At 63.7% G+C, this 55928-nt stretch carries 57 protein-coding genes, 1 tRNA gene and 1 pseudogene (1 of these 59 cut by a window edge); 25 read left to right on the forward strand and 34 right to left on the reverse strand.

Annotated elements, in window-relative coordinates:
* The 3 genes from NO877_RS09740 to NO877_RS09750 form a co-directional block, all read right to left on the reverse strand.
* Nucleotides 1-92: the 5' end (the start) of an acyltransferase gene (locus NO877_RS09740; RefSeq protein WP_256396146.1), read on the reverse strand. 1021 nt of this gene lie to the left of the window's left edge; 92 of the gene's 1113 nt are visible here — the first part of the coding sequence; it begins with the start codon at nt 90-92; its stop codon lies off the left edge, out of view.
* 104 nt (nt 93-196) lie between these two features.
* Complete coding sequence (locus NO877_RS09745) at nt 197-1309, reverse strand: acyltransferase (RefSeq protein WP_256396147.1); 1113 nt, start codon at nt 1307-1309, stop codon at nt 197-199.
* 113 nt (nt 1310-1422) lie between these two features.
* Nucleotides 1423-1722, reverse strand: a complete 300-nt coding sequence (locus NO877_RS09750; protein WP_256396148.1) for a hypothetical protein — start codon at nt 1720-1722, stop codon at nt 1423-1425.
* 164 nt (nt 1723-1886) lie between these two features.
* Between NO877_RS09750 and NO877_RS09755 the strand changes: the two genes are divergently transcribed.
* The 4 genes from NO877_RS09755 (at nt 1887) to NO877_RS09770 (ending at nt 4882) form a co-directional block, all read left to right on the forward strand.
* Nucleotides 1887-2735, forward strand: a complete 849-nt coding sequence (locus tag NO877_RS09755; RefSeq protein WP_256396149.1) for a PspA/IM30 family protein — start codon at nt 1887-1889, stop codon at nt 2733-2735.
* 92 nt (nt 2736-2827) lie between these two features.
* Nucleotides 2828-3853 (forward strand): DUF7972 family membrane protein, encoded by a 1026-nt coding sequence (locus NO877_RS09760; RefSeq protein WP_256396150.1) that lies wholly within the window; start codon nt 2828-2830, stop codon nt 3851-3853.
* Between the two features lie 73 nt (nt 3854-3926).
* Entirely contained in the window at nt 3927-4415 is a 489-nt protein-coding gene (locus NO877_RS09765) for an FxLYD domain-containing protein (protein ID WP_256396151.1), read from the forward strand.
* A gap of 44 nt (nt 4416-4459) precedes the next feature.
* Nucleotides 4460-4882 carry a universal stress protein gene (locus tag NO877_RS09770; RefSeq protein ID WP_256396152.1) on the forward strand — a complete coding sequence of 141 codons (423 nt, stop codon included), beginning with the start codon at nt 4460-4462 and terminating at the stop codon, nt 4880-4882.
* A 36-nt stretch (nt 4883-4918) separates the two neighbouring features.
* Here NO877_RS09770 and NO877_RS09775 read toward each other — a convergent pair whose 3' ends face one another.
* Nucleotides 4919-5833: a Vms1/Ankzf1 family peptidyl-tRNA hydrolase gene (locus tag NO877_RS09775; RefSeq protein WP_256396153.1), complete on the reverse strand. Its 915-nt coding sequence runs from the start codon at nt 5831-5833 to the stop codon at nt 4919-4921.
* Between the two features lie 106 nt (nt 5834-5939).
* Between NO877_RS09775 and NO877_RS09780 the strand changes: the two genes are divergently transcribed.
* Nucleotides 5940-7364 (forward strand): DUF6498-containing protein, encoded by a 1425-nt coding sequence (locus NO877_RS09780; RefSeq protein ID WP_256396154.1) that lies wholly within the window; start codon nt 5940-5942, stop codon nt 7362-7364.
* Nucleotides 7365-7385: 21 nt separating this feature from the next.
* Here the strand turns inward: NO877_RS09780 and NO877_RS09785 are convergent, their stop codons facing one another.
* Nucleotides 7386-7730 carry a DUF5802 family protein gene (locus NO877_RS09785; protein ID WP_256396155.1) on the reverse strand — a complete coding sequence of 115 codons (345 nt, stop codon included), beginning with the start codon at nt 7728-7730 and terminating at the stop codon, nt 7386-7388.
* 168 nt (nt 7731-7898) lie between these two features.
* The gene (locus tag NO877_RS09790) at nt 7899-8417 is read right to left on the reverse strand and encodes a peptidylprolyl isomerase (protein ID WP_256396156.1); all 519 of its coding nucleotides are present in this window, start codon (nt 8415-8417) and stop codon (nt 7899-7901) included.
* A 165-nt stretch (nt 8418-8582) separates the two neighbouring features.
* Here NO877_RS09790 and NO877_RS09795 point away from each other — a divergent pair, with 165 nt between their 5' ends.
* The 5 genes from NO877_RS09795 (at nt 8583) to NO877_RS09815 (ending at nt 11803) form a co-directional block, all read left to right on the forward strand.
* Nucleotides 8583-9290: a DUF5828 family protein gene (locus NO877_RS09795; protein WP_256396157.1), complete on the forward strand. Its 708-nt coding sequence runs from the start codon at nt 8583-8585 to the stop codon at nt 9288-9290.
* 2 nt (nt 9291-9292) lie between these two features.
* A complete protein-coding gene (locus NO877_RS09800) occupies nt 9293-9526 on the forward strand; it encodes a DUF8001 family protein (protein ID WP_256396158.1) in 234 nt (77 codons plus the stop codon).
* Nucleotides 9527-9574: 48 nt separating this feature from the next.
* Nucleotides 9575-9946 (forward strand): helix-turn-helix domain-containing protein, encoded by a 372-nt coding sequence (locus NO877_RS09805; protein ID WP_256396159.1) that lies wholly within the window; start codon nt 9575-9577, stop codon nt 9944-9946.
* Between the two features lie 53 nt (nt 9947-9999).
* Nucleotides 10000-11262 (forward strand): threonine synthase, encoded by a 1263-nt coding sequence (thrC, locus tag NO877_RS09810; protein ID WP_256396160.1) that lies wholly within the window; start codon nt 10000-10002, stop codon nt 11260-11262.
* Nucleotides 11263-11365: 103 nt separating this feature from the next.
* On the forward strand, nt 11366-11803 hold the full coding sequence (locus tag NO877_RS09815) for a hypothetical protein (RefSeq protein ID WP_256396161.1): 438 nt from the start codon (nt 11366-11368) through the stop codon (nt 11801-11803).
* On the opposite strand, the gene NO877_RS09820 is transcribed toward NO877_RS09815, so the two are convergent.
* Nucleotides 11800-12909, reverse strand: a complete 1110-nt coding sequence (locus NO877_RS09820; protein ID WP_256396162.1) for a metallophosphoesterase family protein — start codon at nt 12907-12909, stop codon at nt 11800-11802. The two genes, NO877_RS09815 and NO877_RS09820, sit on opposite strands and share 4 nt — an antisense overlap.
* Nucleotides 12910-13084: 175 nt before the next feature.
* Between NO877_RS09820 and NO877_RS09825 the strand changes: the two genes are divergently transcribed.
* Nucleotides 13085-13690: an HdeD family acid-resistance protein gene (locus NO877_RS09825; protein ID WP_256396163.1), complete on the forward strand. Its 606-nt coding sequence runs from the start codon at nt 13085-13087 to the stop codon at nt 13688-13690.
* 23 nt (nt 13691-13713) lie between these two features.
* On the opposite strand, the gene speB is transcribed toward NO877_RS09825, so the two are convergent.
* The 3 genes from speB to NO877_RS09840 form a co-directional block, all read right to left on the reverse strand.
* On the reverse strand, nt 13714-14529 hold the full coding sequence (gene speB, locus NO877_RS09830; protein WP_256396164.1) for an agmatinase: 816 nt from the start codon (nt 14527-14529) through the stop codon (nt 13714-13716).
* Entirely contained in the window at nt 14529-14903 is a 375-nt protein-coding gene (locus NO877_RS09835; protein ID WP_256396165.1) for a translation initiation factor IF-5A, read from the reverse strand. The genes speB and NO877_RS09835 overlap by 1 nt, the downstream gene beginning before the upstream one ends.
* A gap of 117 nt (nt 14904-15020) precedes the next feature.
* Nucleotides 15021-15689: a phosphoglycolate phosphatase gene (locus NO877_RS09840; protein ID WP_256396166.1), complete on the reverse strand. Its 669-nt coding sequence runs from the start codon at nt 15687-15689 to the stop codon at nt 15021-15023.
* Between the two features lie 103 nt (nt 15690-15792).
* Between NO877_RS09840 and dhaK the strand changes: the two genes are divergently transcribed.
* The 3 genes from dhaK to dhaM all read left to right on the forward strand — a co-directional run bounded on the left by dhaK (nt 15793) and on the right by dhaM (nt 18012).
* Nucleotides 15793-16788: a dihydroxyacetone kinase subunit DhaK gene (gene dhaK / locus NO877_RS09845; protein WP_256396167.1), complete on the forward strand. Its 996-nt coding sequence runs from the start codon at nt 15793-15795 to the stop codon at nt 16786-16788.
* Nucleotides 16789-16912: 124 nt separating this feature from the next.
* Nucleotides 16913-17632, forward strand: coding sequence for a dihydroxyacetone kinase subunit DhaL (gene dhaL / locus NO877_RS09850; protein WP_256396168.1), 720 nt, complete (start codon nt 16913-16915; stop codon nt 17630-17632).
* Nucleotides 17629-18012, forward strand: coding sequence for a dihydroxyacetone kinase phosphoryl donor subunit DhaM (gene dhaM, locus NO877_RS09855; RefSeq protein ID WP_256396169.1), 384 nt, complete (start codon nt 17629-17631; stop codon nt 18010-18012). Before dhaL ends, dhaM begins: the two co-directional genes overlap by 4 nt.
* A gap of 76 nt (nt 18013-18088) precedes the next feature.
* Here dhaM and ptsP read toward each other — a convergent pair whose 3' ends face one another.
* From ptsP to glpK, 6 genes are all read right to left on the reverse strand, one after another.
* On the reverse strand, nt 18089-19798 hold the full coding sequence (gene ptsP / locus NO877_RS09860; RefSeq protein ID WP_256396170.1) for a phosphoenolpyruvate--protein phosphotransferase: 1710 nt from the start codon (nt 19796-19798) through the stop codon (nt 18089-18091).
* Nucleotides 19795-20085, reverse strand: a complete 291-nt coding sequence (locus NO877_RS09865; RefSeq protein WP_256396171.1) for an HPr family phosphocarrier protein — start codon at nt 20083-20085, stop codon at nt 19795-19797. Before NO877_RS09865 ends, ptsP begins: the two co-directional genes overlap by 4 nt.
* Before the next feature lie 146 nt (nt 20086-20231).
* Nucleotides 20232-23003, reverse strand: a complete 2772-nt coding sequence (locus NO877_RS09870) for an extracellular solute-binding protein (protein WP_256396172.1) — start codon at nt 23001-23003, stop codon at nt 20232-20234.
* Between the two features lie 85 nt (nt 23004-23088).
* Nucleotides 23089-24258: a Cdc6/Cdc18 family protein gene (locus NO877_RS09875; RefSeq protein WP_256396173.1), complete on the reverse strand. Its 1170-nt coding sequence runs from the start codon at nt 24256-24258 to the stop codon at nt 23089-23091.
* Nucleotides 24259-24416: 158 nt separating this feature from the next.
* Nucleotides 24417-25409 (reverse strand): DUF7973 family transport facilitator, encoded by a 993-nt coding sequence (locus NO877_RS09880; RefSeq protein WP_256396174.1) that lies wholly within the window; start codon nt 25407-25409, stop codon nt 24417-24419.
* Nucleotides 25409-26947: a glycerol kinase GlpK gene (glpK, locus tag NO877_RS09885; RefSeq protein ID WP_379827385.1), complete on the reverse strand. Its 1539-nt coding sequence runs from the start codon at nt 26945-26947 to the stop codon at nt 25409-25411. The genes NO877_RS09880 and glpK overlap by 1 nt, the downstream gene beginning before the upstream one ends.
* A gap of 270 nt (nt 26948-27217) precedes the next feature.
* Between glpK and glpA the strand changes: the two genes are divergently transcribed.
* From glpA to hflX, 8 genes are all read left to right on the forward strand, one after another.
* A complete protein-coding gene (gene glpA / locus NO877_RS09890; RefSeq protein WP_256396176.1) occupies nt 27218-28960 on the forward strand; it encodes an anaerobic glycerol-3-phosphate dehydrogenase subunit GlpA in 1743 nt (580 codons plus the stop codon).
* 2 nt (nt 28961-28962) lie between these two features.
* Nucleotides 28963-30261, forward strand: coding sequence for a glycerol-3-phosphate dehydrogenase subunit GlpB (gene glpB / locus NO877_RS09895; protein ID WP_256396177.1), 1299 nt, complete (start codon nt 28963-28965; stop codon nt 30259-30261).
* Nucleotides 30258-31565 (forward strand): anaerobic glycerol-3-phosphate dehydrogenase subunit C, encoded by a 1308-nt coding sequence (locus NO877_RS09900; protein ID WP_256396178.1) that lies wholly within the window; start codon nt 30258-30260, stop codon nt 31563-31565. Before glpB ends, NO877_RS09900 begins: the two co-directional genes overlap by 4 nt.
* Nucleotides 31566-31858: 293 nt before the next feature.
* Nucleotides 31859-32983: a right-handed parallel beta-helix repeat-containing protein gene (locus tag NO877_RS09905; RefSeq protein WP_256396179.1), complete on the forward strand. Its 1125-nt coding sequence runs from the start codon at nt 31859-31861 to the stop codon at nt 32981-32983.
* A gap of 138 nt (nt 32984-33121) precedes the next feature.
* The gene (locus NO877_RS09910) at nt 33122-34390 is read left to right on the forward strand and encodes an FAD-dependent oxidoreductase (RefSeq protein ID WP_256396180.1); all 1269 of its coding nucleotides are present in this window, start codon (nt 33122-33124) and stop codon (nt 34388-34390) included.
* Between the two features lie 102 nt (nt 34391-34492).
* Complete coding sequence (locus NO877_RS09915; RefSeq protein ID WP_256396181.1) at nt 34493-34678, forward strand: DUF7576 family protein; 186 nt, start codon at nt 34493-34495, stop codon at nt 34676-34678.
* 89 nt (nt 34679-34767) lie between these two features.
* Nucleotides 34768-35493 (forward strand): ribosome assembly factor SBDS, encoded by a 726-nt coding sequence (locus tag NO877_RS09920; protein ID WP_256396182.1) that lies wholly within the window; start codon nt 34768-34770, stop codon nt 35491-35493.
* A 111-nt stretch (nt 35494-35604) separates the two neighbouring features.
* Complete coding sequence (gene hflX, locus NO877_RS09925; protein ID WP_256396183.1) at nt 35605-36900, forward strand: GTPase HflX; 1296 nt, start codon at nt 35605-35607, stop codon at nt 36898-36900.
* 45 nt (nt 36901-36945) lie between these two features.
* Here the strand turns inward: hflX and NO877_RS09930 are convergent, their stop codons facing one another.
* Nucleotides 36946-37755, reverse strand: a complete 810-nt coding sequence (locus NO877_RS09930) for an iron-sulfur cluster assembly protein (protein ID WP_256396184.1) — start codon at nt 37753-37755, stop codon at nt 36946-36948.
* Nucleotides 37756-37757: 2 nt separating this feature from the next.
* A complete protein-coding gene (locus NO877_RS09935) occupies nt 37758-38825 on the reverse strand; it encodes an amidohydrolase family protein (RefSeq protein ID WP_256396185.1) in 1068 nt (355 codons plus the stop codon).
* A 199-nt stretch (nt 38826-39024) separates the two neighbouring features.
* Between NO877_RS09935 and NO877_RS09940 the strand changes: the two genes are divergently transcribed.
* Together NO877_RS09940 and NO877_RS09945 are read left to right on the forward strand one after the other, a co-directional pair.
* Entirely contained in the window at nt 39025-40194 is a 1170-nt protein-coding gene (locus tag NO877_RS09940; RefSeq protein WP_256396186.1) for a CobW family GTP-binding protein, read from the forward strand.
* A 143-nt stretch (nt 40195-40337) separates the two neighbouring features.
* A complete protein-coding gene (locus NO877_RS09945) occupies nt 40338-41474 on the forward strand; it encodes a citrate synthase/methylcitrate synthase (RefSeq protein ID WP_256396187.1) in 1137 nt (378 codons plus the stop codon).
* 4 nt (nt 41475-41478) lie between these two features.
* Here the strand turns inward: NO877_RS09945 and NO877_RS09950 are convergent, their stop codons facing one another.
* From NO877_RS09950 to NO877_RS09965, 4 genes are all read right to left on the reverse strand, one after another.
* A complete protein-coding gene (locus tag NO877_RS09950; RefSeq protein WP_256396188.1) occupies nt 41479-41631 on the reverse strand; it encodes a hypothetical protein in 153 nt (50 codons plus the stop codon).
* Nucleotides 41632-41963: 332 nt separating this feature from the next.
* On the reverse strand, nt 41964-43124 hold the full coding sequence (locus NO877_RS09955) for a glutathione-independent formaldehyde dehydrogenase (RefSeq protein WP_256396251.1): 1161 nt from the start codon (nt 43122-43124) through the stop codon (nt 41964-41966).
* 212 nt (nt 43125-43336) lie between these two features.
* Nucleotides 43337-43822, reverse strand: a complete 486-nt coding sequence (gene moaC, locus NO877_RS09960) for a cyclic pyranopterin monophosphate synthase MoaC (protein WP_256396189.1) — start codon at nt 43820-43822, stop codon at nt 43337-43339.
* The gene (locus NO877_RS09965) at nt 43819-45255 is read right to left on the reverse strand and encodes an NAD(P)H-hydrate dehydratase (RefSeq protein ID WP_256396190.1); all 1437 of its coding nucleotides are present in this window, start codon (nt 45253-45255) and stop codon (nt 43819-43821) included. Before NO877_RS09965 ends, moaC begins: the two co-directional genes overlap by 4 nt.
* A 155-nt stretch (nt 45256-45410) precedes the next feature.
* On the opposite strand from NO877_RS09965, the gene NO877_RS09970 reads away from it, so the two are divergent.
* Entirely contained in the window at nt 45411-46391 is a 981-nt protein-coding gene (locus tag NO877_RS09970) for an alpha/beta hydrolase (protein ID WP_256396191.1), read from the forward strand.
* A 37-nt stretch (nt 46392-46428) separates the two neighbouring features.
* On the opposite strand, the gene NO877_RS09975 is transcribed toward NO877_RS09970, so the two are convergent.
* The 12 genes and pseudogenes from NO877_RS09975 to cis13 all read right to left on the reverse strand — a co-directional run bounded on the left by NO877_RS09975 (nt 46429) and on the right by cis13 (nt 55879).
* Entirely contained in the window at nt 46429-48024 is a 1596-nt protein-coding gene (locus tag NO877_RS09975) for a methyl-accepting chemotaxis protein (RefSeq protein ID WP_256396192.1), read from the reverse strand.
* A 178-nt stretch (nt 48025-48202) separates the two neighbouring features.
* Nucleotides 48203-49180: an NAD-dependent epimerase/dehydratase family protein gene (locus NO877_RS09980; RefSeq protein WP_256396193.1), complete on the reverse strand. Its 978-nt coding sequence runs from the start codon at nt 49178-49180 to the stop codon at nt 48203-48205.
* Between the two features lie 107 nt (nt 49181-49287).
* A tRNA-Thr gene (locus tag NO877_RS09985) sits at nt 49288-49359 on the reverse strand.
* A 69-nt stretch (nt 49360-49428) separates the two neighbouring features.
* Nucleotides 49429-50091 (reverse strand): DUF7114 family protein, encoded by a 663-nt coding sequence (locus NO877_RS09990; RefSeq protein ID WP_256396194.1) that lies wholly within the window; start codon nt 50089-50091, stop codon nt 49429-49431.
* A gap of 45 nt (nt 50092-50136) precedes the next feature.
* Nucleotides 50137-50973 (reverse strand): NAD+ synthase, encoded by an 837-nt coding sequence (locus NO877_RS09995; RefSeq protein ID WP_256396195.1) that lies wholly within the window; start codon nt 50971-50973, stop codon nt 50137-50139.
* A 150-nt stretch (nt 50974-51123) separates the two neighbouring features.
* Nucleotides 51124-51564, reverse strand: a complete 441-nt coding sequence (gene cis5 / locus NO877_RS10000) for a CIS5 family contractile injection system inner tube adaptor (RefSeq protein WP_256396196.1) — start codon at nt 51562-51564, stop codon at nt 51124-51126.
* A gap of 6 nt (nt 51565-51570) precedes the next feature.
* A complete protein-coding gene (locus NO877_RS10005) occupies nt 51571-51807 on the reverse strand; it encodes a DUF6760 family protein (RefSeq protein WP_321169427.1) in 237 nt (78 codons plus the stop codon).
* Between the two features lie 101 nt (nt 51808-51908).
* Nucleotides 51909-52202: pseudogene (locus NO877_RS10010) on the reverse strand (hypothetical protein); the annotation flags it as partial.
* Complete coding sequence (locus tag NO877_RS10015; RefSeq protein ID WP_256396199.1) at nt 52199-52360, reverse strand: hypothetical protein; 162 nt, start codon at nt 52358-52360, stop codon at nt 52199-52201. The gene NO877_RS10015 and the pseudogene NO877_RS10010, both read right to left, overlap by 4 nt.
* The gene (locus NO877_RS10020; RefSeq protein WP_256396200.1) at nt 52357-52809 is read right to left on the reverse strand and encodes a phage tail protein; all 453 of its coding nucleotides are present in this window, start codon (nt 52807-52809) and stop codon (nt 52357-52359) included. Before NO877_RS10020 ends, NO877_RS10015 begins: the two co-directional genes overlap by 4 nt.
* Before the next feature lie 33 nt (nt 52810-52842).
* Complete coding sequence (locus tag NO877_RS10025; protein WP_256396201.1) at nt 52843-54546, reverse strand: phage tail sheath family protein; 1704 nt, start codon at nt 54544-54546, stop codon at nt 52843-52845.
* 94 nt (nt 54547-54640) lie between these two features.
* Entirely contained in the window at nt 54641-55879 is a 1239-nt protein-coding gene (gene cis13, locus NO877_RS10030; RefSeq protein WP_256396202.1) for a CIS13 family contractile injection system protein, read from the reverse strand.
* Nucleotides 55880-55928: the final 49 nt, after the last annotated feature.

Below are 55928 nucleotides of genomic sequence, written 5' to 3' on the forward strand. Positions count from 1 at the left end.
CCGACCCCCTGAAACGGGTCGGTATGGATCATCACGATGAAGCCCATCGCAACGATTCGCATCGCATCGAGGCTGTAGATTCGCTCGCCCATCGGTGTTCACTAACGGCCATCTGTTAAATGACTGTTTTCATCCGTTCGTCCGCCTCAGCCGTCGAACTGCCGATTTTGGCAGTTCTAAATACAAGGGAGAGCCGTTATCCCGACCGAATCGCCCGCAGCCACGGCTCGCCCGGCCAGTGGGTGCCGCCGATCTCGATGACGCGGAGCCGGTCGGCCGCCAGATAGACCAACACCGAGAGGACGAACAGCGTCGGCGTCAACAGCAGATGCCAGAGGATCGTTCCATCGATGGTGTAGCCACTCGCCTCCAGGACGTCGCGCCCGGCACGGATCAGCGCGAACACCGCCGGATGGACGACGTAGATGCCGACCGCGTAGCTCCCCCACGACGGCAGCGGCGTGTCGGCACCGAGCTTCGGCCGTGATAAGAGAAACAGAAACAGCGACGCGGTAAACAGCGCCGTCGAGATCCCGTAGCTCGGTGCATAGACGTACGCGCCGAAGGCCTCGCCGCGCAGCAGGTATCCTAACACATAGTATTCGACCAGTTGCAGGGCCGCAAAGGCGACGACGAGCCCGCCGAGCAGCCGACTCCGGCTGGCGCTCGGCTTCCAGTCCCGACTGCGGATCGTAAAGCCGAGACTCGTATAAAAGAAGCCGAAAAACAGCGCGTCCCGAATCTCGACGGGGATATCGACGAACATCGTGTAGGTCGATCCCAGCAGGCCGACGATATGGAACGCCAGCGCAATCGGGAGCACGTAGGCCCCTTTATCAAAGCGGATGAAGGGATAGACGAAGAGGAACGAAAACAGCAGCGCGGGGAGGAACCAGAGGATATCCGAGACGGAGGTGCCGTAGTAGAACAGGGCGACGGGATCGACGTACTCCGTGAGGCTCTCGGTGACGGTCTGTTCAAGCGAGCGACCGTCGACGGCGGCGCGGGCGAGCCGACCGGCGAGGAACGTCGGCGCACAGAGCAGCAGTCCGAACACGTAGATGGAGCTAATCGACGTCACCCGGCTGCGGACGTAGTCGGCCGGGTCGCGCTGGGCGGCTTTGATCGCGAAGAAGTAGCCCGAAGTCATGAAGAAAAACGGCACCGCGAACCGGGCGGTCGTCTTGATGACGAACGTCGTCATGTTCCCGTAGTCGTTGAGCCCGGCGAACGGATCGGTGTGAATCATGACGATAAACACCATAGCGACGATCCGCATGGCGTCGATGCTGTAGATACGGTCGGCCATGATCCGACCAACCGCCCTGCTACTAATGGGTATTTTTGCGTATATCCAACCCGGTTTGCGTGATGTGTCTCGAAAACTAGGTTCTCGGGTCGGTCGGCGGTGAAAGAGGGCGGTTATGCGTCCTCGCTGGTGTCGATCGCGTCGTCCCCGCCGTACGGCGCGTTCGACTTCGCGTTGTCGTCGGTGTCGCGCTCGGTGACGATGCCATCACCGTACGGTGCGTTCGACTTCGCGTTATCATCGGTGTCGCGCTCGGTGACAACCCCTTTGTCACCGTACGGACCGGCGGCTTTTCGCTCCTTTTCGCCCTCGCTTTCCTCGACGATCCCCTCGTCGCCGTACGGTCCGGCCGCCTTCCGCTCCTTTTCGCCCTCGCTTTCCTCGACGATGTCGATTTCTTCGGTGTCGTTCATGGATCGGTGTATTTACTCACTACTGAGTTCTCACAAACTTATCAGTTCGTATGCTGTCGCTTTTTTCCACCGGAACTGGGAGCGACCGCCATATCGTCGCGAAACCGGTGCTGAGAGAGTTCGACTGTATGAGGATTTAAGCCCGACCTGTCCCAAAGGCGGCTATGGGAATCCTTTCGCGAACCTCCTACGTCATTCGGTCGAAGATCAACGCGATCCTCAATCGGTCGGAGGATCCGAGCGAGACGCTCGACTACTCCTACGAGAAGATGCGCGACGAACTCCAGGACGTCAAACAGGGAATCGCCGACCTGACGACCCAGAAGAAGCGTCTGGAGATCCAGAAACGGCGGCTCGAAGAGAACGTCGAGAAACACAACAGCCAGGCCCGGGAGGCCGTCCAGCAGGATCGAGACGATCTGGCCCGGCAGGCCCTCGAAAAGAAGAAATCGAAGATGTCCCAGATCGAGGAGCTGGAGACCCAGATCGCCGATCTCGAAAACACCCAGGAGAACCTCGTCGAGAAGAAAAACAAGCTCCAGGGACGGATCGAGGAGTTCAAGACCAAAAAGGAAACGATGAAAGCCCGCTACGAGGCCGCCGAGGCCTCGACCAGGGTTTCAGAAGCGATGACCGGCGTTGGCGACGAGATGGACGACGTCGCCCGCTCGATCGAGCGCGCCGAAGAGCGAACCGACGAGATGGAGGCCCGTTCGGAGGCGATGGACGAACTGGAGGACTCGGGAGCCTTCGAGGACGCCCTCTCGGATAAGGACAGCATCGACCGCGAACTCGACGAGCTCTCTTCGAGCCGGGAGGTCGACTCCGAGCTCGATACGCTGAAAGCCGAGATGGGGAAAGCACCCGCCGAGGAAGAATCCGACACCGCCGACGAGGCGTCGGCCGATCTCGACGAGGAGCTGAACGCCGAGGGCGACGTCGACGTTGATGCCGAACTCGAAGACGCCGAAGTCGAAGCCGAACTGGACGAACTCAAAGACGACGAGTCCTAAGCGGGGAGCGAACAGCCACGCGCGGACGACAGTCGGCCAGGCGGGAGGCTCCGGACTGTTTTGGGAGTCTCGCCCATCGGTAGCAGTACCGAATGAGCGACGCAGCCCCAAGTGATCGTCTCGAAGACCGGACCGCGGGGAGTCGGTACTGGATACGCCTGCTGATCGCGGCCGACCGATGGCTGCTGGTTGCAGTCATCCTTGCCGGGATATTCAGTCTTCTCGTCGTCACGAGCCAGCTCGGATTGGCTCCGCTCCGCGAGATCGCGGCCACCCAAAACGGTGTCAGATACCTGTTTTCGCCGTTTATCGGGGCGATCATCACCGGCACCTCGATCGTTGTCACCATCAACCAGCTCGTGCTCTCACAGGAGCTCGGTGCGGTCGGCGACCAGCGCAACCGGATGCAGGAGTCGATGGAGTTTCAGACGGACGTCGAATCGAAACTCGGCGTTGGCGTCAGCAATCCGGAGCCCGCGGCGTTCCTGGATCAACTCCTCGATGGGATCGACGACCGGGCCACCCGACTGGGCGAGACGATGACTGCGGACCACGACGCCGAGCGGTCCAACCCGATCGACGACTTGGTCGAGGACGTCACCCGGAACGCGGAGACGGTCAGGAACGAGCTCGACGGCGCGCAGTTCGGGACGTTCGAGGTGATGCTGGCCGCGCTCAACTTCAACTACTCCTGGAAGATCTACGCCGCCCGCCGGATACAGCACCACCACGGCGAGTCGCTGTCGACCGAGGCCGACGAGGCGCTCGACGAACTGCTCTCGCTGTTGAAGTTCTTCGGCGAGGCGCGAGAACACTTCAAGACGCTGTATTTCCAGTGGGAGCTGATCAACCTCTCGCGGGCGCTCCTTTATATTGCAGTGCCCGCGCTAGCTGTGGTCGGGGTGTTCCTCATGTACGTCGATGCGACCACTCTGTACGGGACGACACTGGGGGTCGACAACCTCGTCTGGCTGGCCAGCGCGGGCTTTGCGCTCGGGGTGGCTCCGTTCGTCGTCTTTATCGTCTTCATCCTGCGGATCGCAACCGTTGCCAAACACACCCTTGCGATGGGGCCGTTCATCCTGCGCGAGACCGAACGGGAGGGGGATGTCGAATGAGGGACGGTTGGTTCGTGACACCCGGTCGGACGGCACGCAGACTGAAAGCCAAGTGTCGCGTAGGGAGGCCCTAATGGTTCGTCGACCAAGCCGCCGACAGCTGCTCGGTGGTGTCGGAAGCGTCCTCACGGTCGGCCTCACCGGCTGTACCGACGGTAGCGGCGGGCCGGACTACGAGCGTGAGGCCGTCGAGCTCCCGGCGGCTGCGGAGCCACGAACCACCGCCGAACTCTCGGTGGCGACCCAACAGGCGACGACCGAGCCGAACGATGCGGTGGCACCGACGAGCGCCGTCGACCTCACCGACCACGCGTTCGTCTTCGAGTCGGGGTATCTCGGCGCGACAGTCCAGGGGACGGTCGTCAACCGAGCGGGCAGCCGGATCGATAGCTGCGAGGTCCGTGTGCGCGTCTACAACGGCGATGACCAACTGCTCGGCCGGTACCTCGATCGCGTGGGCGGCCTCGACAGTGGCCGGTCGTGGCGGTTCACCGTGATCGTGCTCGAAGCGCCGGGCGATATCGCGTACTACGATATCACGGCCCTCGGGACGCCAGGGTGAGCGCCCGCGATGATTTTAGTAGCTGCCATGGGAACACCGACGCAATGCCACGAACACTACTGGTGCCGGTCGATGGCTCACCCCAGTCGAAGGAGGCACTGCGGTACACAGTCGAGACGTTTCCCGACGCCGAACTCGTCGTCGTCCACGTTCTGAACCCGGCCGCAGGGACCGGTGATCTCGACGGAATGATCGCCGATACCGCCGGAATCATCGACGAACAACAGGAGTTTGCCGAGGAACTGTTCGATGAGGCCCGCGAGATCGTCGGTGCCGAACGCATCGTCGACACCGAACTGCTGGTGGGGCGGGCAGCCACCGAAATCGTCGGCTACGCGGACGACAACGCGGTCGACGAGATCGTGATGGGCAGCCACGGCCGGGATGGGGCGGCTCGGCTCCTCTTGGGCAGCGTCTCCGAGACCGTCGTCCGGCGGTCGCCGGTGCCCGTCACAGTCGTCCGATAGGCTGGTAGTCGGCGGCTACTGGCGGGAGAACAGAGGTTAAAAGCGGACTAACCGTGTCGTCCAGAAATCCGTCATCGCGTGATCGAGTGCCGCCTCGGGTTTGCCACCGGCATCGGTGCTGGCGGTGTGGTCGGCGAGGCCCGACAGTTCCTGGAGCACCGACTGCTCGCCGGTCAGGATTACCCGGTCGGGGTTGGCCCGATCGATGTGGTCGACCAGTAGCTCGCGGGCCTCGTCGAGATGGTCGTCGATCTGTTCGTTCCGAATTCGCTCGAAGCGGCCCTGTGAGAACCCACCCTTCGAGTGGTCGGATTTGACGTTGCTTTCGAACCCTGCGAACTCGGTTCGATCGCCGTCCTCGTAGACACCGACGGCGAACACGTCGGCCCGGACCACCCCGAACACGAGGCTGCCAGTGGGTCGGAACCACGACTCATCGACCCGGAACGTCTCGGCCCAGTCGACGAATCCCTCGGGGGTGATCGGCGGCCGGAGCGCGACCGAGACGAGCCCCGCGTCATCAGTATAATAAATAGCTGGCGCGGCACGCCGAACCAGCGGCCCACAGTCACCCGCGGCCTCGCTGACCGTCTCCGGGAGGGCAGCCTCCGCGTCGACGACCGCCGCACTCAGCGCACCTTCCGGCCCCGTTTGAAACGATCGGAGCCGGTCGAGCACCGCGGCGAGGCGGCCGCCACGGAGCGATTCGGTGCCGCGGACGGTGCGGTCGGTGGCCGTCTCGCGGTCGGCCTCGCGGTCGAGGCGGTCTTCGAGTTCGATGATCTTGTCTTCGAGTTTGTTGACTCGCTGTTCGGCCTGCTGGCGATCAGCGACCGCATCGGATCGCCGCTCGGATTCGGCCGCCAGCTGGCGCTCCAGGTGGTGTTTTTCCTCTTCTAACTCCTGGATGCGCGCTTTGAGTTCGGCCCGGCCGAGCAGTTCGTCAAGCATACAGGAAGGGCGCGTTCAGCGAACTTGAAACGTTGGGTCGGCGCTGCAAGCGGCAGTTGCCGGTTCGGGACGCTTATAAATCGACCGTCCGTACGTCTGACAGTTGATGCGCTCGTCCAGAGACCGGGTCCCCGACATCGCCGGGTTCGTACCCGTGTTGCTCGCCAATCTGGTTCCGCTGGTCGGTGTCGCTGTCTTCGGCTGGGAGGCGTCGACGGTGGTCGTGATTTATGTCCTGGAGGTGCTGTGGTCGTTTCCGCTCGCGGGGGCCAAGGCGTTGTTCGCCCAGCGGCCGCCACGCACGGACCGCGAGAGCATATACGATCTTTCCGAGGCTGTCCTCGTCAATAAGCGCGGCAGTCTGAAGCCGGTCTCGTGGCTCCCGCCAGTCCACCCCCGGAACGTGCCGTTCGCGCTCGCCGTCGCTGGCGGCGCGGGCTGGTTCGCCGTCTTCGTGGGGTTCGTGCTCGGTCCGGAGTTACCGCTCGTCGACGCGGTACTGCGCCCGGAAGTCGTCGTGAGCCTCGCGGCGCTGGCGGTCGGCCAGCTCGTCGAGATCGGCCGCGACTACATCGGCGACGGCCGCTACGAGACTACCTCGCCGTTTGCGGTCGTCGAAACCCCGGCGCGACAGGCGTTGTTTCTGACCGCTCTCCTGTTTGTCGTGCCAGCAGTCGGCGACAGGGTCGACCTTGCGGTCGGGGCGTTCGTCGTCGGGAAACTCGTCATCGAGTGGTCGGCGTTCCGGGCGACCCACGGGACCGAAGGGCGGCTCACGGCGTGGCTCTCGGGCCCCGACACACCGGCCGAGCGTCCCGACCGGCCACAGGTTCCCGACAGCGCGCCCACTGCGGTCGTCTCGACGGCCGACCGCGCGGTGTGGCTGACCGCCGTCGGCCGGACGCTCACGACCGTCGTGCCGAGATATCTCAAACCGTTCGTGATCGCCTGGCTCGTGTCAGTTGCAGTGATCTCCTGGAGTGGACGCTCCGGGACAGCCGTAACCGGCGTGACGGTCGCGCTGTTCGGGCTGTTCGCCGCCGCGCTGGCGGCGAAAACGGCGGCCTACTACTACAGATACGGACCGCTCGAATACCGCCGGTACGGCGATCGACTGGTCGCCTACGACACGTGGCTCGACGAGCCGCAGTGGTCGACCCCGATCGACGTGCTCCGAGATGTCGAGATCGTCGGCAACCGGCTGGCCGATCGGCTGCTCGACACCCGGACGATCTCGCTGACGACGGGGTGGGGAGACGACGAGACTGAACGAACCGTCGGCCCGATCGCCGAGCCGGAGCAGTTGCTAACGGCGTTCGAACTCCCAATACGGTCGACGGAGCTGCCAGCGGTCGACCGACGTCTCGCGGCCGGAGCGGTCGGTGCGGCCGGGGTGGTCGGTGGCCTCGTCGGGCTCGCCGTGGTCGGTCCGTGGGCCTCGACCGGCGCGGTGTTGAACCTCCTGTTTTTGCTCCCGGTGTTGCTGCTGGCTCCGGTCGGCCTCTGGCGGCGAGCCGCAAGTGAGCGGTAGTCGGTGGGGCCGGAGCGAGGCTCAGACGCCAGTGGCTGGCTGCCAGCCCGAATACTGCAACAGCTCCATCGCACGGTTGGCCTTCGCCAGCAACACTTCGCGCTGGCTGGGCGAGGTCTCATCGAGCAGTTCGGCGGGTACAGCGAGCGTTCCCGATGGAACCCCCTCGTCGCCGTGGACGGGGAAGTGTGTGGTGTCGACTTTCATCACGAGCGGCGCGTCGAGCCGCTCGATGCCCTCGCCGTCCGTATACAACTGCTCGTTGACCGCTTCGTGGTCGTCCCGATGGATCACTGCCCGTTCGCCGTCGTGCGGCTCGACGTACAGTTTCCCGAGGTAGTAGCCGCCCGAAAATTGCTCGAACATACTATTCATGCCATGGTATACCATGGCGACTGATAAGCGTTGTCGAGGTGTTTTATATAGACCCGCAATGAGACTCCTCGGCAGGCAACCAAAGGAATGTCGACAGCGAACCGGTAGTAGTCGGCGTTTGTTTAAATAGTAGCAGTCGAGCAGGGGGCCAAACGGGGCCTAGTTCCACTCGACGTCGACCGATTCGAGGACGACATCGTCGTAGGGTTTGTCGTTGCCGTCGGTGCGAACCGAGCCGATCTCCTCGACGACGTCCATACCGTCGATGACTTCGCCGAACACCGAGTGTTTGCCGTCGAGGTGCGGGGTGGCATCGAGGGTGATGAAGAACTGCGAGCCGTTGGTGTTCGGCCCGGAGTTGGCCATACTAAGGACGCCCGCGCTGTCGTGGGTAAGTTCGTCGTGGAACTCGTCGTCGAACTGGTAGCCGGGGCCGCCGCGGCCGGTGCCGGTCGGGTCGCCGCCCTGGATCATAAAGCCCTCAATGATGCGGTGGAAGATGACGTCCTCGTAGAGGGGCTGGTTTTCGACGGTGTCGCCGGTCTCGGGGTCGGTCCACTCCTTGGAGCCGGTGGCGAGGCCGATGAAGTTGCCGACAGTATTGGGAGCGCGCTCCTCGAACAGTTCGACGGTGATGTCGCCGTGGTTCGTCTGTAGGGTCGCGGTTGGGTTTGCCATACAGGTCGACTGGCTGGCACGGTGAAAACAGTGCTGTCTCGGGGTCGGTCGTTTCGGCCAGCCGACGTCGTGGTGTGAATCAGCGAGCAGACCACTCACTGTCGACATGGTGCCACGGCTCAACGAGGTTTATGTAGGTCGCCTGCATAAGACGCTTCCAACCCGATGGAAGAGAGCATTTCCGGCTTCAAAGTACGCGGCGAGTGGAGCGACGTCGTCGAACACGGCGAACGCATCACCCAAGCACTCCGGGAGACGGGCACCGCGGAGAGCAAGCCGTTCGAAGCGGCCTTCGAGGAGTGGAACGAGTGGCGACCCAAAGCCCACGAACGGCTGAGCAAGGACGTCAACGAGAAGACGGCCGATCAGGCCAGCGTCGCCGAGGGCGAAGGCGAAAAGGCGGGCAAGGCCGCGACTGACGACGTCCGAGCCGCGGGTGAGAAGCTCTCTGAGTCCTACGAGAAGATGGACGAGGGCGACGACGAGGGCGCGGTCGAGCGCTGGCAGGATTCGATCGACTACGTCACCCGCGCGGCGGACTCGGTGGGCCGGAAGGCGATCCGAACCGTCGAGACCACCGTGTATCAGAAGGTGATGACACAGCTCGCGCCCTACTATTTCGACAACGACCTCATCAGTGCCAACATCCAGAAGTCGACCCAGGGCAACGGCGACGAGGAATTCATCTTCGAGGTCAACGTCAACGACGACGAGCTGAAAGAAGCGGTCTCCCAGCAGCTCGGCGAGTACGAGGACACCATCGACCGATGGCACGTCACCACCGAAAAGGAGACCGAAAGCGTCGAAGCCGCCGAGGGCGTCGAACCGCCCGAACCGCAGGACAACGACGACACCCGGTCGACGACCAACTGACAATGACCGATCCACTCCGCATCGAGCCCGGCGACCGAACGGCCGAAGCGATCGTCGACGAACTCACGGCCGGTCGCCGAATCCTGGTGACCGTCGAGATGCTCGGGCAGCCAAAGGAGATCAGCCTCCGGTACGACGGGACGCACTACTACTGCGATACGCCGACCCGGCTCCACAAACATAGCGATGCGAGCGAGATGCGGGAGTGTGTCCGCGAGATGGGGTACGGAACGTAGCCACGCCAAGCCGCGTGATTTTACTGTGGGTCGGTCCTACGGACGGGTATGACCGATTCGCCAGATATCGAAACGCTCGTGGGCACCACCGAGCCGGAGTTCGCCCACATCCTCTCGTGTGTGTTCGGCATCCGTGACCACGAGAGCCGGACCTATCTCACGCTCCTGGACAACCCTGGCAGTACCGTCGAGGAACTGGCCGAGACGCTCGACCGCGACCGGAGCAACGTCAACCGCTCGCTGTCGACGCTCCGAGAAAAGGGGCTGGCCGACCGGGAGCGCCGCCTCCTCGATCCGGGCGGCTACGTCTACCAGTACACCGCGGTCGAGCTCCCGACCGCCAAGGAGATGCTCCACAACGCCCTCGACGAATGGGCCGAGGCGGTCCACGATTCGATCGACGGGTTCGGCGACCGATAAGAAGGCTGCCGACAACCGACCGGCTTTTGAGGCCGCCGCGTCAGCATTAGACAATGAGTCTTGAGCTTTCTGCCCCGGCCCAGTCGGCCCCGGGCTGTGCGAACGACGACGACGTCTGGCTGGAGTGTATCGAGTGTGGCGAGCAGTTCGCCCCCTTCGACGACATCCGCTATACCTGTGACGACTGCGACGGCCTGCTTGAGGTCCGGTACGCCGAACCGCCGACCTTCGATGAGTTCGAGGGCCGTGGCGTCTGGCGGTACAACGCCGCCCTCCCATTCGAGGTGGGCGTCACCCTCCCCGAGGGCGACACGCCGCTCCACGAGGCCCCACGGCTCCGCGAGGATATCGGTGTCGACAAACTCCGCATCAAACACGAGGGGATGAACCCCACCGGCTCGTTCAAGGACCGCGGGATGACCGTCGGCGTCCGCGTGGCCAAGGAACTCGGCGTCGGGCGACTCGCCTGCGCCTCGACCGGCAACACCAGCGCGGCGCTGGCGGCCTACGGCGCCCGCGGCGGGATGGAAACGCTCGTCTTGCTGCCGTCGGGCAAAGTCGCCGCGGGAAAGATCGCCCAGGCGAGCCTGCACGACGCCCGGATCCTGGAGGTCGACGGCAACTTCGACTCCTGTCTCGACATCGTCCAGGAGCTCGCTGCCCGCGGCGAGGCCTACCTCCTCAATTCCCTCAATCCGTTCCGCCTGGAGGGCCAGAAGACGATCGGCTTCGAGATCCTCGAAGCACATTACGAGGACTACGGCGAGTATCCCGACCGGATCGTCCTCCCGGTCGGCAACGCGGGCAACACCTCGGCGCTCTACAAGGCGTTCCGCGAACTCGTCCAGAGCGGCTCGCTCGACGAGGATCAGGTACCGAAACTCACCGGCGTTCAAGCCGAGGGCGCAGCCCCGATGGTCGAGGCCGTCCGCGAGGGCAACGACGAGGTTCGGCGCTGGGAGCACGTCGAGACCAAGGCGACGGCGATCCGCATCGGCAACCCGGTCAACGCGCCGAAGGCGCTGCCCGGCATCCGCAACACTGGCGGCACTGCCGTGGCGGTCACCGACGAGGAGATCACCGACGCCCAGCGCGATCTCGCCGGAGAGGGGATCGGCGTCGAACCCGCCTCGGCGGCCTCCGTAGCTGGCCTCCGGAAACTCCGCCAGTCGGGCGAAATCAGTGCGGATGAATCGGTGGTCTGTCTCACCACCGGCCACCTGCTGAAGGACCCCGACGCCGCCTTCGCGGCCGGTGACGACCCCGAACCGGTGCCTAACGACACCGAAGCCGTCATCGACCACCTCCACGAGTAGGCAATCGACGGCAGACAGTCAGCGGCAGACAGGCGGCGGCAGCAGCCGTTGTCATGCGGCGGTCTGACATACCCTTTTGTTTGTGAGCGACAGCTAGCCTGCTATGTGGTCATCAACGCTCCCGACGAGAACAGTGCGCAACGAGGGGCGTAGTCGTCGGACCTTCCCCCGGCAGTCGACCGCGCAGCCGAACAGTCGACGGAAACAGCCCCAACGGCCCGATTCGACAGCCAACCGCTCGCAGGCGGCGCTCCGAGAGGAGATCGACCGGCTCCGAACCGAAAACCAGCAGGCCGAAGCCGAGATCCAGCGGCTCCAGTCGGAGATCGACCGGCTTCGGGGCCAGCTGGCAGACCACCAGCAGTCCCAGCAGGCGATCATCGACCGGTACGAAGCGATACTCGGCGAACTCGAATCGGCAGCCGCGACCGACCCGCCAGCGACGACGCGCCGAGCACCGGTCGACAGCACGGGGTCGACCGAGAGCAGGCGCGCGGAGAAGGGAGTTATCGCTCGACTCAGGCGCTGGCTACTGGGTTAGTCGTCGACGGTCGTCGATCCCGGTGGCGGTGAGGACGTCGGTTCAAGGCTGAGTGGTCCGGTCGGGAGCCACTCTTCGACCAGCGGGAACTGCGCGGTTCGGATCGCGCCGAGGGCGGCCTGGCCGCGGTCGACATCGGTGCCGTCGAGACGGGCCCGGTAGGCTGCCAGCGACTCTCGTTCGGAGGCTACCGGAACGTACCGAACCGTGGTGCCACGGCTGTCGATGTCGACGAGCAGGTACGCTTGGGGGAACGTACAGGTCGAGGGTGCAGTGATCTCGGTAACCGTCGCGCTGTCGGCAGTGGGTCGGCTCACCAGCGGATCGGCGGTCGGTGTGATCGTCCCGGCGGCTGGCTCGGTCGGCTGCTGGCCGTGGAAGGCGACACCCGGCAGGTGAATGTGGCCGGTGAGGACCAGCGGCACCCCGGCGGCCGCCAGCGTCTCCATCACCGCCCCGCCGTTGCGCATGATCGGTACCGTGGACATATCGATCCCCGAGGCGACGCCGGAGGCTTCGGCTTGCCGGGCCGTCGGCGGGAGGTTGTGATGGGTGAAGGCGATCGGACAGTCGGCCGACTCGACGCGGCTGGCGAGCCAGCCCAACTGGGAATCGGTGATCCGGCCGTCGTGGCTCTCCCGAAGGTCGCCGTCGGGCATCCACGCGCTGTCGAGGCCAAACACGTCGACGCCGTTGATCCCCACGTGGTAGGGCAGCGAGCCCGGCGTATAGCGGTCGACGAACCGGCCGCGGGAGGCCGAGCGGTGGTCGTCGAACGTTTTTGGGACATCGTGGTTGCCGGGCACCGCGAGGAACGGGGCATCCAGCTCCGAAAGGAGGTCGTCGACACGGTCGAAATCCCACGGTGCGCCGTCCTTCGTGAGATCGCCGACCGAGAGCACCGCGTTCACGCCGCGGCTGTTGATGTCCTCGATCGCCGTCTCGAAGCGAGCTTCGGTCCGATCGAACTGCTTTGGGGAGCCGCTGGCCCGCGTCGAGACGTGTGGATCGGCGACGATCGCAAACCGTGTGTGACGGGCCGCCGTGGGTTCGGCGAGTCGAGCCATCACCGTGCTGGCGGAGTGCCGAAGGGGTAGACCACGCATTGGCGTCGACTCGGTAGTCGAAGGCTAAAGCCGTATCTAGGAGGTATATACTGCACTGGAGAGTCTATATAGCCGCTCCGGAGCAACGGTGGTTTATAAGTGGCATACGAACCACATAAAAATCGTTATCGGTCGACTACGGCTATCGCCCGTGAGGCCCAATATAAGGGAGATCATGGAACCCCAATCCTCTCCCCAGTCGACCGAGATGACAACTCCCAAGAGCTGGTGGCCGTTCGTCGTTGGCGGTATCGGCCTCGCAGTTGTCGGCCTTACTGCGATGATTGTCCCGTTTTTCACGGGGATCTCACTATCGCTACTGTTAGGTGGGCTGCTGGTCGTCGGCGGCCTCGTCCACGGCTGGCACGCCGTTGGCGTCCGACAGTGGCGCGCATTTCTCTGGCAGGTCGCCCTCGCGGCAGTCTACACCGTCGCCGGGCTCGCGCTGCTGGCGAATCCTCTCGTCGGGCTCGCCACGCTGTCGACGCTCCTGATCGCGTTTTTCATCGCGGAGGGGATCGTCGAGATCGGGATGGGACTGCGCTCGCGGACCCACTCCGGGTGGGGGTCGTTGGTCGCCAGCGGCCTGCTGTCGCTCGTGCTGGCCGGGGTGCTGCTGGCCGGGCTGCCGGGGAGCCTGCTGTGGGCAGTCGGCCTCCTGTTCGGCGTCGACCTCCTGGTGACCGGCCTCACGATGGCCGCACTCGGGATCTCGAGCCGTCGACGCATCGCTGCGACTGAGACACTCGAAGAGCCGGCCGCACAGCGACCCAGCGTCTGAGATCGATCACCCCGTCCCTGGTATTAGCTGTCGAGAGCCGAATGAGAAAAGACGAACTCCCGGAGCAGTTTGCCGCCGAGCGCGGCGGCTTGGCCGTCGTCTCGGTCGTTGACCTCGACGAGATCGAACCCCACACAAGCGGATGCAACCGTCCGCACCACATCGCGCATCTGCCGGGGCGAGAGTCCGAACGGCTCCATCGTCCCCGTTCCGGGCGCGAATCCTGGATCGGCGGCATCGATGTCGACACTTAGATACGCCGACCGACCGCCAAATGTCGGCGGATCGGCCAGCCAGTCGTCGACCGATTCGGGCCCAACGACGGTCACGTCATCGGCCTCGGCGCGTGCCCACTCGTCGGCCGAGCCCGTTCGCGCACCGAGGATGATCGCCTCGTCGGCGGTTTGTAGGGTGCGGTGGGTGACACAGGCGTGGCTCCATGCGTTGCCGTCGTATTCCTCGCGGAGGTCGAGATGGGCGTCGAGACAGACGAACACGTCGGGGTTGGCCGCCTCAACCGCCGGAGCGGTGACGGTGTGCTCGCCGCCCAACAGCAGGGGGACAGCCCCGTCCCAGACAACGTCGCGGAGTTGGCCGCCGAGGTAATCGCAGTACTCCGGAACGTCATCCCATGCGCGGACATCGCCCGCGTCGTGGACGCCAAGTTCGGTGAACTGCTGGTCCGTCCGGTGGTCGTAGTTATCGTAACTCTCGGCAAAACGGCGAACGCGGTCGGGACCGAACCGGGTCCCGGGTTGAAAGGTGGTCGTGACGTCGAGGGGCGCGCCGACGACCACGTAGGAAGCAGCCTCGCGGTCGGCAGTCGCGCCAGGGAACATTACACGACCTTTCGCTGACCCTCGTACTCGAGGTATTCGATATTGGTGTCGCTCTCGAACTCCTCGTCTTCGGGGATGCGCATCGTGAACGTCTCGTAGGTGTCCAGGTCCATCACCTGGGCGTCGTCACCGGTCACGGAGACGACCTGGCCCTGTTTCCGCTCGATGATCGGCACCCAGACCTTCGCGTCGACGGGCTGGCTGAGGCTCCGCTTTTTCTCGTCGAAGACGCCTTTGCCCTCGACGCGGGCCTTCGCACTGCCGTGTTTGCCCGGCTTGGCTGTGCTGTAGTGGTTGATTTTGCACGGCGAGTCGTCCATCATTACGTAGCTTCCCTCTTGGAGTTCGCGAACCTGCTTCTGTTCTCGCGGCATGAACGTCCCTTCTTGAGGAGCCAGTATAAACCGTTTGGAACGCGCCGACGCGAGAGGGGTTGGCGGATCGTAGTCAGCGACTACTCACGTCGTAGCGACTGACTACTCACATCATAGTCACTCACTGATCGACTCCAGGACCGACAGCGTCCCGTCGAAATACGACGCGTCGGTCACGTGGTCGGCCGCCGCCAGCGCCCGATCGTCGGCGTTGCCCACCGCATACGACTCCCCGGCGGTCTCGAACAATGAGACGTCGTTTTCGCTGTCGCCGACGGCGACGAACGCACTCGGGTCGAGGCCGAGGAGGTCGGCGACCGCCGCAAGCCCATCGCCCTTCTCGACGCCCGGCGTCTTCAAGTGGTAGGCATAGCCCGTGTCGACGACTTCGAGGTCGAACTCCGCGGCCACCTCTCGCAGGAGATCCTCGTCGGCGTCCATCGAGGCGGCGATCTCGCTTTCCCGCCAGCGATTGGTGGTGTCGGCGTCCCCCCAGCCGAGATCGCCGCCCCGCTCGCCGAACAGTTCGATGGCGGCCTCGGCGACCTCGCGGTCCCCCTGAAACGCCAAGTGATCGTCAGCACAGACGACGCCGCCGTTTTCGGCGATGACGCGCTCGGGAATGCCGAGGAAGTGACAGAGTGCGACCGGGTAGGGAAACGATTTGCCCGTGGCGATGACGATCGGCGCGGGCCACTCGGGGAGGCGTTCGAAGACGCGAGGGTCGATCCGGTGGGCCGCAGTTGTCAGCGTGCCGTCGATATCGAGCGCGAGCGGTGGTACCATAGCCACCCTTGGTGAGCGGCCGCAAAAACGTCTCTGCAATGGGTACTGTCAATGCAGGAGAAATCATCTTTTTCATAATAGATGGTGTAGTACGGGATGTCGTATGAAGAAACTGATCAACGATTCAGAGGCAGTCGTCGACGAAATGCTCGATGGAATGCTTGCGGCCTACCCGGAGCAGCTTCGGCGGCTCGATGATACGGAGGTGATGGTACGGGCAGACGCTCCCGTCTCGGGCAAAGTCGGGATCGTCTCGGGCGGTGGCAGCGGCCACGAACCCACACACGCTGGCTTCATCGGCGACGGAATGTTGGACGGCGCAGCGGCGGGCGAAGTGTTCACCTCGCCGACGGCCGACCAGCTCAACGACATGATCGAAGCCTGTGATTCGGGCGAAGGCGTCCTCTGTGTGGTCAAAAACTACGAGGGCGACGTGATGAACTTCGAAACAGCAGGCGAGATGGCCGCCATGGAGGACATCGAGGTCAGGCAGGTCGTCGTCAACGACGACGTAGCTGTCGAGGACTCGCTGTATACGAGCGGCCGACGCGGCGTCGCCGGGACCATTTTCGTCCACAAAGTCGCCGGGGCAAAGGCCGCGGAGGGCGCGGAGCTCGACGAGGTCGAACGCGTCGCCAACAAGATGATCGACAACGTGGCGACGATGGGCGTCGCGCTGACCTCGTGTGTGACACCCGATAAGGGAGAACCGACGTTCGATCTCCCGGACGACGAGATCGAACTCGGTATCGGTATCCACGGCGAGCCGGGCACCGAGCGTGTCGACATGATGAGCGCCGACGAGATCACCGACCACCTCACCGAGAAGGTCCTCGAAGATCTGGATCTCGACGAGGGCCAGGAGATCCTCACACTCGTCAACGGAATGGGCGGCACCCCACAGTCGGAGCTGTTCATCCTCAACCGTCGGCTCCAGGAGGTCGTCTCCGACCACGGCCTCGAAACCTGGGACGCGTGGGTCGGCGACTACATGACCTCGCTGGATATGATGGGCGCGTCGATCACCGTGGCGGCAGTCGACGAGGAGCTCAAAGAGCTGCTGTCCGCCGACGCCGACACGCCAGCACTCACAGTCTGAGACGGCCAGCACACTCCCATTTTTCCGACAACTGCACGACCTGACACCGATACTGACAAGCAAGCCGACAAGTGCATGGTTTTTCGACACAAATACTTTGATGTTCGGGCGACTCTCCTACAACATGGTAGATGAACCAACACAGCAGGAGGCGATCCGGGCAGCCGCCGAAGCAGTCGCCGACCGACTGGAGGACGAAAAAGAGTACCTGACCGAACTGGATTCGGCGATCGGTGACGCCGACCACGGCTCGAACCTCGCACGCGGTTTCCGGGCAGCCGCGGATGCAGTCGCAGACGACGAGGAGTCGACGCCGGAGGAACTGGTCAAGAAGATCGGCGTCACACTGATCTCGAAGGTCGGTGGGGCCTCCGGGCCGCTGTACGGCGGCTCGATCATGAGCGCCAGCCAGACCTTCGAGGAGGGGGTGACCGCCGAGAGTTCGGTTGCGTTCGCGGAGGCCTATCTCGACAAGGTCAAAGACCGGGGCGACGCCCAGCTCGGCGCGAAGACGATGGTCGACGCGCTGACCCCGGCGGTCCACACATTTAAAAAGTCGATCGAGGTCGACGAACTGCCGCCGCTGACCGCCTTCGCCAAGGCCACTGCCGCCGCCGAGCGCGGCGTCGAGTACACGGTCCCGATCCGGGCACAGAAGGGCCGGGCCTCCTACCTCGGTTGGCGGTCGGTCGGCCACCAGGACCCCGGGGCGACCTCGACGTGGTTCATTATGCAGGAGCTCCTGGAGGTCGCCGACGACTACCTTGAGGGCGAAACCGACGTCGACGCGCGGTCGCCGACGATCCCCGAGGAGACACCCGACGAAGTCGAGGAGGAGGCGTGATCGGACTCGTCGTGGTTTCTCACAGCCACAAGGCCGCCGAGGGGATCTGCGAGCTTGCCGCCCAGATGGGCGGCGATGCGCCCCTCGAACCCGCGGGTGGTGACGGCGAGGGCGGGATCGGCACCGACGCCAGCCGGATCGGCGACGCGATCGCGGCCGCCGACGACGGCGAGGGCGTGGTCGTCCTCGTCGACCTCGGCAGCGCGGTGATGAACGCCGAACTCGCCATCGAGATGACCGAGGCCAACGCCACCATCGCCGACGCCCCGATCCTGGAGGGCGCGCTCAACGCCGCGGTCGAGGCGACAAACGAGAAGGCGACCGTCGAGTCGGTCCTCGAAAAAGCCGAAGAGGCCCGCACCTACCGGAAGACCTCTTAAAAAGGACTGACGGTCGGTGCGACCGCCGGGCACTTTTTTAAATACCAGTAGAGGAAAACAGACCTTCGGCGTGTGTTTATAAGCAGTCCTGAACCTCGGCGAGCGTGTCGGCCGCAAGCACCGACTCGGCCAGCGCGTCGGCAGCCTCGGTGTCGACCTCCTGGATCGCCGTTTTCACATCGGGGATCGTCACCGCGCTCATGCTGAGTTCGTCGAGGCCGAGTCCGACGAGGAGCTCGGTCAGCTCGGGATCACCGGCCATCTCGCCGCACATTCCGACCCACGCGCCGCCAGCGTGGCCCGCGGTGACGGTGCGGTCGATCGCCCGGACGACCGCCGGAGCCAGCGGGTCCTGGTAGTCGGTCATCCGATCCAGATCGCGCTGGGCGCTCTGGATGTACTGGGTGAGGTCGTTGGTCCCGATCGAGAGGAAATCGACCCGTTCGGCGAAGGCGTCGGCCAGATACGTCGAGGCCGGGGTCTCGACCATCACGCCGAGTTCGGGAATCGCGTACTCGACGCCCTCACTCTCAAGGTCGTCGGCGACCTGCTCGACCTGTTCGAGGGCAGCCTCCAGCTCCTCGACCGTCGAGACCAGCGGGAACATCACTGCGAGCCCGGCCCCCGCATCGGTGGCCGCGACGCGCAGGAGTGCTCGAAGCTGCGTCTCGAAGAGGTCGGCGTGTTCCTCCAAGGAGAGTCGAATCCCACGCGCGCCGAGGAAGCCGTTTTCCTCGGGGTCGAGATCCAGATAGTCGATGGGCTTGTCGCCGCCGACATCGAGCGTGCGGACGACGATCCGCGGCTCCTCGCCCGTGAGGCCTGCCGCGAAGGTCTCACAGACCTCGTGGTAGGCATCGTACTGCTCGTCCTCGTCGGGCGCCGCCGAGCGGTCCTGGAACAGGAACTCGGTCCGGAACAGGCCGACGCCGTCCGCACCGCGGTCGACCGCCGGTTCGGCCTCGACGGGCGTGCCGAGGTTGGCTGCGACCTCGATCTCGCGACCGTCGGCGGTCGCAACCGACTCCTCGACGACCGGTGTTTGGGTCGACTCGGCGGCTCGCTGGCGGGTCTCCTCGTCCGGCTCGGCGATCACGACGCCCGCCTCGCCGTCGACGACCACCTGCTGGCCATCCTCGATGGCGTCGAGCTCGTCGCCGATGCCGACAACCGCCGGAATCCCCAGCGAGCGGGCGATGATCGCGGCGTGGGCGGTTCGGCCGCCCTTGCTCGTCGCAATGCCGGTGATCGCCTCGGGGTCGAGCTGGGCCGTATCGCTGGGCGTCAGCATCTCCGCGAGGACGACCGACCCATCGGGCAGCGAGCCGAGATCCGTGCGTTCGGTCCCCGTCAGCAGCCGAAGGAGCCGATCGCGGATATCCCGGAGATCGTCGGCGCGCTCGGCCATCATCCCGTCCATCCCCTCGAACTGCTCGATAGGACCTTCGAAGGCCTCCATCACTGCGTGCGGGGCCGGAAGCCCATCGTCGAGGGCCGCCTCGACGCCGGACTCGATCTGTGGGTCCTCCAGGAACTTCAGGTGGGCGTCGAACACCGCCGCTTCATCGTCGCCCACGCGCTCGCGCGTCGACTCGCGTTCGGCCTCCAGTTCGGCGCGGGCGTCGGCCTGTGCCTCGTCGAATCGCTCGCGTTCGGCCGCGGCGTCGACGTCTTCGGCGGCTGGCGGCTCGTCGAGATCAGTGACATCGGTGGGGCGGTACCACGTCGCAGTGCCGATGCCGACGGTGGGTGTGGCACCGATCCCCTCGTAACGCCGTTCGGTCACGGCAGCTCCATGTCGTCGAGTTCGTCTTCGGGTGTCGAGAGGATCGCCTCAAGGGCATCGAGGGCGGCCTCGGCGTCGGGACCCTCGGCGACCAGCCGCACGTCGTCGCCGCCACGGACGCCGAGCCCCGTGACGCCGAGCATACTATCGGCGGAGACGGCCGGGCGGTTGCCGTCGACTGCCTCGACGGTGACCTCGGCATCGAAGCTCCCCGCGGTCTCGACGAAGGTGGCTGCTGGGCGTGCGTGGAGTCCATCATCAGGGACGACAGTCAGGGTTCGTTCCATACCCTACTGTTGGACTCGACGGTCTTTATCTTACTGCAGACAGGAGCCGTTTACCCGACAATCAGCCGAAAGGAGCGGGGGTATCCCGCCCGTGTTTCGATAACTGTTACAAATGTTGATAGAAACGTCGAATGGGTGTGAGCCGACTATCGGCCGTTTTGGCTGTAGGATTCGAGCTGTCGTTCGACCCGGTTGGTGAGTCGTTCGAGTTCCGCTTCGACATCGCCGTCGACCATATCGGGGTAAGCCTCGCCGACGAGCGTGCGGACCGTGCTGAAGGGGCCGATCCGCGCGCCGTTTGTCGCGGGGCTGTCCTTGCTTGAGAGCAGTTGGTCGATGGCGACCTTGTGGCCGGGGTTCTGCCGGAACCAGCCGTCACGGTCGAGCTGGTCGATCCCGCCCTCGTGGACCGGCAGGTAGCCGGTCTCGCGGTGCCAACGTGCCTGCTGTTCGGGCTGGGTGAGCCACGCGAGGAACTGGCCCGCGGCGTCCTGTTCTTTCTGGGAGGCCGACTCCGAGACCCACAGCGACGCCCCGCCGACGATGAGCCCCTCGCGTTGGCCGGGGGTGGGGAGGCCGCTGATGCCAACGTCGAAGTCCGCATCGCCGGTGATGCCGCCGAGCGACGACGAGGAGGCGATGACCATCGGCGCGGTGCCGTCGTGGAACGCGTTTTTGGCCTTCCCACGGGCCTCCATGCCGGGATTATGGTAGAGCCCCTCGCGGTCGAGGTTCGTCCACCAGCCGTAAATCTCCTGGGCGGCCTCGCTGTCGAAGTAGGCCTCGTCGGGCGTTCCGGCCCGGCCGTTCCGTTTGTTGACGATCTCCTGGCCCGCGGTTGCGAACCACTGCTCGACGAACCACGAGTAGTTGGCGAAGGTAATGCCGTACTCCGCGACGCCCTGGTCGACGATCTGCTCGGCGGCCCGGGTGACCTCGTCGAACGTCGTCGGCGGGTTGTTCGGGTCGAGTCCGGCCTGTTGGAAGGCTCGTTTGTCGAAACAGAGCACAGGCACCGAGGAGTTGAACGGCATCGAGTTGAGCGTCCCGTTGGTTCGGTAGTAGCTCAAGACGGGATCGACGTAGTCGTTCAGCGAGACGTTGCGGGGTAACACGCCCTCAACAGGGGTGAACGCCCCGCTGTCCATCGCGCGGGCGGTGCCGATCTCGTAGATCTGCGCCAGCGCCGGGGCAGCCCCCTTCTCGGCGGCCGACATCGTCGATTCGAGCGTGCCGCGGTAGCTGCCCTTCGAGGTGGCGTTGATCTGGATGCCATCGGCCTGCTCTTCGAACTCACGGATGAGGTCTTCGAGCAACAGTCCCTTCTCGCCGCCCATCGCGTGCCAGAACTCGATGGACGTGACGTTCGAGCCGACGGCGGTTCGTGATCGGGTATCGCGCAGCGTGTAGGAGTTGACCAGCGAGTCGAGGGTATCGACACGCTCGTCGAGAGTCGTCACACCGGTCGAGACCTCCGCCAGGGCGGTGGTCTGCTGTTCGGCGGCTGCTGCCGCGGTTTCGGAGCGCTCGGCAGTCTCGTCGGATATCTCGCCCACATCGTCGACCATCGCGGCGGCCTCCTGGAGCGAGTTGGCCTGGCTGTCGGTCGCCTCGCTGATCTCCTGGACGCCGACGTTGGTCTCCTCGACGTCGTCGGCGATCTCGCGGAACGTCTCGACGGCACCCTCGATGGTGTCGACGCCGGCGTCGATCCGTTCGCGGGTCTCTTGCATCTCGTCTACGGTGGTATCGGCCTGCTCGCGGACGTTTCCAATCGAGGTCTCGATGTCGCCGGCGGCCTCCTCGGCGTCCTCGGCGAGGCTCTTGACCTCGTTGGCGACGACCGCGAAGCCTTCGCCCGCCTCACCGGCCCGGGCGGCCTCGATCGAGGCGTTGAGCGCGAGGATGTTGGTCTGGCTGGCGACCTCGCCGATGAACTCGGCGATATCCTCGATCTCCTCGATCAGCTCGTCGAGCTCCTCGGTCGCCTCCAGCGTTCGGCTGGTGCGGGTATCGATCTCGTCGAGTTCGGCCAGGGCGTTGGTCGCCAGCTCCCGGCCTTTTTCGCCGCGCTGGGCGGCCTGCTCGGAGGCCTCGGCGACCTCGTTGGCCGAGGAGGCGACCTCTTCGGTGGCGGCCGACAGCGACCGGATCTCGTTGGAGAGATCGTCGACCATCTCGTGTTGTTTGGCCGTATCGTCTGAGATCCCCGAGACGGAGTGGCTGACCTCCTTGCTTGCGGATTTGACCTCGTCGACCCGGCCGGTGACGCGTTCGGTGGCCCCCTCGACCTGGTCGCCGAACTCGTCTACGGTCTGGATCGTATCCTCGAACTCATCGAGCATATGGTTGAACGCGTGGGCGACCTCGGCGGCGTTCGCGTCGTCGTGGTCGGCATCGAGCCGGACGGTGAGATCACCTTCCGCACACTGTTCCATCGCCGTCGAGAGCTGCGAGGAGAACTGCTGCCAGTCTACATCCGGTTCCGAGCCCCCGGCCGACGAGCGAGAGCCATCCTCATCGGAGAGATCGGAGTACTCGGAGCCGACCGGCTCCCCGCCGTCGGAGGCCGTCGAAACCCCAGCATCGACCGGTTCCGCCTCGACAGTCACTGGTTCGGTCGAGTCGGCGTCGGTATCTGATTCCGGTTCGGCCGTGGTATCGACTGCCGAGCGTCCACCCTCGTCGTCAGCCAACGGTTCAGACTTGTCGGATCGGTCATCGGAATCGCCGCCCCACGGTCTCGAAAACAGTCCGAAGAAGCCGAGGGCCGGTCCAACACCGACCGAGAAATCTGTGAGACTACTCCATCCGAGAAGAACAACGAGGAGTCCGATCACAGCAGCAGCACGCTCGACCCGGTGCCAGCCGACACCGAAGGGACCGACCGTGTGACTGGCTCTCAGTTGTACACGCATGTTGTGGAAAGTACCCGCATGGTTTAAATAAACTTGTGTTTCAAATTATCGTCTATGAAACTCATCCTCTCGGCCGCCGGACAGCTTAGCAGACCGAGGAGAGATAGCGAAACACGAGCGTGGGGAACCGGGGTTCGAGCCGCGAGGGTGGTCGGCCGACCCGCTCGGCGTCGTCGACTTTGAGGCGACGAACGATCCCTGCCTCGGCGAGCTCGTAGAGCACCCGTTCGGTCGTCGCCCGCGAGAGGTCCAGCCGGTCGTCGGCGATCCCATCGGCGGCCGCGCTGACGGAGTTGCGGTCGGTCTCCGGGAGGTCGACGAGCCGACACAACACCTGTTGGCGGCTTTCGGGGAGGGACAACACCCGCCCCAGCGAAACGGAGGGCCGTGGGACGGCGTCCATCCCCGCGGCGAGGTCGTCGGGGCCGATCTGTTCGTGGCCGTTGTCGTCGGCGATCAGTCCGGCGCTGAACAGCGCCGCCAGGGCGTCGTGGCTGTCGCCGTCGGCCCACGCGGCGATCTCCCGGAGCTGTTCGTGTGTGACTGCGGCCCTGGTGAGACCGTCCGTCTGTCGGCTCGTCAGGATCTCGATCAGCGTGTGGCGGCGATAGGGACCGAACCGGACCGTTTCGGGGTCGTTTAGGAGTTCCGCCACCGCATCGGGTTCGTCGTGACCGGCGAGCACGGTCGAGACCGACGTGCTGAACCCATCGAACTGGTCGCAGACGGTTTCGACCGACAGCGTCTCGGGCTCGCCGACGTGGTCGACCGCAACCACGACCGACTGGCCGTCGACCGACAGGCGGTCGGCCAACCGGGTTCGGATCGTCTCGGCACCGACCCCCTGTTTGGGCACTGGGTCGGTGGTGAGACTGTTGAGAACGGTATGCGCCAGCGCGAAGCCGGTTTTGGCCTGTCGGCCATCGACGTAGACGAAGGCGATGTCCGTTGTGGGCTCCGCGCGCGTAGTAGTATATATACGACCGGTGGAGCGACCGATCAGCCGATCGAGATGAGTAAACAGCGCGCGGATGACGGCGGATTTCCCGGTGCCTTTCGGCCCCCAGACGTAGCAGTCGCTCGGCAGCCGACCGGCGAAAGCCGGGTTGAGGATATCGAGCAGCTGCTCGATCACGAGCCCGCGGCCGGTCGGCTCGGTGGGGTGGGCGATCGGATTCAACGCATCGGATTCACGCACCAAGCGTGGCTCGTGGTCGGTCTGCTGGCGTCGGAGGATGCGCTCTTCGATGTTCATGCTGGGTTTTGGGATTCGGGTGTCGGTGGGTACTGAAATGCGTCTCGTGGGGTGTACTGAAAACCGAAAAAACGTCAGCCAACACCGTCACCGAACGACGAGTGTCAGCGGCTCCGACTCACCAACGGGGTGAGCAAGGAGTGGTTGGTGTGGCTGTCTTAGAGCCCGAGCGCGCTGATCGGGGCCCAGAACGTACCACCCAGCACACCGGCGGCGGTCAGGGCTGCCGAGAGCAGACCGGACAAGGCGATAGCGAACGCCGGCGGGTCAACGTGGGTCTTGCCGTGCATGTAGAACACACGGTTACAGACCTCACCCATGACAGCGCCGAAGAGGCCGAACAGTCCACCGACGATGAGCACGAGCGCCGGGTCGTAGCCCGCTGCGCCCGCACCGAGTGCACCGACCGAGCCGGGCAGCGTGATGTGGTGGGTGACCGGGATGTTATCGACACCGGCCTGCAGGAACACGAGGGTGGCCGCGCTGATACCGAAGCTCAGCGTGGTGCTGCCGGTTGCCTGCCACAGGAAGCCACCGAGGATACCGCCGATGAGACCGAGGAACGCGACGTTACCCCATTTGTACTGCCATCCGAGCCAGATACCGGGTGCGTCGTCCTCGTCGCGCTCCCACGGACCGACATCGAACAGACCGCTACCGGTGACCTCGCCGATGACGCTGTATCCGAACGCAACACGGTGGATGAGTGCGGAGATGAACACCATCAAGGCGATGTTGTCAGTCGGGAATCCGATGAGGTTGAGCGTCGACGTGCCTGCGTGACCGATGAGACCGAAGACCGCACCGACCATCAGCACGTCGATGTGGTTGGTTCCGGCCGCCCACAGGATATTCTTTCCGTCGTCGATGTAGCCCTGTTTAGCTGCGTAGGCGGCCGCTGCGGCACCGCCCGCGAACGCAATGTGCGGACCAAAGACCGGACCGAAGCCGATCATTCCCGTAAAGGAACTGCCACTGTCGACGATCTCCTCTCCGGCGAGACCCAGAGCCTCACCGGCGATGACTACGAAGCCGGTGAAGATGAAGGATGGCAGTGCACCGATGGCTGCTCCGAAGGCACCGCCAGCGAAGGCGGTGATCCACATCGTCGGGTCAGTAAGCATTGCCATCTGAAGGACAGTTGCCGACATTATTCACCACCGTCCTGTGCCCAGTCTTCCGAACGCTCGACGGCGTCCTTCCAGCGGTCGTAGTTGACTTCGATGTCGGCGTCCTCGTCGATCTCGAAGGATCGATCGATCTGCCAGTTGTTACGCAGCTCGTCGACGGTGTCCCAGTAGCCGACTGCGAGACCGGCGGCGTAGGCCGAACCCAGCGCGGTCGTCTCGTCGACGACCGGGCGGACGATCTCCGTGCCGATGATGTTGGCCTGGAGCTGACAGAGGAAGTTGTTCTTGACTGCGCCACCGTCGACACGGAGGCTTGCCAGGTCGATGTCTGCGTCCTCGACCATCGCCTCGGCGACGTCTTTCGTCTGGTAGGCGATGGATTCGAGGGTCGCGCGAACGACGTGCTCGCGTCGGGTACCACGCGTCATGCCGACGATGGTACCGCGGGCTCGCTGATCCCAGTGGGGTGCACCGAGACCGGCGAAGGCGGGCACGACGTAGACGCCGTCCGTGGAGTCGACGCTACGTGCGAGACTCTCGGATTCGGCGGCGTCCTCGATGAGGGTCATGTCTTCGAGCCACTCGATGGCGGCACCGGTGATGAAGATCGAGCCTTCGAGGGCGTACTGGACGGGCTCACCCGAGCGCTGGAAGCCGATCGTGGTGAGGAGACCGTGTTCCGAGGGAACGGCCTCGTTACCGGTGTTCATCAGCATGAACGAACCGGTACCGTAGGTGTTCTTCGCGTCGCCTGCGTCGAAACAGGTCTGACCGAAGAGGGCGGCCTGCTGGTCACCGAGCGCGCCCGCGACGGGCACTTCGGCACCGAGGAAGCCGTCCGGATCGGTGGAACCGTAGGTCTCGTCGTCCGAGGACGGACGGACTTCCGGCACCATCGCCTTGGGCACGTTGAACAGGTCGAGCAGTTCGTCGTCCCATTCGAGCTCGCGGATGTTGTACAGCATCGTCCGCGAGGCGTTCGAGACATCCGTGATGTGGTTACCCGTGAGGTTGTAGATGACCCACGTGTCGATCGTCCCCATCAGGAGTTCGCCTTCTTCGGCGCGCTCGCGGACGTCCTGTGGTCGGGATCGCTGGAGCTTGATCGGGTCGGCGTTGTCGAGGATCCACTCGGTCTTGGTCGCCGAGAAGTAGGCGTCACATTCGAGACCCGTTTTCTCACGGATGTCCTCGACTTTGCCCATCTCCTGGATCTCTTCGACTCGATCCGTGGTTCGCCGGTCCTGCCAGACCAGTGCGTTGTGGACTGGTTTGCCGGTCTCGGCGTCCCACACGATCGTGGTCTCTCGCTGGTTGGTGACACCGATGGCTTCGAGCTGCTCGGCGTCGAGGCCCTCCTCGTCGAGAGCCGTGTTGATTACCGACTTCGTGTTCTCCCAAATCTCCATCGGGTCGTGCTCGACCCAACCGGGCTCGGGGTAGATCTGCTCGTGTTTCTCATATGCGTTTGCAACGACGTTACCACCATGGTCGAAGACCATGAACCGCGTTCCTGTAGTCCCTTGATCGATGGAACCAACGTATGTTTCTGACATTATGTGTTCACCACACTCCTTGGGGGCTGTTCCCCCTGGTCCGGGAACCGTTCTTTACGCGTGGTTCCCTGACCACGGGTAAACACTATGGAATAACATGATAAATGTTACTCTTGTACCCATAATTGTCCTTAATATACATGGGAGTATGCCATCCTTTAGCACGATTTGGTGGTCTATTTGTTGTGTTGTTTAATATACATGAAGAATTTACGCGAACCGGACGAGTAGGGGTAAAGTAAAGTTACTATAGTGCAAAACCCAATTGAACGGATGAGTAACAAGCCACACGTTGTCGTCATTGGGGGCGGTTCCACGGGGACTGGGATCGCACGTGACCTCGCTATGCGGGGCCTCGAGGTCACTCTCGTCGAACAGGGGAACCTCACCCATGGGACAACAGGACGAATGCACGGACTCCTGCACAGCGGCGGTCGGTATGCGGTTGCCGACCAGATTGCTGCCGAAGAGTGTATCGACGAAAACCGAATTCTACGGGATATCGCCAGCCACTGTGTCGAGATGACCGGTGGGCTGTTCGTCAAGCGACCCGAAGACACCGAGGAGTACTTCCAGAAGAAACTGGAGGGCTGCAAGGAGTGCAACATTCCCGCCGAGGTGTTGTCGGCCGAAGAGGCCCGCGAAATCGAGCCGTATCTCGCCAAAGATATCGACAAGGCGATCAAGGTACCTGACGGCGCGATTGACCCCTTCCGGCTCTGTGTGGCCAACGCCGCCAGCGCCGAGGAACACGGCGCGCGAATCGAGACCCACGCGCCCGTGGTCGACATCCTCAAAGAGGACGGCGAGGTCGTCGGCGTCGAGGTCGAACACGAGACGGGCCCGGGCAAGCGCGTCCACCGTGAGCCTGGCACGCGCGAGGAGATACGCGGAGACTACGTCGTCAACGCCACCGGCGCATGGGCCGGTCGGATCGGCGAGATGGCAGGCCTCGAAAAAGAAATCCAAGTCCGCCCCGGCAAAGGCGTGATGACGATTATGAACACCCGACAGGTCGACACCGTCGTCAACCGGTGTAAGCCGAAAGGCGACGCCGACATCGTCGTCCCACACGAGACGACCGCGATTTTGGGCACCACGGACGTCGAGGTCGACGATCCGGAGGACTACCCCGAAGAGCAGTGGGAGGTCGATCTGATGATCGACACCCTCTCCGAACTCGTGCCGATTCTCAAGGAGGCCCGGACGATTCGCTCCTTCTGGGGCGTCCGACCGCTGTACGAGCCGCCGGACACCGGCACAAGTGACTCGACGGACATCACCCGGCGGTACTTCCTGCTCGACCACGAGGAGCGGGACAACGTCAACGGGATGACGTCCATCGTCGGCGGGAAATTCACCACCTACCGACTGATGGCCGAGGAGATCTCCGACCACGTCTGTGAGAAGTTCGGGATCGACGCCGAGTGTGAGACCGACACGACGCCGCTGCCCGGCAGTGAGGACTTCTCGGTGCTCGACAACTACATGGAGCAGTACGGAATCCGCTCGCCGATCGGTCGGCGGAGCACCCAGCGGCTCGGCTCTCGGACCGACGAAGTGCTCGATTACGACGGCCCGAACCCGACCGTGTGTGAGTGTGAAGCCGTCACGCGCGCCGAGATCCAAGACGGGATCGAGGGCGCGGGATCGGATCTCAACGCGGTCCGACTTCGCACGCGCGGCTCGATGGGCAACTGTCAGGGGGCCTTCTGTTGTCACCGGATGGCCGCCGAGCTGTACGACGAGTACGACGAGACGATCGCCTACGACGCGTGGGACGAACTCTACCAGGAGCGCTGGAAGGGCGAACGCCACGCGCTGTGGGGCACCCAGCTCTCGCAGGCAGCCCTGAAATACTCGCTGCACGCAACGACGATGAACCGAGACAAGGACGCCGCAACCACCGATTCGGTGGTCGACTTTGCGGCCTTCGACAGCGGGACCGCAGCCGGTGGGTCCGGTGGGACAACTGGTACTGCCGCAACCGATGGCGGCCGACGGGAGGATGAGTAGCCGTGGCGATCCGTGAGGACGTGATCGTGATCGGCGGCGGACTCGCTGGCTCGGTTGCAGCCATCGAGGCTGCCGAAACCGGTGCCTCCGTACGGCTTGTTACCTACAAAAAGAGCACCCTCCGACACGCCAGCGGCCTGATCGACGTGCTGGGATACAACGGGTCGGACGACCCGATCGCCGACCCCTTCGCCGCGCTCGACGACCTCCCCGACGAGCATCCCTACAGCGTCGCCGGTGAGACGGCCGTCCGCGACGGCCTCGACCGGTTCGACGAGATCGTCGGCGACACCTATGGGGGCAGCCACACCGATTCCAACGCGCTGATCCCGACCTTCGGCGGCACGGTTAAACCGACCGCGCGGTATCCCGCCGCGGCGGCCGCCGGAATCGCCAGCGACGACCGGCCCATGCTCGTGGTCGGCTTCGAGGGCATGACCGAGTACAACGCCGGGATGCTTGCGGACCACCTGGAGGCTTCGGGCGTCCCGTTCGATGTCGAGGGCGTCGAATGCTCGCTGCCGGGAACCTACAAGAACGACTCCCGCGTGACGCGGTTCGCCAAACGGCTCGATATCAACGAAAGCGTCGAGTACGAGGGCCGGACCATGGGCGCACGCGAGGCATTGATCCAGGAGGTCGAACCACACGTCGGCGACGCCGAGCGGGTCGGCTTCCCGGCCTTTTTGGGCGACGAACACACCGACGAGGTGCGCAACGACCTCGAACGCGAACTCGGCGTCGACGTCTTCGAGATCCCGATGGGTCCGCCGAGCTACCCCGGTATCCGGCTGGCTGACCAGCTCAAAACGGCAGTCGACGAGGCGGGCGTCCGCATTACTGCCGGGAGTCCGGTCGTCGGCTTCGAGGCCGATGACGGCGAAATCCAGTCGGTGACCGTCGACAGCAAGGGTCGAGAGGTACCGTACCACGCCGAGGAGTTCGTGCTGGCAACGGGTGGACTGGTCGGCAAAGGAATCGATTCAGGTCGGGAAGAAGGTGTGACCGAGTCGATCTTCGACTGTCACATCCCCCATCCGGAGGACCGCTACGAGTGGTTTGACGAGCAGGCCTTCGGCGACCAGCCGTTCGCCCACTTCGGCGTCCGGGTCGACGAGACGATGCGACCGCTGACGGCCGACGACGTCCCGGAGTTCGATAACCTCCGGGCCGCAGGCGGGGTGATCGGTGGGGCCGATACGGTTGCGGAAAAATCACAGAGCGGTGTCTCGCTGGCGACGGCGGTCGTCGCCGGTGAACGGGCTGGCGAGCAGGTAGCGAAACACGAGGTGAGCCAATGAGCGACGCAGAACAAGCAAGCGATTTCGATCCAACGACGACGGTAGATGAGTTCGAGCCGGTAGACGTCTTCCCCTCCAGCGAGGACATGGACCTCCGGCCCGGAGCCGACAACTGTTACAAATGCACGAGCTGTGACACGTCGTGTCCGGTGGCCGAAGTAGACGAGTCCTTCCCCGGACCGAAGTTCCAAGGGCCCGAACAGTGGCGGCTCAAACGCGGCGAGGACGTCGACATCGACGACTCGATCCTCTCGTGTTCGAACTGTATGCGGTGTGACGACGCCTGTCCGTCGTCGGTCCCACTGAGCCAGATGCACAACACCGCACGCGGGGAGTACGTCGAAGAGCACATGGACAAGCTCTCCCGAGAGTACCTCCGCAACCGGATGCTGTCGAACTACCGGACGCTGGCCTCCATCGGGAGCAAGGTCCCACGGCTCGCGAACTTCGTGATGGGACTCGGCATCACCAGCGTCCTCGGCGAGAAGATCATGGGGATTCCCAGCGAGCGCGACGTGCCGGAGTTCGCCACCGAGACCTTCCGCCAGTGGTTCAAGAAGCGCGGCGGCTCGAAGGTCACCAACCCGGACAAACAGGTCGCCTACTTCCACGGCTGTTACTCCAACTACAACACCGTCGAGGTCGGCAAGGCGATGGTCCGGGTCTTCGAGGAGTTCGGCTACGAAGTGCTGGTGCCCAAACAGCAGTGTTCCGGCACCCCGATGTTCGCCAACGGTATGCTGAAGGACGCCCGCCGCGAGGCGGAGGTCAACGTCCGCGAACTCGGCAAAGCGATCGACAACGGCGCGGACGTCATCGCTTCCTGTACCTCCTGTTCGATGGCGCTCCGTCAGGAGTACCCCGAACTGTTCGACATCGAGGGGATCGAGGACCTCTCGGAACACACTTACGAGGCCATGGAGTTCCTCCGCATCCACGAGGACCTGGAGGGAACCATTCGGGAGTCGGAAGTCGACCCGCAGGCCTTCGCCTACCACGCGCCGTGTCACGCCCGGAATCAGGGCCTCGACCGCCAGGCGGTCGAACTGTTCCGCGAACTCGACGGCGCACAGATCGAAGACGTCGGCGACTCCTGTTCCGGAATTTCGGGCACCTACGGCTGGAAGTCCGAGAAGTACGAGACCTCGATGAAGATCGGCGCAGAGATGTTCGATCACATGGAACACGCCGAGGGTGACGTGGGGATGACCGAGTGTCCGACCTGTGCGATGCAGATGAACCACGGGACGGGCTACGAGATCCGCCACCCCCTCGAACTGCTCGAAGAAGCCGTCGCCAACTAACCCCTCCACGCGTTTGGTCTCCCGTGTTCTCTCGTCACCAACCGACAGCGACCGCTCTCGGACCCAGTAGCCGCAGACTACCGTCGACCGAACAGACCAGTAGGTATTGCCTACGCCAGTACCCACCCCGCGACGGCAGCCGTGAAGAATCAGTATACTCCCTTACTCACAATCTGTGTCTGTATATATGACAACAGCCAAACGGAGAGTAACAAGGTCCAAACGACCGTTGGTATCGGTATCCCTACCTATGCGGTAAAAATTATTATTTGTATTACAGTCTGCCATCGAGTATGGTTTCAGACCAGATGGGAGACAGTCCCGAGACGTCACCGGGCCGTAGTCGACGATCCTACCTCAGCCTCGTTGGCGGCCTCGTAGCCGCTGGAGGCCTCAGCACGTCGGCTGCAGCCCGGACGCCAGCCGAGACAGTCGACCTCGCGGATCAGGGACTGACTACCGGCGAGCTAATCGATCCTTACTTGACGGAGTTCTTCGTCGACGGCGCGACCGTCGAGATACCGGCAGGGAGCTACAAGTGGGACGGCGAAGGGTTCGAAGGAGCTACCGAGAACGCGGCCGTCATCGGGCAGGGTGACGTTAACCTCGAACTAACGGGCGATTCGTTCCGCAACAACATCCGCGCGGAGGCCGGAACCATCGAACTTCGAAACTTTACGGTTCACGGGATTGTCAGCGAGAAATCCCATTTCCGCCTGGAGACCGCCGAGGGGGCGACGATCATCGCCGACGGGCTCGATTTCCCCGATGGCGCAGTCGACGAAAGCGAGTGTCGGCCGTTTTACGTCCCGCGTGAGCACGCGGGGACGGTCGACATCCGCAACTGCTCGTTCAGCAGCTTTTCGGACAACGGGATCTATGCCTCATCGCCGGGGTACGACGACGGGGCTGGTGGACGCGTGCTGATCGAGAACTGTGTCGCCCACAATATCAACATCGCAGCCATCCGGGTCGGCTCCAGCGGGAGCGTCGTGCGGAACTGTCTCATCGTCAACGATGGCCCAGCGCCGAAAAGCGAGACCGAGCAGCGAAATATGCGCGGGATTCGGGTCCGGAATCCGGGCGATGACATCCGGATTGAGGACTGTGAGATCATCATGCGCCACGATGAGACGGGGGCGCCGATCCAGATCCACGAGGAGGCCGAAGGTGGAAGCGGAACGATCAGCAACGTGACGATCAGTAACGACACCGACTCCGAGGCGATCAACGAGGGCGACGACGCCGCAGCCGACTGGGAGGTTTCGGATGTCGAAATCAGGGGTTCCGGCGATCTGAGCTACCCCGAAAGCTTCGAGTCAGTCTGTACGGGTGAGTCCTGTGAGCCACCGACAACCGACGTCGACAGACGAACACGGGAAATTCTATCTTCGGATATCACCCCGTCGATTAGATAATCACAAAAAATAATCGTACAAAAAACAAGTGCGTTTTTGTTTATTCAGTGTGTAGTTGTACCATACCTCTGGATTCTCAGATGGCCGCACGCACAGCGGCGACTGTGCGGGAGGTCCCGTGATCCGAGGAATGAACACATGACACACCAAACAACCGTACTCGTTATCGGCGGTGGCGGAACCGGCGTCGGAACTGCACGCGATCTGTCCGCCCGCGGCGTCGACGTCACGCTGGTCGAGCGGGATGGACTGGCTGGTGGCACCACAGGGCGTTCTCACGGCCTGCTCCACAGCGGCGCGCGGTACGCCGAATCCGACCCAGAGGGCGCGGCCGAATGCATCGAGGAAAACCAGATCATCCGAGAGATCGGCGGTCACTGTATCGGTGACACCGGCGGAATCTTCGTCCAGCTGGAGGAGGACGATCCCGAGTACTTCGAGGCGAAACTGGAAGGGTGTCAGGAACACGGTATTCCGGCCGAGGTCATCGACGGCGACGAGGCCCGCGATCGGGTGCCCGAACTCTCCGAAGACGTCGTCCGGGCGATGGTCGTCCCCGACGGCGTCATCTACCCCTCGCGGCTCGTCGCCGCGAACGCCGCCAGTGCCGAAGCCCACGGCGCGACGGTGTTGACACACGCACCAGTCGAGGCGATTACCGTTAGCGACGGCGTGATCTCCAGCGTCGAGGTCGGCGGCGAGGTCAACGAGACCATCGAGGCAGAGTACGTCGTCAACGCCACCGGCGCGTGGGCCGGGGAGTGTGCCGCAATGGCCGGGGTCGACGTCGAAATGCAGCCGACCAAGGGCGTGATGGTCGGCGTCGACTACGAGGGGCTCGGCCCCGTTGTCAACCGCTGTCGGGTCCCCGACGACGGCGACATCATCATCCCCCACGAGACGCAGGTCGTCCTCGGGACGACGAGCGTGGCGGTCGACGATCCCGACGAGTTCGACGAAGAAGGGTGGGAGGTCGAAAAGATGTTCCAGGAGTGCGCCGATATGATGCCAGCGCTCGACGGCCGGGAGATCGCCCGCACCTGGTGGGGCGTCCGGCCGCTGTATGCGCCCGACGAGGCCGGTCGCGGGAGCCGCGACTCCGGGAAAGGCGACGAGCGGGGCATCTCGCGTGGCTTCTTCCTCCTGGATCACGAGCAGGATGGCGTCGAGAACTTCGCCAGCGTCGTCGGCGGCAAGCTGACGACCTACCGGATGATGGCCGAAGCCGTCGCCGACCACGTCGCCGACGTACTGGGCGTCGACGGCGAGTCGATCACCGCGACCGAACAGCTTCCAGGAGCCGACGACCCCGACCGACTCGACGAGTTCGTCGCGAAGTACAGCGCCCGCCAACCGGCCGATCTGGATGTCGTCGAGGACCGCAGCGGACAGGTAGCCGACGACTAACCCGCGTCGCTCCCTCCACGACAGCGTCTCGGTCTCCGGGTCGGCGGGCCATCCCGACTCCGAGTAGACACCTTAACATACCGAGACCGTTCTCTGTGGTGTATGGTCGATCCCACGTCCGATATTGGCGAGGATGTTACGGAGGACAACGCGCCCGAATGCGAACAGTGCAGCGAGACGATCGTTCAGTCGACGAGCCACCGGGTCGTCACGGCAGTCGAAGACGGCCGGGCCGTCCACCACCATTTCTGCAGCGACGGGTGCCGCGACGAGTGGCAGGCCGCCTAGCCGGGCATGTCGGCGTCGGCTCCACAGCTGCCTCCGGGTAGCGGTGCGTTCGGGGAGAGTTTTTATCACCGGCGACGCTACGTCCGGGTATGATTTCGCTTGAGGACGCAGTCACCGCGCGGCTCGAATCCCACGGCGCGCGCTTCGAGGTGCTCGTAGAGCCGGATGCTGCACTGGCGATCAAACGCGGGGAGTTCGACGGCGAGCTGGAGGACGTGATCGCCGCCGAGGACGTCTTCGAGAACGCCTCTCGCGGTGATCGCCCGGCCGAGAACGATCTGGAGACGGTCTTCGAGACGACCGATCCCATGGAGATCATTCCCGAAGTAATCAAACGGGGAGAGATCCAGATCACTGCCGACCAGCGCCGAGAGATGCAAGAACAGAAGCGAAAGCAACTGATTACCCGGATCGCGCGAAACGCGGTCAACCCACAGATGGACGATGCGCCCCACCCACCGGAGCGGATCGAGCGCGCCCTCGAAGAGGCGGGGTTCCGGATCGATCCGATGGAGCCCGTCGAATCACAGGTCGACGAGGCACTCGAAGACCTCCGACCGGTGTTGCCAATCCGGTTCGACGAGGTGACGATCGCGGCCCATCTCCCCGCCGAGTACGCCGGGAGCGCCCAGGCGAAGATCCGGCAGTACGGGGAGCTCGAACGCGAGGAGTGGCAGGCAGACGGCTCGTGGGTCGGCGTGGTCACCTTCCCCGCCGGGCTGCAAAACGAGTTCTACGAGCTCGTCAACGAACAGACCAGCGGCGAGGGCGAAACCCGGATTATCAAGGACGAAGACGACATCAAAACGCGGTAGCGCCGAGGGATTCTTGACTGTGGCGGGCCAACCCCGTCCATGGACGTGGTTCACACTGCGCAGCAGTAACCCCAGTTCGGCGGCACGAGCGGCCACTCGCCCGGAGGAGCCATGAGAGCGATCGTCGCCAAACGGGTCGAAAGCGGCACGGCCGACCTCGCGGAGCTTCGCGATCTGGCGGCCGCGGCGGGGTACACCGTCGTCGGCGAACTCACCCAAACACGCACGGAAGACCCCGCCTACTGTTTCGGCGAAGGCAAAGTCGAGGAGTTGGCCGAGCTGGTCGTCAGGACCGACGCCGACACCGTGATTATCGACAACGAGGTCGGCCCCTTCCAGATGTTCAACATCGGCCAGACCCTCCCCGAGGAGACGGAGGTACTCGACCGGTTTACCCTCATCCTGGACATTTTCGGCCAGCGGGCCCAGACACGAAAAGCCCAGTTACAAGTAGAACTCGCCGAACTCCGGTACGAACTCCCGCGAGCGGCCGCGAAGGCCAGCCTCGCCAAACGCGACGAACGGCCCGGCTTCATGGGGCTCGGCGAGTACGACGAGAGCCGCGAACGGGATATCAAGGCCCAGATCGCCAACATCAACGACGAGTTGGAGGCGATCGCCGACAAGGAAGCCCAACGGCGGGCCGAACGCCGGGAGTCGGGGTTCGATCTCGTCGCGCTGGCGGGCTACACCAACGCCGGGAAGTCGACGCTCCTGCGCCAACTGGCCGCAGAGCTCGACGTCGACGAGAACGCCGACAAACACCCGGATCTCGATTCGGTGGCCGAATCCCAGGACATGCTGTTTACGACCCTCGGGACGACCACGCGCCGGGCGGAGTTGGACCGCCGGGAGGTGCTGTTGACCGATACGGTCGGCTTTATCTCTGACCTTCCGCACTGGCTGGTCGAGTCCTTCCAGTCGACGCTCGAATCGGTGTATCGGGCCGATCTCGTCTTGTTGGTGGTCGATGCCAGCGAGCCGATCCAGGAGATGCGCGAGAAGCTCGTCACCTCCCACGACACCCTTCACGAGCGCAACGAGGCCCCGATCCTCACCGTCTTTAATAAGGTCGACCTGCTCTCGGAGGCGGAACTCGACGAGAAGCGGGCGGCGCTGTCGGGGATCGCGCCGAACCCGATCGCCGTCTCGGGGCGGACTGGCGAGAACATCGAGACGCTCCGCCGCCGGGTCGAAGCCGAGCTGCCCGACTGGAAACACGAGCGGCTGTTGGTGCCGATGGCCGACGAGACGATGAGTCTGGTCTCGTGGGTCCACGACCACGCCCACGTCGAGACCGAATCCTACGAAGCCGATCAGGTACTACTGGAGTTCGACGCTCGCCCCGCGGTCGTCGAGCAGGCCCGTGCGAGGGCCGCCGACCTCAACCCCGTCGAGTCGACCTAGCTGGGCCAACGACGTGCAGCCCCTACAGTTTAAATAAGTTGACAGTTATCTACTCCCGGTCCCTTCGATCATCTCCCGTCGAGACTCGTTGAGCGCATCACAGACGGTTCCTTGGCTGTTGACGTTGACCTTTGCCGACCGGGTTCGCCGCCGAAGCAGTTCGAACATGGATTCGTCGATCGGGTCACCGTCAGGCATCCGAAACAGCGGGTCGGTCTCGCCAGTGAGACAGCCCTCGGCAGTTGCCATCTCGAGATACTCCTCGATCGGGTCGGCGTCGACCGAAACCCCGAACGATCGGTCACCGAGGTAAATGTGGATTCGATCGTCGTCCGTGTCTCGGTCGAGGTCGGCTGGCGTGAGTGCGACGATCTGTGCAGGCGAGAGCCCGGCATCGAGCAGCGCTTCGACGGCGTCGTACTGTCGGGCCAGCCGCGCTTTGTGATCCAGCGTTGCGCGGACCGCTTCGAGCCCACCATCGGCGTCCGGGAACGCCTCCCCGAACGGGCGTCCCTCGTTGACGCCGGTGTTGATTTCCGTTTCGTGCATGTGATCACGGAGGACGATCTCCGCGCTGTCGACACCCGAGATGGATTCGATCGCCGACTTGGCGTCGGTCGCCATCATCCATGCGAACGCCGGCGAACACCACGCTGTCGGGAGCAGAAAGGCCATCCGGACGTTCGTCTCCGAGCCGCTGGGAGCCCGTTCGATGGTGATCTCCTCGATATACTCCAGTTCGACGATCGACCGATCGAGCTCGGGATCGAGCACCGAATCGAGCGCGGTGCGAACCGACTGCTCGGTGACTGATCCGGACGACCCCGGCTGGCCGGTTGGTTCTGAGCCCGACATGATCAGTCGTCGGCGACCGCGCCACCGGTGGTGTCGCTGTACATCGGTGCGAGATCGTACTCCTCGGAGATGGCATCGACTTCGAGATCGCGCTTCTTCTGTTCGATGTCGATATCATACAGTTCGGCCGCGTTCTCGCCGAGGATCTTCTTTTTCGTCTCCAGGCCGAAGTCGACGCCGTACTCGGCTTGCTGTTCGTCAGTGAGCTCAGCCTCCAGGAAGGTCTCGACGAGCCAGTCAGGGTTCCACAGCGCGTAATCGCTGCCGAACAGCAGTCGATCCTCGCCGAGCCAGTACAGCAGTTCGCCCATGATCTCGCCGAACTTCCGCGGTCGGTTGACCGCCATCGGCGCGGCAACCGCCAGTCCGCCGTAGACGTTCGGCTCTTGGGCGGCGATCCAACAGAAGTCGTCGAGTCGGGGGAGCCCGACGTGCTCGACAATGAAGTTCAGCTCCGGGAAGCTAGAGGCTGCCAGATCCACGTCGCCGACGTCGAACGCGTCCTTGTTGAGCGGCCGGATCGTTGGCCCCTTGTGTGCGTGGATATTTTTGATGCCGAGGTCGGCACACTTCTGGAGGAATTCGAAGGAGTCGTCGGAATCGAGCCGCCACCCCTTCGAGTCGCCCTTCCACTCTGCGGTGTAGACTTTCGCGCCGAGGATGTCGCGTTCTTCCTTCTGTCGCTCGAGCTCTTCGAGCCCCGCCTCGCCGTCACGGGGATCGAATCGGCCGTTGACGATGAACCGTTCGGGGTAGCGGTCGACCATCGCCCCGAGATCGTCGAAGGTGTTGAACCCGTCGTGGTAGAACTCCTGGAGGTGGGTCGGCTGGAAAATACCCATGTCGACGACGCCGTTGCCAAAGAAGTCGTCCGTCAGCCGGTCGGCACCATACTGCTGGTACTCTTCAAACGTCCACTGTCTGTCTTCCGGGGTAAATCCGGTGTGGTAATCATAAAAACAGTCGATGAACTGCTGGCCGCCCTCCGTTTTGATGTTTTCGTCGCTTGCATCCCACATGTGTATGTGGCCATCGATCACGAATATGTCCTCGCCTTCGTATGTGAACATTACATACAATCATTAAGGACCATGATATATAATCCACACGGTAAATGATTATATAAACTAGTTTGAGAGGGGTAATAGTCGATTTGTTTAAATGATTTATCAGTCACCATTCTAATGATCACTCAATTAGAGACCACAACAACAATCATGAATCCCGACGGCTCTGTAGCTTTTTGCGGATCGACGGTCGAGAAGTGGTATGACTACCACCGACGAGCGCCCCCCAGTGACGGTGATCAGCGGGGTGCTGGGCGCGGGCAAAACGACACTGCTGAACCGGCTCCTGGAGAACAACCGCGGCTCCCGACTCGCGGTCGTCGTCAACGACATGGGCGAGGTCAACGTCGACGCCGATCTGATCGAACGCGAGAATCCCGAGACGGGCCTCATCGAACTCTCGAATGGGTGTATCTGTTGTCGGCTCCAGGGCGATCTGGTCGAGGGGATCGTCGACCTCGCCGAGAACCGGGAGATCGACGCGCTGGTGATCGAGGCCTCGGGGATCTCCGAGCCGACGCCGATCGCCCGGCGGCTCAGCCAGCCGCCGGAGGAGGGACTGGATCCAACTGAGGCGGTCCGGCTCGATACGATGGTGACCGTGCTCGATGCCTACGGCTTCTGGAAGGAGTTCGACGCGGGCGCGTCGCTCCCCTCAGAGGCACCGGACCCCGAACGGCCGCTCGCCGAGGTGCTCGTCCAGTCGGTCGAGTTCTGCGACGTGCTGCTAATAAACAAGTGCGATATGGTGCCCGACGACGTGCTCGACGAGATCACAGGCGTCGTGAGCGAACTCAATCCGCGGGCGACGATCCAGGAGACGGAGTACGCCGACATCGACCCCTCGCTCGTGATCGATACCGGCCGCTTCGACTACGAGGCGGCCAGCCGGTCGGTCGGCTGGAAGACCGCACTTCGGGAGTCGCGGACGGGCAAGACTAGCCACGACCACGCAACCGACGAAGAGGAAGCGGGCCACGACCACGCAGCCGACGACGATGAGGCTGGCTACAACCACACAGCCCACCCGGTCGACTCCTTCGTCTATCGGCGAGCCCGCCCGTTCGACCCCGAGATGTTCGCCGATCGCCTCGTCGAACAGCCCGCGGGTGTGGTTCGAGCCAAGGGCGTCTGTCACGTCGCCGGAACCGACGACGTGATCGGGCTGAACCGAGCCGGGGCCGCAGTACAGGCCGGACCGATCGGCGAGTGGGGCGACGACGAGCCGCGGACCGAGCTCGTCTTTATTGGGGCCGGTATGGATCGCGAGGAGATCGAGTCGACGCTCGATGACTGTCTGGTGGAGCCCGGAACGACAGCCGACGAGTGGGGGCCGACACCGTTCCCCATCGAGTCGGTCGGTGAGGCCTGATCGTCCGCTTTCGACCGATCAACCGAATCTCACGCCGAGTCTCGTTCGTCTACTGGCATATGCGAGCAGGATAGGAGTACCAATCGGCAAATACAATGGAGTATTATGTGGATTTATTAGCGTTCAACGGGCAAAAATGAAACATGTCTGACGAGGAGATCCACCGCGGGCTCGAAGATATCGTTGTTGGGGAAACGAACCTGAGCTATATCGACGGCCAACAGGGTGAACTCGTTATCGGTGGGTATCCACTGTCGGAGCTTGCGACCAACGCGACCTTCGAGGAAACGCTGTTTCTCCTCTACAACGACGACCTGCCGACGGAAGCCGAACTTGAGGATTTCAGCTCGGAGCTGGCACAGTACCGATCAGTTCCGGAGGGCACCATGGACGTCGTGCGTGCAGCCGCCGTTGCCGAGTCGAGTCCGATGGACACGCTGCGGATGGCCACGGCTTCGCTGTCGCTGGATATGGATGGCGAGGAGCCACACCGGGACACGCTCGTGTTGGTCTCGCGGCTGCCGACGATCGTTGCCGCCTACTGGCGGCTCCGCGACGGCGACGAGCCGGTCGCTCCCCGCGAGGATCTCTCTCATGCAGCGAACTATCTCTATATGCTGACCGGCGAGGAGCCGGACCCCGCGGAAGTCCGCGGCCTCGAAACCTACCTGAACACGGTCGTCGACCACGGGTTCAACGCCTCGACATTTACCGGTCGCACGATCGTCTCGACGGACTCCGACCTCTATTCGGCGGTCACCGGCGCGATCGGGGCGCTGAAGGGGCCGCTCCACGGCGGCGCGCCCGGGCCGGTTCTCGATATGCTCCTGGAGATCCAGGCAAGCGGTGACGTCGAAGGCTACATTCGTGAGACGCTGGAGTCCGGCGAGCGCCTAATGGGGTTCGGCCACCGGGTCTACGAGGTGCGTGATCCACGCGCCGAAGTGCTCTCGACGGCGGCCGAAACGTTCTATGAGGCAGGCGGTGATTCGGCGTTCTTCGAGCTGGCGATGGCGGTCGAAGACGCCTCGGTCGACCTGCTTGCGGAGTACAAACCCGGGCTGAATCTGGAGACCAACGTCGAGTTCTACACTGCCGTGTTGCTCCACGGGGCCGGAATTCCCAAGGCGCTGTTCACGCCGACGTTCGCCATCGCGAGGGCTGGCGGCTGGACGGCCCACTGCCTCCAGCAGCTCGACGACAACCGCCTTATTCGCCCGCGGGCGAGCTACGTCGGCGAGAGGGATCGAACGTGGACGCCGCTCGAAGACCGGCAGTAGGGAGTTAGCCTTCGAGTTCGCCGCGAAGCTCGTCCCACGACTCGTGGAAGCCGTGGGTCGAGGCCGACTCGGTTCGGATCGCCGTCTGGTAGACATCGTCGTACTCCAGGAGGGCGGTCCACCCCTCGCTGAAACTGTAGGCACAGTACTTGCACATACTCGGCCATACGTCGGACACACTGGTATCGATTGTGCCGCCAAACGAATCAATCCAGTTTCAGGACACTCTGGACCACCGATACAGTAATATACTCCCTCCCGAAGTAGCAGACGACTGCCGGTCGTCACAACCGGTATTCGGGCACAATGATAGACCACACTCATACAACGGATTCACTCTCGGGGGAGTGTCGACACTGCGAGTGGACCGTCATCGAATCGTCGTACGGGAGACTCGTCACGGCATATCAGAATCACCTTCGGAGCGACCACCCGACAGCGTGGCTCCGCAGTTAGGATATAAATAAATCGGCGGCGAGAGGTCGGCAGTTAGGGTTCGAGCAGCACCTTCGTCACACCCTCTTCGCGGTTGTCGAAGGCCTCGTACATGTCGGGAGCCTCATCGAGGTCGACGCGGTGGGAGACGACCCAACTCGGGTCGGCCTTCCCCGAGATGATCATATCCCGTAGCTCACGGTTGTAATCCTTGACGTTACACTGGCCGGTGCCCAGTTTGATCCCTTTCTCGAAGAGTTTCCCGAAGTCGATCCCGAGCCGACCCTGTGCGGCCATCTCGTCGGGCGCACCGGGGTCAGAGGGCACATAGAGGCCGGGGATGCCGAGCTGTCCAGTCGGTCGAACCACCTGGATCAGCTGGTTGAGGACGACCGCCGGGTTCTCGCGGGCCGGATCGTAGGCGTCGTCGCTCGGATCGGTTTCGGGATCGATCGCCTGGTAGCCAACGGCGTCGACGCCCTTGTCGACCATCGCGCCGTGGGTGTCTTTGATCTGCTCGACGGGGTCGCCCTCCTCGAAGTTGATCGGTGTCGCGTTACAGTGGTCTTCGGCGAGTTCGAGGCGCGAGGGGACACGGTCGACGACGTAGATATCGCTGGCTCCCTGGAGGTCGGCGCTGTAGGCGGCCATCAGGCCGACGGGTCCGGCTCCGAAGATGGCGATCGATTCGCCGGGTTCGAGGTTTGCGAGCCGAGTGCCGTGCCAGCCGGTCGGGAAGATATCCGCCAACAGCGAAAAGGAATCCTCGTGTTCGTCGCCCTCCGGCAGTTTCAGCGCGTTGAAGTCGGCGTACGGAACACGAAGTTTCTCGGCCTGTCCACCTTTATACGGCCCCATCGCAACATAGCCGTAGGCCCCACCGGCGAAGCCGGGATTGACGTTGGTACAGAACCCCGTCTTGCCGTTCTCACAGTTCTTACAGAACCCACAGGCGACGTTGAACGGGGCAACGATCCGGTCGCCCGCTTCGAGCGTGCTGACCGCATCGCCGACCTCGGTGACCGTCCCCATGTTCTCGTGGCCGAAAACGATTCCCTCCTCGGCGGAGGTCCGGCCCTCGTACATGTGGAGGTCCGAGCCACAGATCGCGGTTGTCGTGATATCGATTATCACGTCGTTTTCGTGTTCGATTGTCGGTTCGTCGACCTCCTCGATTGCGACGTCGTGAGGTCCCTGATAGACGACTGCTTGCATTGACATTTGATAACACCTTCTCCGCAGTTAGTACCGTGGCTCGCCGGTCGTGAATAATTTTCTTCAGTGTTTAAGATTGTAAAATAAGACAGTGGTAACAGCTGCGGCCAAGAGTATAATGATTAGTAGTCTCTTGCTGTAGTTAATAGCACACGGACAGAGAGTCAGCGTCGACCGGTTCGATCACCCGACTGGAGAGGGGGCGAGCGAACTCAAGGCGTACGTTTTCGTTTCTCGACTACGTGGACGTTCTCGATTGCAGTGTGGGGATACTGCCCATCGCTGTCCTTTTCGACTGCTTTACACATATCCCAGACGACGTTCAGGCCGGTGGTCACACCTTCGAGGGCCTCCATTTCACAGCCGGTTTTGCCGGTGGTTTCGACCGTGACGGTGAGTTCGATCCGGTCGTCCTCGACCGAAAAATCGGTCCCGACGTTCGTAATCGGGATCTGGTGGCACATCGGGATGGTTTCCCAGGTGTGTTTGACCGCCTGGATCGCGCCGATCCGCGCGGTGGCGAGCACGTCACCTTTGCCGAGTTCGTCGGCTTCGATCGCGTCGATCGTCGACTCCTGGAGTCGGATCTCGCCCGCTGCGACTGCTCGGCGGCTCGTGTCCGGTTTTGCGCCGACATCGACCATCTGGACTGCTCCCTCGTCGTCGGTGTGCGTGAGCTCCTCGGGGTCCTCACTCATTGTTCGAACGCCTCCTGGAGCCGCTCGATGAGATCCGTCGCCACGAGACCGTAGCCCGCCTCCTCGAAGGCGAGATCGCCCGCCCGGCCGTTTATATACGCGCCGACCGCTGCGGCGTCCCGGGGCTCGCGGCCGGTGAACAGCGAGCCGACGACGCCCGCCAGCACGTCGCCGGTGCCGCCGACGGTCATGCCGGGATTACCGGTCCGGCTGATCCGTGTTTCGTCACTGTCGGCAATCACGTCGTATGCGCCCTTCACGAGCAGCGTCTGTCCGATCTCGGCGGCGAACTCAGCGACCAACTCGGCGCGCCGCTCCCAATCGTCGTCAGTCTCGCCACCCATTTTTATAAGCTCACCCTGGTGTGGCGTACAGATCAGGGTAGCGTCGGTCTCGACCCGCGGCACGACCGACAGCGCGTCGGCGTCGACGACCGCCCGGCCCGAATAGGATTCGAGGAACGATTCGACGGCCGCCAGCGTCTCGTCGTGGCTCCCGAGGCCGGGGCCGCAGATCACGACGTCCTGCTCGGCGGCGAGATCGACGACGGTGTCGACGGCTCTCGGAGCGAACCGGTCGCCCTCGAAGGGGTGGACGATCAGGTTCTCGCTGTAGCTCTGGATCTGGGCGGCGACCGACGCCGGGCAGGCGACGTGGACGAGGTCTGCGCCCGCCCGAAGCGCGGCCTGTGCCGAAAGGGCAGGTGCGCCGGTGTAGGGGCCGCCGCCGATAACGAGCAGTTCGCCGTGGTCGCCCTTGTGGCTCTCGGCGGCCCGACCGCGGCCCCGGAGGTCGCCCGGTCCGACGAACAGTTCGGCCGCCTCGGGAATCCCGATATCGGCGACCGTAACCGGGATATCGAGCGATTCGAGGCCGGGTTTGCTGTCGTGGAAGGTAACGACGTGGTCGGCGTCGACGGCCACCCCCGCGGCATCACCCGTATCGGCATCGACACCGGAGGGCACGTCGACCGAGACGACCGGCGTATCAGTGGCGTTGATCGCTCGGGCGGCGCTGGCTTCGGGCTCCCGGAGCGCGCCGGTGACACCAGTTCCCAACATGGCATCGACGATGCAGTCGGCATCCTCCAGAGCGAGCCCGTCGAGGTGGATGGTGTCGGTGATGGTCGTTGTCGGCAGGTCGGCCTCCTGGAGAGCATCCCAGTTCTCGCGGGCGATGTCGGTGCCGATGGCTGCTGGTCGACCCAAAATGGCGGTTTCGACATCGTAGTCGCCGAGGAATCGCGCGGCGACGAAGGCGTCGCCACCGTTGTTGCCGCGGCCACAGACCAGAACAATGCGACTGCCGGGGTCTACTTCGGTACGAACAACGCGAGCGACGGCGTTGCCGCTGGACTCCATCAACTGCTTTCGAGGGATTCCGAGGGCGGCGGCGTTGGCGTCGACGGCCGCCATGCGATCGGCTCTGATCATGGCTGTTCTTTGCTGGCCCATCGGTTAATCGTACGGGCTCGCTATGCGGCCGCTGACCGACAGCGGCATCGGGTGGCCGGTCGACAGGTCGAGTCGACCGAACAGAAACCCCGCAATAGGCGTTTATTGAACTCGGTGCCGCACCACAGTGTGTCATGTCTCAGACACCACCCGACGAGCGACGCGCGGAGACGCTCGATCCGGACGCACAGGAACTGTTGGAGACCCTCGGCGAGGTGGGTGCGCCGGATATCTCACAGCTGTCGCCCGAACAGGCCCGAGCGGTCCTCGGCGACCTATTCACACCGGACGTCGACCCCGAGCCGATCGACTCGGTCGAAGAACGCAAGATCCGTGCCCCGGCGCGTGATATTCGGGTCCGTATATACGATCCCGAACCGGACGCCGACCTCCCGGCGACGGTCTACTTCCACGGCGGCGGCTGGGTCGCCGGGAACCTCGCGACCCACGACGGGGTGGCCCGCTCGCTGGCTACCGAGGGCGAGTGTACTGTGGTGTCGGTCGACTACCGCAAAGGGCCGGAACACCCGTTCCCGGCCGCGGTCGAAGACGCCTACCACGCGACCAAGTGGACGGCCGACGAGATCGCCGGAGAAAACGGGCTGGCGGTCGCCGGCGAGAGCGCGGGCGGTACCCTCGCAACGGTCGTCGCCCAGATGGCCGCAGAAAAGGAAGTCGGAACGCCGGAGATCGACCACCAACTCCTGTTCTATCCGGTGACGAACCACTCCTTCGAGACACCCTCCTACGAGGAGAACGCCGACGGCTACTTCCTCACCGCGCGGGGGATGGTCTGGTTCTGGAACCACTACCTCCGGAGCGACATCGACGGTGCGAACCTCCGGGCCTCACCGCTCCGCGCCCCGAAACGAATCCTTGCACAACTCCCGGATGCGACTGTCGTCACCTGCGGCTACGACCCGCTCCGTGACGAACAGTTCGCCTACAGTGAGGCTCTCGAAAACGCAGGGATCGGCGTCGACCATCACCACTACAGCGATATGATCCACGACTTCGCAAATATGCGGCGGCTGGCCGATCCCTTCGAGGGAATCGAGGCGGCCGAAGAGGTACGTGAGCGTGCCGGGGAGGCCCTCCGAGAGACGTTTAACTGATTCGGGCGTCGTCGGTGCCGCCACCAGCGAAGTCGACTTACTGGCCGTCGCGCAGCGTCCGGACGCGAGATTCGAGTTCGGCGATGGCGTCGGTCTGGTCGTCGGTCGCCGCCACGATGTTGTCGGCGGCGTCCTCCGTCCCGGCGGCGTGTTCGCGGGCCTCTTCGAGCGTCGTGGTTACCTCTTCGACCGTCGCCGCCTGGTCGTCGGTCGCCCGCGAGACCTCCGCGATCCCGTCGGCGGTCTGGTCGATGGCGGTGGCGATCTCCTCTAGGGAGGTCAGCACATCGGAAATCTGATCGCTCGCGGTCTCGATCTGCTGGTGGGACTGCTCGGCGGCGTCGACGGTCGAATCGGTCTGGCTCTGGAGTTCGTCGATGTTCTCGGTGATCTGTTCGGTGTACTGGCGGGTCTCGTCGGCGAGGTTCTTGACCTCGTCGGCGACAACCGCGAAGCCGTCGCCGTCCTCGCCGGCGCGGGCGGCCTCGATGTTGGCGTTCAACGCGAGGAGATTGGTCTGTTCGGCCACGTCGGAGATGATCTCGACGACGTTCTCGATGTCGTCCATCCGGTCGCCGAGTTGGGTGACGCTCTCGACGAGATCCTCGCCGAGATGGGTGACCTCGTCGGTGGCGGTGCGGACGTCCTCGGAGGCATCGAGGCCGTCGTTTGCGGCCTCCCGTGCCGTCTCGGCGGCCGTACCGACCTCTTCGGCGCTGGCGGCGACCTCCTCCATGCTCGCCGAGAAGGTCTGCATCTCGCCGACGCTCTCGCTCAACAGTTCGTTTTGCTCCTCTACGTTGTGTGAGATCTTGTCGGCGGCGCTGACCGCCCGCTTGACCGACTCGCCGAGGGCCGCCGCCTGCTCGTCGACGCGAACGACGACGTCCTGGAGGTTGTCAGCCATCTCGTTTACCTCGTCGACGACGCCGACCAGTTGGGCGTCGATGGCGTCGGTGTCGCTAAAGGAAGCCCGAGCATCGAGGTTGCCGGTCCGCAGTGCCCGGAGCGTCCCCGAGACCTCGTCGACCAGTGCCTCGGTGGCCTCCTGTCGCTGGCGTTCGTCGGTGAGGTCCTGGACCATCTCCATCGCGCCGACCAGCTCGCCGTCCTCGTAGAGCGGCATCACGGTGATCCGTGCGTAGTGTGAAACGTCGCCGCTGTGGTCGGTCAGTCGGTCTTCCTTGGCGTAGAGATACCGCGAGCGGTCTTCGAGGGTCAGCCCGTAGACCTCGTCGGCCGTCTGGGGCGCGTCGAGGACCTGCTCGATCATCGTTTTCTCCGTCTGGTCGTACAGCAACATACCGACATCCGACCGGCCAATCGCCTCCTCGGCAGGCACGCCGGAGAGTTCGGCCATATCCCGGTTCCAGGCGGTGATTTCCCCCTCGGTGTCGATCACGAAGACGGCCTGTGGGATGCCGCCGAGCAACACGTCGGTGTCGACATCGAAGCCCTGGTCGTCGGTGTCGGCGCTCCCGGCGTCGGCCGCAGTCGCCGCGTTGTCGGGAATGGTGACTCCTTCAGTGCTCGATTTTGTCCCGACCTGTCCCCCATCAGGACGTGCAGCGTGAGCCTCAGTGCCCTCCCCGGACAGCCACGAACGTACCCGCTGCAGCAGATTCAGACGCATTCTGCACAATACTGCAGGCTTCACCACAGTATAGTTTCCCCGCCAAGAATCAGGTTTGATAGTCAACGACGGGCAGCAAGGCGGTCGCGTGGGACGCGAGTGTTGCGGCAGTAGCTGTCGGGTAGTCTACCGGTGAGCTGTCCGGGGGCGCTGTCGACACACGGATCGATCGAAGCAACTACGACTGGGCCCTTTCCCACTCGAAATAGCGGCGCAATCCGTCCGCCAGTGGTCGGTGGTCGATGCCGAGTTCCCGTTTGGCCTTCGAGTTGTCGACGCGAACGCTGTTGCCACTGAGGAACTCCAGGGTCTCGGGTTCGAACCCCTCGGGCGGCGTCGCCACGCGCTCGACCACCCGCATGCCGCTGGCGAAGACGCTGAACAGCCCTTGCGGTGCCGTTCGCGGGGCCGGGATGCCGGTGATCGACTCGGCGGTATCGAACAGTTCGGCGAGCGTCCTGGATTCCCCCGCGATGATGTACTCCTCGCCGGGGCCGCCGCGCTCCATCGCCCGAATGTGTGACCGGGCGGTATCCTCGGCGTACTCGTAGGGGAACGCCCAGTCCTGGGGCACCATCGGCAACTCGCCCTCCAGATACCCCCGAAGGATACCCCGGGTTGTCCCGTAGGGTTTGTCCCACCGCCCGAAGATGTTGCCCGGCAGGACGACGACAAGTGGCAGTCCCTCCTCCATCATCGGTTTGGCGACCTCGTAGTGGGCCTCCCACTTGGTGCGGAGATACACCGACGGCGGGGGTGTTGGCCTGTAGGATTCGTCGACCACGCCCGTCTCCGCGTCGCTGTAGAGCCCCACCGTACTGGTATACACGGCCTTGTCGATCCCGAGTTCGTCGACCAGTTCGAGGACGTTCCGCGTCCCCTCGACGTTGATGCGTTCGGCCGTTTCCACGTTATCAGGGCCGGGGCCAATGTAGGCCCACCCCGCGATATGGAAGACGCCGTCGACGCCGACCATCGCCTCGCGCATACTCTCCTTGTGAGTGATATCGCCCTCGACGATCGTCGTCTCATCGGGGAGATGGGCCGCGTTCGACCGCGACCGGGTCAGTCCGGTCACATCGTGGCCGTCGTCGACGAGTTGATGGACGACGTGAGAACCGAGCAATCCTGTCGCTCCAGTGACGAAGTAGTGCACGTTACTGTGGAACTGACAGTCGACTATAGAGATTCGTGCAACATCTTGATTTCTGTAGCCATGGGAGTCGACCAGCTACGGCTGAAGGAATAAGTGGCCAGTCAGAAAGCCTAGGCCGGAATTTGAATCCGGGCTCTCGTCCTTACCAAGGACGCGCTTTACCGCTAAGCTACCCAGGCACGCAATCAATCGTTGGCCGGATATGCTTTTACGCGTTTCGATTCGACGCCGCTGCCGGGCGATTTTCCCTACCCATCGCTGGCCGAGGAAGGAACGGCCTCGTCGACACCCGACAACTCAGTGAGCCGACTCACAGCGGACTCCGAAAGCACGGTCCCGGCGGCCGACAGCTTCTCGCCCTCGGCGCGGGCGAGGTCGGTCGCAAACGAGAGGACCTCCGCCGAGGGGTCGGTGTCGACCGCAGTCAGCCCCGCCCGCACTGCCAGCGCGAAGATATCGGCTTCAAGATTCCGGTCGAGCGTCTCGGTGTCGGCGTCGCGTCGGCTGCGAAGTGTCTGATCGCGGCCGAAGTCCTGGACGGTCTCGACCGCGGCCGCGGAGGCCTCGGTTCGCGCCAGCAGGTAGAACCCACGAGAAACAAAGACGTCGGCGGCCAGGATGTCGATATCGGCGTCGATCTCGTCGGTCGTCGTCTCGGTCCACGGCTCGGCGTGGGCGATCGACCGGGTGAGCCGGAGTCCCTCATAAATGAGTTGGACGCCAGCACTCCGCTCGGCAAGCGATTCGAGGTCGACCGCCGCGTTGCCCGCTTGGGCGCTCAGAAAGACCAGTACACCCGGTGCCATCGACCCCTCAGCCAGCCGGTCGAACAGCACCTCCTGGAGGTGCTGGGGCTCGATATCCGCCACCACCTCCCGTGCTGCGGCCCGAGCCCGCGCGGCAGTATCCATCTCCTATTCCTAGAATTGCGACGGTCAAAGACCTTTGGAAACACCCTACAGGTCCAGGGGCTGGGGGGCTGGCGGCATCGACCGCTTGTGCTCGCTTCCCGCAACGAGTCCCTCGACCCGCTCGATGTCCGCGCGGCTCACGCCGTCCAGAGCCCGAACGGTCGCAGCCGTCGAAAGCGGACCGTCAATGTGGAGCGCGAGGATCGCATCGACCGTATCATACCCCACGCCCATCTCGTCTTCGTCGGTTTGGCCGGTCCACATCCCCGCCGTCGGCGTCTGCATCACCAGATCGTGGGGGACGCCGATGTGGGCGGCCAGCTGGCGGACCTGCTGTTTATACAGCCCGCCGATGGGGTTGCAGTCGACGGCTTGATCGCCGTACTTGGTGAAGTAGCCGGTCATCGCCTCCGCTCGGTTGCCGGTGCCGAGGACGACCCGGTTTTCGGCATTTGCCACGAAGTAGTTCAGAACGGCCCGCGTCCGGACGTAGACGTTGCCGGTGGCCATCCGGTCGTCGGCCGCTTCGGGGACGGCCTCGAAGAACTGCTCGGCGATCGGTTGGATCTCGATCACGTCGTACTCGATGCCGAGATCCATAGCAACGCGCTCGGCGTCACTCATATTGTCGGCGTCGTTGACCTCGCTGGGCATGACGAGACCGTGTAATCCGTCAGCACCGAGGGCCTCGACGGCGAGGTAGGCGGTCGTCGTCGAGTCGATCCCGCCCGAGAGGCCGAGGGTGGCCCCATCGGCACCGGCGGCCTCGACAGTCTCACGAACGAACGAGACGAGGTGGTCGCAGGTTCGATCCAGTTCGGCCTCCGAGAGTCGGAGATCCAGCGGGGCATCTTCGGAGAGAACGTCGGCATGACTGCTCATACCAGTTCCTTGGCTAGGATAGACTAATAGGCTCGTATTAGCCCGTCGTTGTCGACGTACGTTCAGTTCCTGTCGACTAGGTTTGAACCTACTGTCAACCACCGAGATAGGACTGCACAGAACGCCCGAAACACAAGCAGGCTCCAGCGGCTACTCCGGCATCCCCGAGAGCGTGTCGAACCGTTCGTAGGTGAGTTCGATCGACTCGATGGCCATCCCGTTTGCGCCGCCAGTGAGATCGGGGCCGCTCCATTTGATCGGGTAGGCGTTGGTGAACTCCCAGCCCCATGCACTTTCGCCCTTGAAGCCGGATTTGAGTTTGAGGACGACATCATGCTTCGTGATCGTCCCGCTCATCACCTCCTGGAGCCAACTCCAGAAGCTCGTGTCCTTGGTGAGGCCCCGCTGCAAGACGAGATTCGCGTGGGCGAACCCGCCGGGAAGCTGGTGGACGTGGTCGTTGACGCCGCCTTCGCGGTAGGTAACGGTATCGAGCTCCATCGTGAGCCCCGAGACCTCCGAGAAGCCAGCGACCGGCTGGCCGTCGACTTCGAGTTCGAAGTTGTACTGCGAGTAGGGATTCTCGACCACTACCGGTCACCCCTCGAACTCCGGATTGACCAGCTCGATGCCGCCCTCGGTGCGGCCAGTGGGGCCGCCGCGGCCGCCGGAGCCGGTCTCTCGGTTGAGTTTCTCGTTGATCGTGCTGATCTCATCACACCACCGTTGGCGTTCCCAGTGGGGCATCCGCAGGACCTCGTCGTGGCTCCAGTTGAAATGGTAGGCCACGAAGGCGACCTCTTCGTAGAGCTCATCGGGATCGTACAGCCTCAGCCCGTCGGGTTTCCCAGTTCGGCCTCGCCGTCGACCGCGTCCATCCCGGTCGGCTCCAGACTGCCGCCCTCGCCGGGAACCGCGGCCTGGGCGTCGTCGGGGCTGTTGATCCGCTCGTAGAGCCCCTGGAGGAACTCCAGGTCGGTGACGAACAGCGACTCGATCACCTCAGGGTCGACCGTCTCCAGATCGCCGAGTTCGGTGACCACGCGCGACAGCAGCACGACAGTCAGATACGACGAGTTCGACTGGACGCGCGGGTCTTTTAAGGGCTTGATCTCGTCGGCGGCTGTCGCCAGCCGCATGCGACCCTCCTTGTGGAGGGTGCCGTCGTCGTCGACGTACCCCTGCGGCAGGGTGAACTCGTGTTCGGTCTGGAGTGCCGAGTCGGTCACTGTTGACCCTCCGTTCGGCCGCAGGAGACGACGATACGGTCGGCGTGTCGCTGGCTCCGACCCGTGTGGAGATAGCCCTCGTCATCGATGCGGGCCTCAGCACTGAGGCGGTGGGTCGAGAGTGTGTATGAGTCGCGGTGTCGTGTGTGGGCCGTCATACGTCCTTCCGCTCCATTTCGTCGAAGGTGATGACGTAGGTCTCGACGGCGACGTTGTCGCCGCCGCCAGCCCCGGAGTTGAGCGATGGCGGCTGGTACTCCTTGGGCCAGGCCTTCGTGAAGTTCCACCGCAGGTGCGATTCGCCCTGCTCGTCCTGGAGGATAACCGCGATCTCCTTGCGGGCATCGTCGAGATTGCCTTCGACGACGGTCTGCCGCCAGTCGAACATTTCGCTGTTTTCCTGCTTCGAGCCACGTTCGAGGATGAGATCGTCATAGACGGTCTTGCCCCCGAGAGCACGGTCGTGGGTCGGATCGTTTCCTTCGCGGTACTCGACCTGTTCGGTGCGCTGGGTCGGGATCTCGACGCGGCGGAAGCCACCGATCTGGATGCCGTCGAGTTCGATACGGAACCGGTTTGCGCGTAGTGGGCCATGTCTGTCTGGCATTGGTGTGAGTAGTGTGGATCGTTAGCTGCGTGGTTAGGCGTCGGCCGTCCACTGGCCGATTCTGAAGACGACGAACTCGGCGGGTTTCACCGGCGAGATGCCGATCTCGACGATCAGTCGGCCGTTGTCGATATCGTCTTGGGTCATCGTTTCCTCGCCGCATTTGACGTAGAAGGCCTCGTCGGCGGTCGATCCCTGGAGGCCGCCGTCGCGCCAGACGGTCGTCAGGAAGTTCTCGACCGACTGTCGGACGCGGGCCCACAGGTCCTTGTCGTTGGACTCGAAGACCGCCCACTCGGTGCCCTCCTCGATCGACTGCTCGACATAGAGGAAGAGCCGACGGACGTTGATGTACTTCCAGGAGGGGTCGCTCGACGTCGTCCGAGCACCCCAGAGCTGGATGCCGCGGCCCTGGAAGCTCCGTAGGCAGTTGATCCCCTTCGGATTCAGGAGGTCCTGTTCGTCTTTGGTGATCTCGTGTTGGAGCGAGACCGCGCCGCGAACCGGCTCGTTGGCCGGGGCGGCATGGACGCCGTGGGTCGCGTCGCTCCGGGCGATGATGCCTGCGACGTGGCCGCCCGGCGGGACGAGTTTCTGGCGGTTGGTATGCGGGTCCGAAACCTCGATCCACGGGTAGTAGTAGCCCGCATACGAGGAGTCGACCGGCGTCTCCATGTCGGAGACCGCACCGGCGACCTGCGGGGCCTGCAGGATCGCAAACCGATCGCCCTTGTTCTCACAGTGGGCGACGACAGCGTCGGTCAGGCCGGTAATATCGTTCTCGTCGGGGACACAGACCAGCGAGATGTCGTCGTGCTGTTTGAAACCGGCCAGCCCGGTCCGCATTCCGGGCTGGTCGACGCCCTCGTAGTCCGACAGGGAGACCTCGTCGCTGTCGGGCTTCGAGGAGAGATCCGAGGCGACCTCGACGTCGACTTCCTTCTCGCCATCGCGGACTGCTTCGATATCTGCCTTCAGGTCGGACTTCTTCTGGCCCGTATCGAGATCGAGCGGTTCGCCGATCTCCTGGAGCTCGGCTTTCTTTTTGTCATCGAGATCCTCGGGGATCTGGACGGTCTGCTGGCCGCCGTCGGTCGCCGCCGCAGCGGTCCGGTTGGCCGTCGAGAGCCACGTCAGGCCCGCGGTTGGCCGTCCGTCGGCGAGATACTCGGCGTCGACGAGCACCGAGCCAGCCAGCTGCGACTCGTAGAACTGGCTCGATTCGGGATCGACCGAGAGGTCCTCGTAGGTCGTCTCGACATCCGGGGCGGGCGTCGGTTCCGCAGCGGCAGGCTCCTCGACGGTTTCGATATCAGTAGACCAGTAGCGGACGGTGAGGTCGAAGTACTCGCCCTGTCCGTCGGAGGCAATGACTGCGACACTGTTGCCCCACTCGCCGGGGCCGTTGGCCGCCAGTTCGAGGACCGAGTTGCCGCTCTCGTCGGCCAGTTCCGCAGTTGCGAGGTCGTCATGATCGGCCGCCGTCACGCGACCGACGTAACACCGACTGCCGCCGTTTTTGAAGTAGCCGTCGACGGCGGCATCGAGATCCGAGGAGGATGGACTCTTGCCGTAGGTGCGTTTGAACTGTCCGAAACTCGTGATCAGCGTTGGTTCAACCGGACCGCGCTCCGTCTCGCCGAGGAAGCCAGCCGTGCTCGTGCTGGCCCCTTCGACGGATTTGGTTCCGGTGTCTACTTCCTCTACGTATACGCCTGGGGATTGGTATTCTGGCATTTATATTCCGTTGTGGAATTCTGTTTGACCGTACTATCTGTCTGAACCGGTACATAGCATACGGTTGTCACTTTGACATATATAGTTACGTAAATTACGCGTTCTTGGTCGCCGTATAAACGATTTCGAGGTCGACAGCGGCTTCGGCAACGCCGTCGAGCGCAATCGCGACCTCCACGGCGGGCTGGTCGTCGGCAAGCGTCGACTGGAGCTCCGCGACGGCATCGAGATACCGGTCGGCCGTCTCTTCGCGGGCCGTCCCGACGAGTTGGTCGCCGATATCGACGAACAGCGAAGAGAGGTCCGCGACCGTCGTGATATACCGATCGGGGTCGGCGTGGACCTCGTTGTGGCTGGCAGCCTCGACCTGGTGGGCGATCTCACGAGCCGCCTTGCTGACCGAGCCGTCGTGGTCGGCGAACCGTTCGGCGGTCGACCGGAACTGTCGGGCGGTCGTCTCGAGCGTTTTCCGCAGCAGGTGTGTGGTCGTCGTCTGCTGGCGAGCCTTGAGATCGGCGAGTTCGGACTGGAGATAGTCGACGCGCTCGTGAATCCCCTCCAACTCGGTTGGATCGAGCTCCGGCTCCGGAGGTTCGGCCTCGATTTCGGTCCGGTGTGGGTTCTCCGTATCGGCGAGATGGTCGACGAGCAGGCCATACAGCAGGTCGTGGTTGAGGCCGTACTCCGGCTGCGGGGCTGTCTCCGATCGAACCCAATTGCCCCCCGACTGCCGCTCGAACCCACCGAGATACACTGCCGCATCCGTGCGGCTGGGCTCGTTGGTTCGGTGGGTGTCGTGGTATGCCGCCGCGATCCGCCCGGCGAGCGCAGACGGATCGTCGGCCGAGAGATCGACATCGAGTCCTGGAACCGGTTCGCGGTCCGGCGGGCGCTCCCGATAGGTCAGCTCGAAAGACTCACGGAGCCGGTTGGACGCCGTCTCGGAGACGGGGCCGTCGGCATCGGGGACGGGCACGGATTCGAGGGCCGTTTCATCGAACCGGACAAAGAGGTGGCACTCTTCGCCCTCTGGGGCCGGGAGCGTCTTCGTCGTCGGCGTCTCGACGACGATCGGGCGACCCGAACCGTCGATAGCGACTCCGGCGTCGACCGAGACGGTGAGTTCGCCATCGCTGCTTTCGATGGATCGAACCCCGAGCCCGCGAAGGATTCCTGCACTCGTTGTATGGCGGGTCACCAGTTCCAACCGCCCAGCGTGGTACCGCTGTTCGGCCTCCATATCCGCTGCCGTCATGAGCTTCCCGTCGAAAAACCGGTTTTTTTCGAACTGACTCGCCGCCTGCGTCTCCGGCTGTTCGCTATCGTTGACCATTCGAGATGACAACCAGCGGTCCTGTGCCGAGTACTAGTATTTAGACCTA

Origin of the sequence: Halohasta litorea (genome assembly GCF_024494645.1) — an archaeon.
In the GTDB taxonomy this organism is placed as follows: domain Archaea; phylum Halobacteriota; class Halobacteria; order Halobacteriales; family Haloferacaceae; genus Halohasta; species Halohasta litorea.

Bases quoted from the DNA above. Each gene is read 5' to 3' on its own strand.
- NO877_RS09745 (WP_256396147.1), bottom strand. From the start codon at position 1,309: ATGGCCGACCGTATCTACAGCATCGACGCCATGCGGATCGTCGCTATG.
- NO877_RS09750 (WP_256396148.1), bottom strand. From the start codon at position 1,722: ATGAACGACACCGAAGAAATCGACATCGTCGAGGAAAGCGAGGGCGAA.
- NO877_RS09755 (WP_256396149.1), top strand. From the start codon at position 1,887: ATGGGAATCCTTTCGCGAACCTCCTACGTCATTCGGTCGAAGATCAAC.
- NO877_RS09760 (WP_256396150.1), top strand. From the start codon at position 2,828: ATGAGCGACGCAGCCCCAAGTGATCGTCTCGAAGACCGGACCGCGGGG.
- NO877_RS09765 (WP_256396151.1), top strand. From the start codon at position 3,927: ATGGTTCGTCGACCAAGCCGCCGACAGCTGCTCGGTGGTGTCGGAAGC.
- NO877_RS09770 (WP_256396152.1), top strand. From the start codon at position 4,460: ATGCCACGAACACTACTGGTGCCGGTCGATGGCTCACCCCAGTCGAAG.
- NO877_RS09775 (WP_256396153.1), bottom strand. From the start codon at position 5,833: ATGCTTGACGAACTGCTCGGCCGGGCCGAACTCAAAGCGCGCATCCAG.
- NO877_RS09780 (WP_256396154.1), top strand. From the start codon at position 5,940: ATGCGCTCGTCCAGAGACCGGGTCCCCGACATCGCCGGGTTCGTACCC.
- NO877_RS09785 (WP_256396155.1), bottom strand. From the start codon at position 7,730: ATGTTCGAGCAATTTTCGGGCGGCTACTACCTCGGGAAACTGTACGTC.
- NO877_RS09790 (WP_256396156.1), bottom strand. From the start codon at position 8,417: ATGGCAAACCCAACCGCGACCCTACAGACGAACCACGGCGACATCACC.
- NO877_RS09795 (WP_256396157.1), top strand. From the start codon at position 8,583: ATGGAAGAGAGCATTTCCGGCTTCAAAGTACGCGGCGAGTGGAGCGAC.
- NO877_RS09800 (WP_256396158.1), top strand. From the start codon at position 9,293: ATGACCGATCCACTCCGCATCGAGCCCGGCGACCGAACGGCCGAAGCG.
- NO877_RS09805 (WP_256396159.1), top strand. From the start codon at position 9,575: ATGACCGATTCGCCAGATATCGAAACGCTCGTGGGCACCACCGAGCCG.
- thrC (WP_256396160.1), top strand. From the start codon at position 10,000: ATGAGTCTTGAGCTTTCTGCCCCGGCCCAGTCGGCCCCGGGCTGTGCG.
- NO877_RS09815 (WP_256396161.1), top strand. From the start codon at position 11,366: ATGTGGTCATCAACGCTCCCGACGAGAACAGTGCGCAACGAGGGGCGT.
- NO877_RS09820 (WP_256396162.1), bottom strand. From the start codon at position 12,909: ATGCGTGGTCTACCCCTTCGGCACTCCGCCAGCACGGTGATGGCTCGA.
- NO877_RS09825 (WP_256396163.1), top strand. From the start codon at position 13,085: ATGGAACCCCAATCCTCTCCCCAGTCGACCGAGATGACAACTCCCAAG.
- speB (WP_256396164.1), bottom strand. From the start codon at position 14,529: ATGTTCCCTGGCGCGACTGCCGACCGCGAGGCTGCTTCCTACGTGGTC.
- NO877_RS09835 (WP_256396165.1), bottom strand. From the start codon at position 14,903: ATGCCGCGAGAACAGAAGCAGGTTCGCGAACTCCAAGAGGGAAGCTAC.
- NO877_RS09840 (WP_256396166.1), bottom strand. From the start codon at position 15,689: ATGGTACCACCGCTCGCGCTCGATATCGACGGCACGCTGACAACTGCG.
- dhaK (WP_256396167.1), top strand. From the start codon at position 15,793: ATGAAGAAACTGATCAACGATTCAGAGGCAGTCGTCGACGAAATGCTC.
- dhaL (WP_256396168.1), top strand. From the start codon at position 16,913: ATGGTAGATGAACCAACACAGCAGGAGGCGATCCGGGCAGCCGCCGAA.
- NO877_RS09865 (WP_256396171.1), bottom strand. From the start codon at position 20,085: ATGGAACGAACCCTGACTGTCGTCCCTGATGATGGACTCCACGCACGC.
- NO877_RS09870 (WP_256396172.1), bottom strand. From the start codon at position 23,003: ATGCGTGTACAACTGAGAGCCAGTCACACGGTCGGTCCCTTCGGTGTC.
- NO877_RS09875 (WP_256396173.1), bottom strand. From the start codon at position 24,258: ATGAACATCGAAGAGCGCATCCTCCGACGCCAGCAGACCGACCACGAG.
- NO877_RS09880 (WP_256396174.1), bottom strand. From the start codon at position 25,409: ATGTCGGCAACTGTCCTTCAGATGGCAATGCTTACTGACCCGACGATG.
- glpA (WP_256396176.1), top strand. From the start codon at position 27,218: ATGAGTAACAAGCCACACGTTGTCGTCATTGGGGGCGGTTCCACGGGG.
- NO877_RS09900 (WP_256396178.1), top strand. From the start codon at position 30,258: ATGAGCGACGCAGAACAAGCAAGCGATTTCGATCCAACGACGACGGTA.
- NO877_RS09905 (WP_256396179.1), top strand. From the start codon at position 31,859: ATGGTTTCAGACCAGATGGGAGACAGTCCCGAGACGTCACCGGGCCGT.
- NO877_RS09910 (WP_256396180.1), top strand. From the start codon at position 33,122: ATGACACACCAAACAACCGTACTCGTTATCGGCGGTGGCGGAACCGGC.
- NO877_RS09915 (WP_256396181.1), top strand. From the start codon at position 34,493: ATGGTCGATCCCACGTCCGATATTGGCGAGGATGTTACGGAGGACAAC.
- NO877_RS09920 (WP_256396182.1), top strand. From the start codon at position 34,768: ATGATTTCGCTTGAGGACGCAGTCACCGCGCGGCTCGAATCCCACGGC.
- hflX (WP_256396183.1), top strand. From the start codon at position 35,605: ATGAGAGCGATCGTCGCCAAACGGGTCGAAAGCGGCACGGCCGACCTC.
- NO877_RS09930 (WP_256396184.1), bottom strand. From the start codon at position 37,755: ATGTCGGGCTCAGAACCAACCGGCCAGCCGGGGTCGTCCGGATCAGTC.
- NO877_RS09935 (WP_256396185.1), bottom strand. From the start codon at position 38,825: ATGTTCACATACGAAGGCGAGGACATATTCGTGATCGATGGCCACATA.
- NO877_RS09940 (WP_256396186.1), top strand. From the start codon at position 39,025: ATGACTACCACCGACGAGCGCCCCCCAGTGACGGTGATCAGCGGGGTG.
- NO877_RS09945 (WP_256396187.1), top strand. From the start codon at position 40,338: ATGTCTGACGAGGAGATCCACCGCGGGCTCGAAGATATCGTTGTTGGG.
- NO877_RS09950 (WP_256396188.1), bottom strand. From the start codon at position 41,631: ATGTGCAAGTACTGTGCCTACAGTTTCAGCGAGGGGTGGACCGCCCTC.
- NO877_RS09955 (WP_256396251.1), bottom strand. From the start codon at position 43,124: ATGCAAGCAGTCGTCTATCAGGGACCTCACGACGTCGCAATCGAGGAG.
- moaC (WP_256396189.1), bottom strand. From the start codon at position 43,822: ATGAGTGAGGACCCCGAGGAGCTCACGCACACCGACGACGAGGGAGCA.
- NO877_RS09965 (WP_256396190.1), bottom strand. From the start codon at position 45,255: ATGATCAGAGCCGATCGCATGGCGGCCGTCGACGCCAACGCCGCCGCC.
- NO877_RS09970 (WP_256396191.1), top strand. From the start codon at position 45,411: ATGTCTCAGACACCACCCGACGAGCGACGCGCGGAGACGCTCGATCCG.
- NO877_RS09975 (WP_256396192.1), bottom strand. From the start codon at position 48,024: ATGCGTCTGAATCTGCTGCAGCGGGTACGTTCGTGGCTGTCCGGGGAG.
- NO877_RS09990 (WP_256396194.1), bottom strand. From the start codon at position 50,091: ATGGATACTGCCGCGCGGGCTCGGGCCGCAGCACGGGAGGTGGTGGCG.
- NO877_RS09995 (WP_256396195.1), bottom strand. From the start codon at position 50,973: ATGAGCAGTCATGCCGACGTTCTCTCCGAAGATGCCCCGCTGGATCTC.
- NO877_RS10015 (WP_256396199.1), bottom strand. From the start codon at position 52,360: ATGACGGCCCACACACGACACCGCGACTCATACACACTCTCGACCCAC.
- NO877_RS10020 (WP_256396200.1), bottom strand. From the start codon at position 52,809: ATGCCAGACAGACATGGCCCACTACGCGCAAACCGGTTCCGTATCGAA.
- NO877_RS10025 (WP_256396201.1), bottom strand. From the start codon at position 54,546: ATGCCAGAATACCAATCCCCAGGCGTATACGTAGAGGAAGTAGACACC.
- cis13 (WP_256396202.1), bottom strand. From the start codon at position 55,879: ATGGTCAACGATAGCGAACAGCCGGAGACGCAGGCGGCGAGTCAGTTC.